Raw genomic sequence first — 40,716 nt, 5'->3', positions numbered from 1 at the left:
GCAGTCGGTCTGTCGGGGAGTAAGTCATGGGGCTGCTCTAGATAAGTGGCGAAAAACTCGTCAGAGTTGTAACTAGGAATGTCCTATTGTGAGGTAGGAAGCCTACTCCATAATCTTCGATTTGGTGTAGGAGGATGTCACCGGATTTTATCTCAACCTGTGGAAACCCGCGCAGGCGGGTTTCGTTTGTGTAGCTGCGGTTTTAACCGCCCAATTAACTAGGCTAGGCGAGGATAAAATCACTACTGTTGAGGGCACTCGCTTGAATCCCACTCAAGATAGCTAAGTCTGTATTGAAGACACTGATGCGAGTATCATTCCCATCTTGAATCAGGTCGAGCTGTTGGAACGTGATACCCAAACCACGAATGCCAATCCGGTCAATCTCTACTTCAAAGTCGGTAATCGTGTGAGCTGCACTGGGAACAAAGCCATTGACAATCCAGAACTGCTCATCACCATTGCCACCCGTCATGGTGCTACCACCATAACCACCGAACAATAGATCATCGCCGTCGCCGCCTGAGAGTTGGTCATTGAAGCCAGCAATGAGGATATCATCACCATCGCCGCCATCAAGACTATTATTGCCCGAACCAAACGAGGCATTAAGAATATCATCGCCATCGCCACCAGACAATTGGTCATTGAAGCCAGCTAAGAGATTATCATCACCTTTGCCTCCATCGAGGCTGTTATTTCCTGTACCAACGGAAGCGTTAAGGATATCATCACCTTTACCGCCCAAGAGTTGGTCATTCGAGCCAGCGAAGAGGTTGTCGTCACCTTTACCGCCATCGAGCAGATTGTTCCCGCCACCATTAATGGCATTGAGGATATCTTCACCCTTACCGCCTAATAGGTGGTCATTGGAGCCAGCTAACAGAACATCGTCACCTTTGCCTCCATCAAGCAGATTATTGCCGCCACCACTGGAAGCATCCAGGGTATCATGACCTTTGCCGCCAAACAACTGATCGTTGAGGTTAGCTAACAGTTCATCGTCGCCTTTTCCACCATCGAGCAGGTTATTTCCCGCACCATTGGATACATCCAGACGATCATCGCCAGCTTCACCAAATAATTGGTCGTAGCTGTTGCCAGTCAGTGTATCATCACCTTTACCGCCGTAGAACTGATTACCACCAATGCTTCCTGAACCATCCACCTCATCGTCCCCAGCCAGGGCAAAAACGATGACTGGGCTGTCAGTAATGGTGAGAATATCATCGCCACGGGTGCCAAAAATCGGAGTAGGAGGAATTTTTTGGTTGCCAAAGTCGATGTTCGTGACTGTATCACCAGGACGCAACACCACCCTCTGAGGTTGGGGAGTACCGGGCGTAGGTACAATACTGACAGCTAAGTCGTCGTGGACATAGCTCTGGTTGTACGCCACTTGTACCCCTTCAGAAGCATCAGCATTTTCGATGCCAATCGTGGCACTGGTTAAGGTGGCATTCATTTCATCATATTGATAGAGAATGCTGCCATCTGAGTCTAGGATCGCCTGAAATGTCAGGGAACCACCAGTAGAAAAACGAGGAACATCCTGATACTGAACAATGAATTGATCCTCAACTTGATCGTGGTAGTAATAAACCGCACCTCCCCGACCGGGATTTAAATCATCCCAGAAGGGCGCAATGAAATCATTGGGTTGATTGGGATTGAGAATGGGATCATTACTAAAATCACGGGCTTCAGAGCCAAAACCCAGGTATCCATTTGAGGAAATCTTGACCGTATTTTTATCTTCTCCGAAGAAAGAGAAGTTGAAGGGTAAGTTAACTTGAGCGAAAGAGTCATCACTTAGTGATATTAGACCATTGGCTATTGTCAACGTCTGGGTCAAAGTCATCAAAGATTACAGGAACAACTGGAGGAGGGGTAGAGCCAGTCAGCGCACTGTAGGCATTGAGCCGCCCCCCTGAAACGGTTATTCCTTGCAAGTCGGAAATTGGATCAACCGTTGCCAAAATGCGATCCTTGACCTGTTGGGCTGTTAATGTCGGGTCGTCAGACCAAACCAAACTAGCAACGCCTGCTACGTGGGGGGTTGCCATGGAAGTCCCACTCTTGAAACCGTATCCACCCCCAGGAATCGTGCTGTATACGGAGGAGCCTGGTGCGCCCAAATCTACAGAGGTTGATCCGAAATTAGAAAAACCCGACCGTCGATCATCATCGTCGGTGGAGGCGACAGAAATAATGTTATCTAGGTTATAGCTAGCAGGGTAAGCTGGTCTTGTATCGTTGTTGTTATTTTCATTACCTGATGCAGCAACAAACAATTGTCCTGCATTACCCGCCATCGCGATCGCATCACGCAACCCCTGGGAAAAGCTATAGCCACGCCAGCTATTGTTGGTCAAGTCAGCTCCCATCATCGTGGCATATTCTATCGCTTGAATCGCATCGAAGTAGGAACCCGAACCCGAAGATCCTAGGAACTTGAGCGCCATGATATCAGCCGACCAACTGACACCCGTCACACCAATACCGTTATTTCCTTCCGCAGCGATTGTCCCAGCTACGTGAGTGCCGTGACTGTTGTCGTCAAATGGGTCGTTATCATCATTGGCAAAGTCCCAACCGTAGACATCATCGACGTAGCCGTTATTATCATCATCAATCCCATTTCCGGCAATTTCTCCCGGATTTGTCCACATATTGTCATTGAGATCGGGATGGTTATAGTCCACCCCGGTATCAATTACCCCAACGACTACGTTGTTTCCGGTTTCAATATCCCAGGCTTCGGGAGCATCAATATCCGCGTCAGGAGTGCCACCTGTTTGTCCGGTATTGTTGAGTCCCCAAAGTCGGTTGTATTCGGGGTCATTGGGAGTAGTTGTATTGATAGAACCGATATAGTTGGGTTCGATATATTCAATGGCGGGATCGTCCCCATAAAGAGCGATGGCTTCAGCAACGCTCATCCCTTGGATTTCCCAAAGTTGAATGCCCATCGTTTGAGTGGACTCTTTCACCTTGGCGTCAAGGCTGGTTTGCAGAGCGTTAATTTGATTCGTTGACGCAATCGACGGGTTAAGTTTAACAATCACCTCATTGGGGGCGTAGGTTATTCCTTCTACACCCATGGTGCTAGAGAGTTCTTGCACTAAGGCTTGGAACTCAGGTGACTCCATCTCTCGCTTGGGCGCAACGGCTACTTGATCAGTACTCTCGTCTTCTATGTCTACTGAATCATTGAGTTCAATGTTGTCGGATTTATCAAACAAATCATTAACTGACATCGTTCTTATTCCTTAAACAAAATTCCTTAGAAAATCCGATCGAGTGGCTATTTCACTCCAGTCGATTCGCTGCAACTCGTGAACCTTCACTGGGTTACTCTGGATTAAGCAGCGAATTTTACGCGAATGAACAATTTTTTTGACAAAACTTTACAAAAACTGAACGGTCATATACGGGACTGACTCCTTCACGCTTAATGTAAGTCAAAACTGATTCAACGAAACACTGTATCTGGGAGGTTTCCGCTTTCGGGCGTAAGTCCTCAAAAATTAACCTGAATTTAACCTTACTTATGTAGCCGTAAGGTTAGGACATCGATGTCTAGTTGAGGAGTATAGACGTTTCTTTGCCGGAAATCTAAATAGTTAACAAAACTTATGAATATCCACATAACCAACTGTCCCAGCCGACATTGAAACCCCTACAGGACTTACGCCCAGTGTCTATATGTAGGGTTTGAATCCTCAAATTGCGTAAGTCCTACCCTAGTCATTTGCCTACATCCAGTCATTAACATAAAGTTTTGTAATAAAAACTGACCGATTGCGTAAAATCTTCTCCTTCAGCCAGAGTGATCCAGTGAACGGTTAAGCTGTTGTGATTCGCAGAGTGGTTCTGTCGCGTCCGACATCTGACATGGACACTGGGAATCATTCGGCTTTGTGAACAGCCTAGTTAAAGAGGTTATCTGATGAACTTATTACTTGGAATTGCTTTATTTTTCCTCGGTTTTATCTTGGCAATCATTGGCGGGTTTTGGACGCTAATTCTCGCATTTATGGATCACTGGGGTTGGGGATTGGCTTGTTTATTCATTCCTTTCGCTGGTTTAGTCTTTATTATTATGAAATGGAGTAATCAATCAGTCAGGCGTTCTTTCTTCCTACAGCTTGCCAGTTTACCGTTGACGGGATTAGGAATGCTTTTTGGCGGACTCTCTGCCTTTAACTTGATTTCCAATAGTACAATTCCTCTATCGGAGGATGACATTTTCGTAGAAATGCCAGAATCGGATGTATCTATAGATACAGAACAAGAGTTATCTCCAATACAAACGCCCGCTAGTTCTCCTACTCCTGAGGTAGCTGTATCTCCATCTTCAACTCCCTCTGTATCTCCTACACCGAATACGACTTCATCCCCTACTGCTAAACCCGACTATACTCAATCTATGCTAATTGGTTATGCGGCTTTCGACCAGGGAGATTATCAGACGGCTTTAATTAATTTTAAAAGAGCCTTAAATGAAAGACCAGGAGATGGCTATGCGACAAAAGCTATTGAAAATACGGAAGCGATGATTAACCGCAACCGCTAGTGCTTTGATTCAGTAATTTAAGTAGCTCCACTTAGCTAAGAAACAATACCTCAAGCGTTGAGTTTTATTTGACTATTATGAGTCTTGACAATGAATGATTATGGAAAAATCAAAATAATGGATACAGGAATTAATCGGACGTATTTAAATCTGGAGATTAATGGATGTCTAATACATCTCAAAAGACTGAGTTACTTAATTTACTTCTTAAGGTCAAACAAACTGTCCCAGGAAGTATAGAGCGAAGGCAAACCCTAACCAAACTGGTTGATCGAATCCTGCGATCGCGCCCAATATGCCGTCCACTCAAAGATCAACCCCTATCCCGTGCTTGTCAAGACATTTACCAAGCCGCACGCCAGCAACTTTTGGGTAGTCTGTATTCGGAGATTGACCGCTACAATCCTGAAAATGAACCCCTAAGACAATGGGCAAATCTACGGATGCGGGAAGCCTTTCAAGACATACTCACTGACAACCGTCTGAAACAGCTAGCCCTAGAAGCGAAACAACAGTCAGCCCAGACACAGCAACGCCAATATCTCTTAACTGAACTCATTAATGCGATTCAACTATCCCGGAGACTGATCCGTCCTCGCCGAGGTGAACTTTCTCGTGATTTTTATAACGTAATTTATGATGATGCTGTCAATCGAACATTGCTTTATGTTTTCCAAAAAATTGACTTATATGACCCGGAACGAGGGAATGGAGTATTTATGAATTGGGTTAACTTTAGATTGGATAGAACATTAAGAGACATCCGAGCCTCTTACCAGATTACCCAAGATAAACCAATTGCTATTGAGGAAATAGAGACTATAGGCGAAACTCAAGATGTTCCCACGACATTTGAAATAATTATGCAGTACATAGAACATGATCCCGATAAAATTTTCAAACAGGAGGTGATCAAGAAAAATCCCAACGCCAGCTTCCAAGCCATATTTTTAGCGAAACGCATTCAGGGGAAAAGCTGGAAAGAGATTTCTCAAGACTTGGGAATACCCGTAACCACCCTAAGTAGTTTCTATTGGCGTTGTATTCAACGCTTTGCCCCAAAAATTAGACAGTATGTCCAAGACTGTGCCTAAGTTCGTCATTGGTCATTGGTCATTGGTCATTTGTAATGATTTGAGTACGATTTACAGAACGGGTGGAGTGTTCGGTTTATTTTCAACAACCCACTTATTAGATTACGGCGACACCGATAAACAGGAGAAAACGTGATGATTCATATCAATAAACCCGCGATGTCTAAAGTTAAGCTAGGTTGGCAAGTCCATCAAAACGCCAAACAATTTCGTCAACATCAATCCACTCCCTTTAATTTTGTCAACGCGCAGCAGGTTTATCTGAATACCTTAGCCGTGTATGCAGTTAACGACTACCTCAAGCGCCAAGGAATAGAGACAGACTTAACTGGAAGTGATAGCTGGGACCCATTAATCCAGTCGTTAGCCAATATTGCCGACTTAAAGGTTAAATGGCAAGGGCAATGGGTAAAACTTGAGTGCCGTCCTGTGTTCTCGGATACAAACTTTGTTTACATTCCAGCGGAAGTTTGGGAAGATAGGATTGGTTATGTTGCCGTCGGAATGAATGAATCTCTCACCGAAGCAACGTTACTGGGTTTTACTCAAACTGTGACTACGGAGGAGTTATCTCTTAACCAGTTCCAATCTTTGGATGATTTGCTCAAGTGCCTTCAACCCAAACGTGAACCTAAACCTCTGGTTCAGTTAAATCAATGGTTTGATAATATTGTGGCAGAGGGTTGGCAAACGGTGGAAGCGTTACTGGGTACACCAGAGGTTAGTCTTGCATTCAGAAGTGTCAACCCGGCGACGGTGAAGCGGGGAAAGATAATCCAACTGAAAGACCAAAGTCTAGCACTGATACTTGACCTGAATCAAGATAATGAACAAAATGTTCGTATCCGGGTTAAAGTTCGTTCCTTAGCGAGTAACACCCCGTTACCCGAAGGCATTAAGTTAATGGTACTGGATGAAACCGGAGAACCTTTTCTAGACACGCAAGCCGGAAACGCTGACCATTCTATTCAAACTAAACCCTTTCAGTTTATTGATCAAGCTGAGGAACAATTTACCGTTAAAGTGGTGCTGGGTGAGGAGAGCGTAACGGAGGATTTTATAATTTAAACTGAGGAAAGCCAGAACATAACTATGGGTAAGGTCGTTAAACTTAATCTAGAACATGGGAATTTTAGCCAAGGGTTTCAGATTACCCTCGAAATTGGTGATGAGCGTTCTCCGCATCGTCAAATCCGGACAGGTGGTCGTTTACCCGCTAATTTACAGGTTTCTGCCAACTATGATAATTGGAAAACAACCTATCGCCGCTTAGAAACAGCGTTCAGGCGTCCAGTTATTCTAGAGGAAGAAACCGAACTTCTTCCCCCTGTCTCTGCTGACGAATGTCAAGTCTTATTTGAAACCCTAAAAGGTAGTCTCAATCATTGGCTGAGTGCTGAGGAGTTTCGCCGTGTCAAAGAGCAATTACTCAGAGAGTTAGACGAAGAGGAAGAAATTCGCGTCATTATCCGCACCAGTGAACACAATTTGCGGAAGTTACCCTGGGATACGTGGGACTTTTTTGATGAGTTTTCCAATGCGGCTGTGGCGATTAGTCCGACAGAACATGATGTCGGAAATCCGGTTAAACCGAAAAATCAAGTTAGAATTTTGGCGATTTTAGGCAATAGCCAGGGAATTAATATTGCCAGAGACAGAGGGTTACTCGAAGGTTTACCCCAGGCGGATGTCCGCTTTCTGGTTGAACCGCAACGTCAAGAATTTGAAACCCTGTGGAGTGAAGAGTGGGATATTCTTTTCTTTGCGGGACATAGTTATAGCCAAGGAGATGGTGATTGCGGTTATATTTATATAAACCAAACTGAAAGGCTAGCCATTAGTGAGTTGAAAAATACCCTAAAACGAGCGATTAAGAAAGGGTTACAACTGGCGATTTTTAATTCCTGTGATGGTTTAGGATTAGCCAATGAGTTACAGCGGCTGAATATCCCGCAAATGATTGTGATGCGGGAACCTGTACCGGATAAGTTTGCTCAGGAATTTTTGAGATATTTTCTGGAATCGTTTTCCAGTGGCAAATCATTATATACTTCAGTCCGAGAAGCACGGGAAAAGCTACATGATTTATCGGATATTGAGCGAAGGTTTCCGGGTGCAAGTCTATTACCTGTGATTTGCCAAAATCCTACTGTTTTACCCGTGAAGTGGGACGATTTTTTGGCAAAGAAAAAGCCTGAGGTTAAATCCGCATCAGGGGAGACGGTTGAACCGCCAATTTTACCTGAAGATAAACAGACATTACCCCAACCGATTTCTCCGGAACAGTCGGCGACTGCGGATAAAGCCTTCCAGGTTTCACCCCCAGGGAAAAAGCCAATCGGTAAACGAATCGGTATCGGAGTTTTGGGCGGCGCTATTTGTATCTCAGCCATCAGCGGTTGGTTATGGTGGAAACGCCCTATCTGTTCATTGAACGATAATCGGATACCATTCATGATTAATATTCCCCAAGGACAACTGTTTAACTATGGGGGAAGTACAACGTGGGTTCCTCTTGCTCAACCCTTTCACGAACAGATCAAGACAGCCTTGCAAGATTTTCAACTCAATCCACCGAAGTATAGTGGTTCAGTGGAGGGAATTGAACAGGTATTGGGAGGCTATTTTGCCTTCAGTTTATCCTCTACCCATCTGCGAAAAAAAGATTTAGCCGAGGCGAGACAGCAAGGCTATGAACTGATTCAGGAACCAGTGGCAATTGACGCGATCGCAGTCGGGGTAAATCCGCAACTAAATGTTCCTAACCTAACCCTAACTCAGCTTAAAGATATTTATACCGGGAAAATTAGCAACTGGCAACAAGTGGGAGGTCCGGATTTACCGATTACTCCCTACTCCCGCGCACCCGAAGGCGGAACCGTGCGATTTTTTACCGATGCGGTTTTAGCAGGACAACCGTTTAATACCCAAATTGTCCAATTCGTTGATTCGACAACCACGGGAATCGGTAAAGTCAGTAATGAGCTAGGTGGAATTTACTACGCCTCAGCACCGGAAATTGTCTCTCAATGTGGGATTCGCCCCTTACCGTTGGGACTTCCAGGAAAGACGGCGATTGCTCCCTATCAGGGTGATTTAGTTCCCCTGGAGTCTTGTCCCCAGCAGCGCAATCAGGTTAATTTAGCCGCCTTCAAAAGTGGAGAGTATCCTTTAACTCGAAACTTATTTGTGATGATTAAAGATTTTCCCGGTGAGAATAATGCCCAAGAACAAGCTGGGAGAGCGTATACTAATTTGATATTAACGGGTAAGGGTCAAGCGATGGTCAAAGAACCGGGATTTGTTCCGGTTGCTCCAAGTTGTCCGTCGCCCTAGTGCGGCGGGCAATGCGGTGAAGCTGGGGGAGATGGGGGAGCTGGGGGAGCAAAGGATAAAAAAATGATTAGCTGGTGGGGGAATTATTTAATTGTCTGTGTCAATCTGTGTGCTTGACTATTTAATCTTCTAGAAAGTGCCATTCACTCTGTGTACTCTGTGTTTTTGTCAAGACTTAGTAATAATTTTTATTATAACTTTAACAAAATACATGCGTCCAAGGGGGAGGTTGGCAGTGAGACGAAAATCGTCAATTATACAAAGTCTTACGAAGATTCAAGGGGTTTAGCTGTATCAAAATTATTTTTGCCCATAAAAAACCCACCATAGATAGTATACCTGAAAATCGCACAAGTTTCTCACAGTCACCGCAACCCTTGAAAATTCGTAGCTTTTTCCCAAAACGAGGTAAAAAACGAGCAATTATGACGTTTTGTTGAGACGAGACTCGAATTTAAAAAATTAAACCATCCTGGGGGAAAGAATAGTTTAAGTTATCAGAGCTTGACAAATCAAGCCGAAACGGGATTGAGTCAAGCTAAGGAAATGTCAGTAGCTAAGCAGAAAGAAAGAGTAAATTGGTAAGCTGTCACGCATTTAAATTGGGAATGGGTAGCGAGCAAGATGCTCGCACTACAAGGATTTCGTCATTATTGACATTAGGGTTTAAATGCCAAACAGCTTATATCGTGAATCGTGGTTATCAAAAGAAGTGCGATCGCTCGCTGTGCCGGATCGGATTCGTCTAAAGTCCACTACTAATCAAGTACCCGATTATGCCATTAGAGAATGAAGAATATCTGTAGATACTGATGCTTATTCCGACGCTTGTTACCCTACTGGATTGACACAGCTTAAATGGTGGATTAGATGTGACGATTGAATCGGGCGCACGCCATGCGCCCCTACAGTTTCCAGGCTAATGGTTAATTGCTCAAAGAAGGTGTGCCGAACCACTACTGGCTTGACACAGCTAAAATTGTGGAATAGATTTGACCATTGAATCGGGCGCAAGTCTTTGCGCCCCTACAGTTTCCGGGCGTAATTCTAATTCATCAAAGAAGGTGTGCCGAACCACTACTAACGTGACACAGCTAAAATGGTGGAATGGATTCTACCGTTAAATCGGGCGCAAAGCAATAGCCCCCTACAGTTTATGCACTACTCATCTTTATTGGTGTTACTATCCTTATCCCTATCGTTCCCGCTACTTTCGCCCTCAACGGTAAATGCTCAAGAGACAACAGCACAATCTAGCTTTACCCAAGGATTTTGGCGTCCAGCCGAAGGACTGGTTCAAGAACAACTAAATTTGATTAATCGGATTGAGCGAGCATACTACAGTCCTAATGTATATCAAGTAGAAGCGACGCGATCGCAACTTTTCTTACATCTCGGCAAAGTAGAACGCTTCTTAAATAGTCAGTATCGAATTCCCCAGTTTCTCTGTAATAACGGAACGCCTGATCCCGATGTTCCTGCACCGTTAACCTTACCCCAGCGACAGGTGTATTGTAATCTTTATGTATCTACCCAGAAGCTGGAACCAATGGTTGATCTGTTGGATATGCGGTTACCGATGCTAGCTGGGTTAGCTGCACCGAGTACCATACCATTAGAGGATCAACGTCCAGGCTTGCGGTTGAATTTAGCCACACCACTTCGTCCTGAATTTGCACCTGTACCCGACTTCCCCGAACCGGAACCGCCTGTTTTGGGTATGCCAACAAAGCGTCCCCTTACAGACTATCAGAGACAGCCGCGACAACCTGCGATCGCGCCTCCAGAAGCGGTGACCCAAACCCTTTTAGCCGCACGGGAACAACTATTACTCACATTACCAGCATTTCCCGACTCGGCTCGTATAGTTGATCCTGGTGTTTACACGGTAATTCCAACTCAGAGTACTTTGGGTCTTTTGCCCTTAGAACCCCAGCGATATGCCGACTTTCTTGACCAACCCAACACCGGAATTGCTCGTATCTTTCTCGCCGAAAGCTATCAACCTGATCCCAATAAGCTGCGAAACCGCCTGCAATCTCCTCTCCCCCAACCCTTTCCCTTAACGACTGGGGTTGAATCGGCGACGGATTCCGTTCCTAGCTTGGCGCTGGAGATTGAAAATGGGAACTTCACCATTCCTTTGCAGGGGCTAGATTATGGCTTTATCGTCAATTTGGGTGATGTTTCTTTAGACGAACTCGACACTAATCTCCAAACAATTCACACCCTGACACCCGAACAACGGGATTTATTTCTGAACTATCGTCCACCCAATGAAGTAGAAGCTTTACAAATAGACCAACGGCGCTTTTTTACAGGTAAAGATGGTATCGGCTTTGTCCCGCCTTTAAGCCCACCTGCGGCTATAGGTTCAGAGGTAGGATTAAATAATACCTATTTAGTCAGATTAATCCAATTCCAGTTACCTGAAGCTGTACTGGAAGGAGAACCAATTTCACGATCGCAGCGCCGCTATTTACCCGAAATTCTCAAGACACCAAGCAGCGATGTTATTGTGGCTTTTCAACCTGTTCACCAACGTTTAGATGGGAGTTATACAGTGCTATGGCGTTTACTTTATCGCTTTCCTGATCCCCAAATTGAAAACTTAGCCGAATACGTGGAATTAGAGTGAAGTTTCCCCAAAACAAAACAATGTAAGACAATGTAAGTCGAAGGGTTAACCCGTCTCGAAGTATCCTTTTAGAATCCTTGGTTATTTATACCAAGGAGAAGTCAACTCAAGGTTATTCTAAATCCACTGATGTCGTTACGACGGCTGGCAACTCTGACGATTGAACGCTTAGAACCTTGGCACACGCCAGCAGCTTGGTTTCAGTAGGCACTTTAAGCTTTGACGCTAACTTGAAGAACTCAAGCATTTTAATGAAGCTAAACGTGGGATCTGGAAGATAGACAACCTGTCCAGAACGAATGGTTATCCCCTGGCGACTGGATGACTGAAAGGCATGATGGAGATTATGCCAGCCTTCACCCAGAGTTAGAAATGCTACTAACTTATTATTGCGACTGAGATCATCAGTGATAAAAGGTTGTTCCCCGACAATATGGCAAAGGGAGTTGACGGTTTGCACGCCATGAAACAGCAGGGTTGTGCTGAGAAAAAATGCACCCAGATATTCAACACCACCGATAAGATAAGAAATCACTCCCAGTGCTACTAGAGGGATAAAGTGCAAACGATCAATCACCTTTAAAACAGGATCACTCTCAACATCGGCAGGTAGCTTGTCAGGAAAAAAGCGGGGAGATAATAGCCAACCTCCTTGAGACCAATAAAATCCTCCGATCCCTTGAACGGGTGTACAGGGGGAATGGGGATCGAGTTCTTGATCAACATGTTTATGATGGGCTATATGGTGTGCTTTCCACCAACTTGGACCCATCTGCCCCGCCGCCGCCGCCACAATACTTCCCACCCATAGAACTGGAGCCGGAGCTTGATAGCTTTTGTGAGTGAGTAGTCGATGGTAGATGCCGGTTGTTGCCAGCATACGGATGACATATAAAAATATGATCCATAAGCAAGCGCCCCACGATAAACCCGTGATTAAAACAAGTAATGATCCGATATGGCTAAAGATAATCAGCGTCGGACCGATTAGATAAGAAATAATTGTCAGTGGAGAATACTTTTTCATTTTTTTCTATTGTCCTAAAAGGAAGGATGGTTGAATAAGCCGTTAATGAAACCTGCCCCTACTTTTCTATTACCAAGAAACTCCTCTGACTTACAAAACAACCGCATAACCTACGTTTGTCAAGTCATGCGGTTCAATGTAACTCATAAATACTAAGTTCAATTATTAATTGAGTTAGCATCAGGCTATCTTCAAATTAATAATCTAAAGTAGAACAATACCTACATTGGCTAACTCTTCAAAAAATCTGATGAAAACAAACTTTTGACCCTTCGCGACCCTCAAGGGCATAGGTTTAAACTGCCCAAGCGTTTGACTAGGCTGCCTTTTTAGGAGGTAGGACAACTTTCTTAGCTAAACCTACTCCTTGTAGTAGTTGAATTGCCCACCATGTCATATCGATTTCCCACCATTTACGTCCAGCCGGAGCAACATTGGGCTGAGCGTGGTGATTGTTGTGCCAACCTTCTCCGTAGGTTAAGATAGCTGCCCACCAGAGATTGCGAGAACCATCATTAACTTCATAAGTCTGATAACCGCGCAGATGAGTGGCAGAATTAATTAACCAGGTGCTGTGCCACAGTACGACAGCTCGGACAAAGACACCCCAGAATACAAATTGCCATCCTCCGACTACGTAAAGCAATAAACCCAGGGGAAGTTGTAACAATAAGAAGTAACGATCTAACCAGCGATAATAGGCATCTCTTGCCATATCAGGAGCGTATTTCTGATAAACTTCGTAATCAAAAAATTCGGGTTTGTGATAGAACAGCCAAAGCATGTGACTCCACCAAAACCCATGTCGTGCTGAGTAAGGGTCTTTGTTGGCATCATCGGGGTGAGCATGATGCTGACGGTGTGCTGCTACCCAGAAGATTGGTCCCCCTTGGAGAGCTAAAGCCCCAATGGTGGTCAGGATATATTCTAACCACTTAGGCACTTGAAAACTCCGATGGGTCAAAAGCCGATGATACGATAAACAAATGCCAATACTGCCAAAGAGCCAATGGAGAAATATCATTACTCCCAAGGCTGACCATGAAAAAAACCAGGGCGCCAGCAGTGCCAAGACGTGAATCGCGCCAAAAAATAGCAGACTGGGCCAATGGAAGGGTAAGTTAGTGCGACTTTGAGGAGGCGCTGAGATTGAATGATTAGTCATTGAGAATCGTTACAGTAGGAATTGAGGTGCAAGTGTTACTTACACTTCTACCATCAGCTTAACCACTGTTCCATCAAAATGCAAGTATTACTTACATTCTTAAACTATGTCTCGTACCAGTTCTGCAACACGAGCGCGTTTGATTCAAGCAGCGCTTGAGTTGTTTACCGCTCAGGGGGTTACGGAGACGACTACACGTCAGATTGCGGAATTAGCCCAGGTTAATGAAGTCACACTGTTCCGTCAGTTTGGTAACAAACAAGGATTGCTCTTAGCCGTGATCGAAGACTCTGGGGTGTTTACCCGTCTGGGTGAATCCCTCAGATCCCAAGTTGATCAGACAACCACGTTTGAGCAGGCGCTGATCAACTATGGACGCGATCGCCTTCAAGCTCTGACGCAAATGCCCGAGTTACTCCGCTCTGTGGTTGGGGAGTCAGGAAAATATACGGTTGAGCATCGTCAGGCGTTAGGAGAAGGGGTTACCCAAGCTAACCTGGACTTCGCTGATTATCTTACCACCGTGATTCAACGCGATCGCTTACATTTACGTTTATCAGCGGAAAAATTAGCCAGTTTGGTTAATGGGATGTTATTTGGGTATTTGGTGATTGAACTAACCAGCGAGTTCCACAGGCTTTGGCAGAATCAGGAGGAGTTTTTGCAAAGTTTGCTCGAACTTATCTTACACGGAGCTTTTGCAGACGGAGAGCTACAGAGACGGGAAGAGGCACAGAGACGGGAAGAGGCGGAGGAAGAGCCAGGAAGCGGCGATACAGGGGAGATAGTGCGCCAGCCTGTCCCCGATTCTTCACCGAATGCGCCTTCTCAGGTGACTTCCTCTGAGACGGTAGCCGATTTACCCGCATCCTTAGTTCATGCCATTTTGCAACAAGCCAAAAAAAGCGGCTTACGGGATTATGCTCTCGCCTATGTCCTCTTTGGTGCAGGATTGCGGGTAGAAGAAATTATTGCCTTAGAGCGATCGCACCAAATTAGTGATACCCATAGACATTTGTTACAAGTGACTCAAGGTAACGTGCGCCAAGTCCCTGTGAATCAGTGGATTATGGGCAAGCGCTATGGTTCATACACCCGCAATCCCTTAAACCAATGGCTCAAAAGTCGTAAAGATGATCGCTCACCCATGTTTGTTAATGAAGCCTTGGAACGGATGTCGGTGTCAGAATTAAGAGCTGCATGGCGTAACTTTACTGCTGAGTTGGAAACGCCATCTCCCTCAATTGAGCAAGCGCGACAAACCTGGTGTGTGGAACTGTTAATGAGAGGGATGAATGTGGAGGATTTGAGTATTTTAAGCGGTTTAGATGTGAAACAATTAGAACCTTATGTTCGTCGGGCAAGGGAAAAAACGGCGTTGGAACGGGCGATTCGTTTAGATCAAAAACCTTGAGTAGGGGTTGCTGAATATGTATTGTGGTGAGGATAGGGAACAGGGAACAGGGAACAGGGAACAGGGAACAGGGAACAGTAAGGTTTGAGAGAAATTTGCAAAAATTGATACAGTAACGTTTTCTTTTGTCCGACTACTTACCCAATATTAAAATATGAATAATACAGTTATCCTCAATTATTTTGAACAGAGGCTAATTGAAAAAATCCGCGACTTACCTCCTGGTAAAGTTGAAGAAGTCGCCGATTTTGTCGATTTTTTACTAAGACGCAGCGAACATCATCAGACGATGGTTCGAGAATCCGCTACACTTTCGGAAAAGGCATTTGCCAAGGTCTGGGATAATCCAGATGATGCTGAATATGACCAGCTATAATTTTGGAGATGTTATTATCCTAGTTCCATTTCCTTTTACCAATCAAACAACGAGTAAGAAACGTCCAGCCGTTATCATTAGTTCTGATACCTACAACCAAGAACATCCTGACTTGATTGTGATGGCAATTACCAGTCAAAGTCGGCAGATACTGATGTTTGGGGATGTCACAATAACAAACTGGCAAGAAGCCGGGTTACTCAAGCCCTCTATTATTAAAGCGATCGTTACGACAGTTGAGAAAACCCTGGTTTTGAGGAAACTTGGACAACTCCAAGCTTATGATATCGATGTACTAAGAGAATCATTAGTAAGAATTATCGGCTAGTGCAGCGCGGCAAAACCTAGTATTCCAGCAAACTTGATATAACTCCTAGGCGGGAACTTCAACTTGCTGATTTCCGGCTAAACCAAATGCCTGGTGAATGGCTTGTAATGCTGTCACTCCTTGCTCTTTATTCACCACACAACTAATTTTTATTTCCGAAGTAGTAATCATTTGAATATTGATTTGGTGTTGAGAAAGGGCGGCAAACATCCGCGCCGCTACACCGGGTTGTCCAATCATTCCTGCACCAACAATGCTAACTTTGGCAATATCGGCATCAAGGAGAACCTCGCCGTACCCTAAAATAGGGGCTGCCTCTTGGAGAATTTTCTGGGCATTTTCCGCCTCAGCTTGGGCGACAGTGAAGGCAATATCGCGTGTGGGAATTCCATCAATCACGCGACAGCGCTGAGATTGAATAATCATATCCACGCTAATAGCTTGCTCGGCTAAAATACTAAATATTCGAGCTGCCATACCTGGACGATCAGGAACATAGCGAATCGCTAAACGGGCTTGATTCTGGTCAAGAGCAACCCCTCGGACAGGGTTTGACTGTAGAGACGTTGCATGCAACGTCTCTACATTCGGTAAACGGGCGGGGGAACTGGTAATATTAAACTGGTCACACAAAACCGCGATCGCACGATTACAATCAGCCGCATCAATCACACAGCTTACTTTTACCTCAGAGGTGGAAATCATCAGAATATTGATTCCCGCATTGGCTAGGGTGGTGAACATTTGCGCCGCAATCCCCGGATGTCCAATCATCCCCGCCCCCGCGATCGCAATTTTGGCGATATTCGGTTCCACTAAGACTTCCGCTTCATCCGCACGGGGATTTTGGGGACTCCGAAACGCAGGTGCGATCGCTTCGGCGACGGCTTCTGCGCGTTTGAGAATGCCTTTACTCACACTAAAGGCAATATCATTCGTATTCCCCTCGTGAATCGACTGGATAATTAAATCCACATCTAAATTTTGACCCGCAATCTCCCCAAATAATTGGGCGGCGACACCCGGATGATCGGGAACCCGCAACATTGCCACTTTTGCCTGATCGGTATCAAATTCTACCGCATCAACACAGCGAGCAATTTCTAACCCTTCTAAGGAACGGGGTTGTGGCGTGGGAGAAATCACCTTTGTCCCCGGATCATCCGTCCAACTAGATAATACAACCAAGGGCATCCCGTAATTGCGAGCAATTTCCACCGCACGGGGATGCAGTACCTTCGCCCCTAAGCTTGCCAATTCCAGCATCTCATCGCAGGTAATCTCGTCCATGAGTTGAGCATCAGGGACTAAGCGCGGATCAGCGGTTAAAATACCAGGGACATCTGTGTAAATCTCACAGCGATCTGCCCCTAATGATGCGGCTAACGCCACGGCTGAGGTATCTGATCCACCGCGTCCCAAGGTGGTAATCTCTAACTCAGTCAGGCTACTGATTCCTTGGAATCCGGCGACAACAACCACTTTCCCCTCGTTGATATGACGAGAAATTCGTTCGGTGTGGATATTAAAGATACGGGCGCGGCTATATTGGGCTTCCGTGACAATACCCACCTGTGCGCCAGTCAGAGAAATCGCAGGTTGTCCTATTTCCTGCAACGCCATCGCGAGTAGGGCGATGGAGACTTGTTCGCCAGTGGAGAGTAACATATCCATTTCCCGACGGCTGGGATTGGCGGAAATTTCGTGAGCCAGTTTGACTAACCCATCTGTCGTTTTACCCATCGCGGATACAACAACGACTAAGGAGTTACCTGCTTTGACTGTTTTTAAGAGGCGTTGGGCGACAGTTTGAATCCGCTCAACTGATCCCACCGAGGTTCCACCGTATTTTTGGACAACCAGCACCATAAATCTTGCTCCTACACCTTTGCTATTATGTCATTCGTCATTTGTCTTATGTCATTTGTCAAGAGTCATTTGTCAGGGAATGGGCAATGGGCAAGTCGGGGCGGGTTTGGTTACATCTGGGTGTAACCGAAAAGATAATAGTGAAACCCGCCCCTACACAAACAATTTGCCCCCATCTCCCTCATCTCCCCCATCTCCCCCATCTCCCTCTCACGATTGATGCAGGTACTCTACTAACTCACAAAATCCATCGCCTTCTGTAGCGTTGGTTACATAAGCAGGTTTATAGTCCAGTTCATCCCGATAATCCAAAACATTAGCCACGCCTACAGAGAGGGGAAATAACTGAGGATTAAATAAACTAGCATCGTTAGGGCTATCACCCACTGTCAGCACTTGTTCCGGTTGATACTGGGGAAAATGATCACGTAACACTTGAATTAATCCAGTGGCTTTATCCTGAGATCGAGGTTTGATGTGACATTGCACCGAACTATAGGTAAATCCCCAATCCATTGAGATACAAAGGGCGTTAAGGTGTTCGAGTTGCTCCACGCTGAGATCGCGATTATCAAATGTCCAATCGGTGATCCGAAAGCAATTGTCAGCGGATTCGTGAAGCTGGGGAAATTCAGATTTGAGGCGTTGATAGGTTTGTGCTAACTGTTGGCGATGGGTGGTCATGTCAGCAATTGTGGATAAAAAGACAGGTTGATCCCTGTCGGCGGGATAATATAAACCACCATTTTCTGCGATCGCGCCCTGCACAGGTAAATAATGAACCAAACCACTCACCCAACCTGCGGAACGCCCGGTAACAATCAACACTGGGATATCGGCGGCTTGTAACGTTTCCAACCCTTGCAGCAACTCCCGACTAAATTTACCCTGTCGTGTTAGCGTTCCATCCATATCTGTGGCAATCAGACGTAGTGTTTTCCAGCAATGGGCGGCTATTGCTGAGTTCATCGATGAAAAAGCCATAGATTAATGAGTGCTATATCTTGGGTTATCAAAATTTATCATGGCAATACTCTCACCGGATCAACGCCTTGCTAATGTGGCTTTGCATTTATATTGTTAGCAAGTCCTAAACTTGAATTATCAAAATTTATCATGACAATACTCTCACCAGACCAACGCAATTATTATTATCTTCTAGCCGCCGAACGAGCGGGGATTCACAAGCCAATTTTGGCGGCTCTCTATCAGGTTCATTCGTCTCCCACCCTGGGTGATGGAGAAACGGGATTAGGCATCTCGCCTGCCAATCGGGTATCACCCGATCAGGTGGATACATTCCCCGAACAAGTGCAATATGCGGCGAATGTGATCCGATCGCTGACTGATAGTTTAATTGCTCAGGGACAACAGGGAAATGATTTATGGCTGTCTGAACAGGGACGCTATAGTGACAAGTTCCTGCAAAACGTGGCTAGAGGATATGTACCGCCAGCCAGTCAACCCCATACAGCACGTTTAGAACCGAGTAACTTTGAGTCCCTCAAACAAGCCTATCTAGCTGATTTAGCCGCCGACTTTAGCAGCGAAAACCTGCCTCAAAACCTTGCCTATCTAGATAAAGCCTTACTGACACTTGTGGATCGACTGCCAGAGTATTATAGGGGATTACCTCATCAACGGGATGCGTTGCTCGAAGGGGTGCGAGTGTGGCGGGAACTGGATACGCGGGATGCGGCGATTGCTTCGTTAGTGCCAACGGATCAGGTGGAATCAGCGCGTGAGGATGAATCCCGATTGGATATTCCCCTAAAGCAATTTATGGGACGGGTGTCCGCCAACTATAGCGGTTATCCCCATCAAAGAGAGGCATTGCTGCGCCTAAGTCAACTATGGCGTCAACTGCGAACCCGAGCAGAAGCGATCGCGTCTTTGGAAAAAAGTGCCTCCCCCGAAGAAGATCTCGATATTATTGATCCGGCGCTAATTGCCTTTGTCGAGCGCATACCGAAGTTCTATCAGGGACAAGGTAGCCAACGCAATGCCCTCACCGAAGGCTTTCGACTCTGGAATCAATTCGACTCCCGCGCCACGGTATTAAGTCATCTGGGCATTAATCCAGACATCCTGCAAGGGAGTACCACTGATCCCACCGCGATGCAAAAACTGGCAGCAGAACTGGATCGAGAACTGATTAACTTTGTCGGCAAAATACCCAAAGACTACAAAGAAGAGGACAACCAACGGGAAGCATTAATCCGTCTAGTCCAACTTTGGCGAGATTTACCCACTCGAAATCAGGCAGTGCAATCTCTCCTAGAAGACCAAAAACGGATGAATGAAGCCCGTCGCCAAGCCCAAGAAGCACCGCCCAAGCCCACACCTGTGGTCATTCCCAAACGTCCGGAACGGTGGACACCCTACAATATTCAGCTATTAGCCCCAATTATTCCCGATGGTAACTTTACCTGGGCAGAAGCCACCCATGGAGGTACACGGATGCCCCCGAACCAAGCTACAGTGGATGCTATGATTCGCATTGCGAAACTGGCACAACGGGCACGCGATCGCATTGGGCGACCTTTTATCGTCACCAGTTGGTATCGTCCCCCTCACATTAATCGAGCCGTGGGGGGTGCCAAGTATAGTCGGCATCTGGTGGGAGATGCCATGGATTTTGTGTGTGAAGGGTTAAGTGGCAATCAAATTTATTGGTCTTTGGAACCGTGGTGGCCCGGTGGCTTAGGTCGCTATCGCCGATTTCCTAATTTATGCCACATTGATGCCCGTAGCTATCGGGCACGCTGGCGTCATTAAGGGTAACACTTAGCACGAACACCGTTGTTTGCTGCTACCTTTTTGCCAAGACTGTCATGCACAATCAGTCTGTATGGGTGCATCTGTAATTGAAGCGGCAAATTGATTAACCTCCGAAAATCAGAACCATCTAACATTCATCGCGGAGTCCTAGGAGGCTTTAGCAAGAGTTGACTGCTCGGTACAGTGTTTTCCACCGACAGAAAATCCCTGTCGGTCTATCCCAGCAGACTTAACCAGGATGAGATTGCCGTCGATGCACTCCCTGGAAGGCATTCTAGAAATAACTCTTACGTTTTTTCCAGCAGGCATTATGTCCAGTTCGATGATCCCTCGAGAATCTACATTCGCTCAAGTTTCTCAGCCGTCACCCACGGCTGTTTCTCCTTTACCCCCAGATACTGAGTCGTTCAGATCACCCTGGATGTTTGTCTCCCTGGGACTGTTCTTACTGGTGATTGGCTTACTGATCTATGGCAAAATGCAATTGGATGCCATGACGAAAAAGCTGAAATTTGAGCAGTTTAAAACCAAAGACCTCCAGAAAAAGTTAAAGTTAGCGCTCAACACGATCCGCAAAATGGAAACGAATCCGGATTTGGTTCACTCTCGCGAGTTCAATTTAGACTATCTGCGATTGCGGATGGAGGAAGAGGTATTCCATTTTGCCATTGTGAATCAAATCAAAATCAAGGTTAAACAAATGATCAGTGTGGCACTACGACCGAATCAGGCGACTCAAAGCGCGGTCGGGATTGCTAGTACCACGGGGAGGCAAGTTGATGAGCTGTTTGATGTCAAGTACGAGACGGAAAGCAGTGGTAAACGGACGATGCGAGTGCTGTTCCGGATTCAAATCAAGTTGACGAAATTACCGACTCAAGCCACCTCAGCCACGATTAGCCAGATTATTGATTGTATCGAAACCTTTCTCAGTCCAGAGGATGAAAGCTGGCAACCCACAATTCAAGGACGAATTGTTTCAATTCACTGGGATCAAAAAGCTAAACCGACTCCTTTACTGGTGCTTCAGCAATCCAGTGAGGGGGTTAACGTGACCTTAAGAACAAATCGGGCGCGGATTAACTAAACCCATTCACCATCTACCAATCATTAGATAAAGTTGCTTAACCCTAAATGTCGTTCTTAACCAAAGTAACTGATGCTACTCAATCCTCCATGTTACAACATATTACTTATTGCTTATGACCCTTCGCGACCATCGAGGGCATGCTTATGACGTCTTTGAATATGTCCATCTTCGATATGAATAATCCGATCCGCAATATCTAAAATCCGATTATCGTGGGTAACAAGTAGAATGGTACATCCTTGTTCCTTTGCTAACTGTTGCATTAATTCCACGACATTCCGTCCAGATTGACTATCCAAAGCCGCCGTAGGTTCGTCGGCTAAAACTAACTGAGGACGACTCACTAACGCCCGCGCGATCGCAACGCGCTGTTTTTGTCCGCCAGAAAGGTTATCGGGGTAGTTATGAAGATGATTGGCTAAACCGACTGTGGTTAATAGTGCTGTTGATTTTGCTACCGCCTCGACGGGAGAAATATCCGGGTGAAGTTCCACTGACATTTGTACGTTTTGGCAAGCCGTAAGACTCTTGAGCAAATTATGAGATTGAAAGATATAACCAATATGACGGCGCACTTGCACCAGTTTTTCTTCTGTTGCACCGACAAGTTCCTGTCCTAAAACCTGAACTTGACCCGATTGGGGTGAACGTAAGCCGCCAATTAGGGTTAATAAGGTTGTCTTCCCTGAACCCGAAGGACCCGTCACTAAGACAATTTCTCCCGGTAATAGTTCTAAGTTGATATCAAAGAGAATTTGTTTCCGTAGAGAACCTTTACCAAAGTAATGATTGAGATTGTTTATCGAGACGACAGGAGATTGACGTAATACGTGATAAGTCATAAATCATAAATCTAATATAATTTCATACATCTCTTGTAGGGGCGGGTTTAGGAACTAAATTTCGCTATCCACCAATAACTGAACAACAAAACCCGCCCTTTCCTACCAATAACTTCGCTTATTCACCCTCTAATATAATTTCATACATCTCTTGTAGGGGCGGGTTTAGGGACTAAATTTCGCTATCCACCAATAACTGAACAACAAAACCCGCCCTTTCCTACCAATAACTAAATTTCGCTATCCACCAATAACGGAACAACAAAACCCGCCCTTTCCTACCAATAACTGCGCTTATTCACCCGCTAAAAAACATCCGCCGGATCAGCCGCTTTCAGTTTCCGCACGGCAATTGCTCCTGATACACAACACATAATAATTGTCAAGATTAGAATCGTTATCGTTTTGCTTAACGTCATTATCATCGGTAAACGAGTTGCGGCTTTTGTTAAACCATACAATCCAGACGCAATCACCATTCCCGGAATATATCCTAAAATTGCCAGAATAAGCGCTTCTTGAAAAACCACCATCAATAAATAACGATGGGTATAGCCCATCGCCTTGAGTGTGGCATATTCAGGTAAATGATCGGAAACATCGGTATAAAGAATTTGATAAACAATCACTGTACCGACAACAAACCCCATTACTGTTCCCAAGCTAAACACAAACCCGATCGCGGTACTGGTTTGCCAGTAATTTTTCTCAAAGTTAATAAATTCTTGCTTAGATAAAATTTTGACATCATCCGGAAATTCTTGTCTCATGTTCGTTAAAACCTTTTGGAGATTTGCTCCGGGTTGTAATTGAACGATACCAATATCAATGAGTCCCTTATCTCGTCGCGGAAAGATTCGCAAAAAATTGAGGTCACTGGTGACAATATTCCCGTCAGCCGCAAAGGAAGCCCCTAGACTAAATAATCCCACCACGCGGATGCGGCGTTCTTCTACTTCTGTCGTTACCTCTTCGTTTTGACGAAAGAGTTGAGCAATTGAACCATATTCAGGTCGAGACGTATCATCGAATAACACCCCATCTTCTATTTTTATTTTATTCAAATTTTGGTTAACATCCGGTAGGTCTAATACTGGGTTAGCTGGATTAAACCCCAAAACCATAATGGCGCGAGTTGCTCGATTTTGCGGGTTTTTCCATAACCCAAAATCCATATAGAGTGGACTAATAGACTGAACGCCCTCAAAACCCAACGCTTGATATAATCGCCGCTGGGGAAAACTTTTCATGGCGATAGTGGCGGTAGACTGAGGGCTAATCAGAAAAATGTCACCTTTTAACTTGTTATGTAGGGTTACATTACTTTCAAACAAGGCATCGCGGAAGCCAAGCTGCATAAACATTAAAATATCAGCAAAGCTAATTCCTGCGATCGCGACCAGTAATCGAATTTTTTCGCGACTCAGTTGTAACCAAGCGAGAGGAATTTTCATTTTAGCTTTAAGTTTTAAATTTTGTGTAGAGGCGGATTTCACTACTATCTTTTCTGACATGAACCCAATGCAAATAAACCCGTCCCGACTAAGTTGTGAACTAATTAGACTCTGATTCAAGGAATATTTCTACGATAACTTTTGAATTAGTTAATCCGGTAACTTGTTGGCTATCTTCTGGACGTAGACGAATATTTACTTCCACGACTCTGGCATCAACATCAGCAGCCGGATCGGTATCCAGAATATCTTTTTTGCCAATTTGTAGTCCAATTTGACTAACGTTTCCTTGAAGTTTGCCCTCAAAAGCTTTGCCTTCGCTACGAATGGCAACACGCTGTCCGAGACGGACTTGGCTAATATCGCTTTCGTAGACTTCAGCAACCACTATCATCTCGTCTGTTTTTCCCAGTTCAACAATTCCTTCCCCTTCTTTAATGGTTTCCCCAGCCCAAGTATTAATATCTAAAATTCGACCATCTTCTGAAGCCCGCACATAAGCTAATGAGTCTAAATCAGCTTGGGCTTGTTCAACGGCAGCTAATGCACTTTCCACTTCAGCTTCGGCTTGTTTAATATCAACCGGACGAATTTCTTTAATCTCTTCTAGGCGGGCTTCTTCTTCTTTAATCTGAGCTTCGAGAACGGCGATTGTTTTGTTGCGGTTGACTCTGGCTTCTTCTAGCTGTTCGTTAAGATTAGCAATGGTTTGAGCTTTGTTTGCTTCGGCTTGAATTAGATTCGCCTGTTGTTGACTGAGGTTTTCTTGTGCCTCACTCAGGCGTTCTAGGGCTGTTTCTACCCTCAAACGGCGGCTTTCTAATTCTGAGGTAGAAATGGCTCCATCTTCAGCTAACTGCTGATAGCGAGCAAAGTCGTTGTCAGCGTTGCGTTTTTCTGCCTCGAGTCGTCTAATCGTAGCTTCTTGACCTTTAACGGTGGCTTGTTGGGCTTGAATCGTGGCTTCTTGAGCTTTGGTAGTTTCTCTCAGTTCAGTTTCTAAGCGATTAATTTTGCTCTGTTGGGCTTTTGTTTCTCCCTCTAATTCTTTTTCCAAGCGATTAATGGTTTCCTGTTGGGCTTGAATTGCACCCGCTTTAGCACCTGCTTTCACTCGTTCCAGATTCGCTTGAGCAATTTCAACTTGTTTTTTAGCCAGATCGACAGCCGCTTGTAAGCGATCGCGGTTATCCATAATCGCAATCACTTGATTTTCCCGCACGCGATCGCCTTCGGAAACCAGTAATGCTTCTACTACACTAGCGCCCTCCAGCGATGTGGGAGCGGATATTGTGATCACTTCGCCAGCGGGTTCCAAGCGTCCTAAGGCAGTTACAGCTTCGATTGCGGGTGTCGCCGTCGGCTGTGAACTTGATTGAGTTGGACGCAGTTGAGTCCGATTTAGGCTGTAAACCGCCGCCACTCCAGTCGCCAGAGTTCCACCCACAGCCAGCGCGATCGCCCAACGAGTTATCGGTTTTGACAATAGTCCTTCATCCATCCCTGGTTTATGCCCCATATTGTCCTAAGATAAATAGGATTAATCTCTAGAATTCGCGCCCCTCCTTCAGTTATAGACGCTAGGAGTAAGACACGTCTAATAGGATGGGGGAGCAGAGGGAGCAGGGGGAGATGAGGGAGCAGAGGAAGCTGGGGAAGCAGGGGAAGCAGGGGGAGCAGGGGGAGCAGGGGGAGCAGGGGGAGAATAGGCGTTCCGATGAAACATCTTTTGTAGGGGCGGGTTTTACTACTAACATTTCGTTTTCACCCTGATGTAACAAAACCCGCCCCAACCTAACCGTTCAATTATCGCAAATGACAAATGACCAATGACGAATGACATAAGACGAATGACGAATTACACCGATGGCAAGTCAAACAATACCGTTGTCATATAATACTCTGCCCAATCCGTACCAAAGGCTTTTTCTAACACACGACGGGTTTTATCATTTTTCTGCTGCTTGGTGCAATAATAATGCTGACCCGCTAAAACTTCTGCTTGGTCTTCAGCCGAAACAGGTGTCGCATTCGCCGCCTGAGTACAATGAATTTGCAGAAAATTCTCTACTCGCGATAAAAATTGGTGTTCCTCTTCAGGGGTGTTGGGTCGAATAAAAATGCAATATTCAGAGAAAATATCGCCCCACTCTGGCAATTCACGGACATCTTGGAAATGAGGAGTTGGTAAAGCTTGTAATGGTTGGCGGTAAATGTCAGGTAAGATACGCTGAGCATTCACTGGAGAAAGGTCTGCGATCGCGGCACTGATTTTCCCGCGTCCACCAACTAGATCACAGCCGAACATGGGTAGATTGTACTCTGGACGGGGAAACATGACACAGTGGAGGATATCGAGCATTGTTCCCACTTTTGCCAGTTCCAAGTGCAGTTTACGAAACTGTGGCGTCTGATAACAACGGTTTTCAATCGTAAGTTTCTCCCCCTCTAGACGCCCTTCTACATAACCCAACTCAGCAGGTAGCTGATAGGGCGACAAATCCAGGTAACGCCGCCAGTTAGCTTCAATACAGTCGGCTAATTGGTGGATGAGGGGGTGTTGTTGCTCTCGCAGGGAAGGCTTGGTGGTTACTGACATTCCTTGAACCTAAACAATTAACGCTAAACCAGGCAGGATCGGGTGGTAGATGTAGATATAGGATATCAGCTTCTGATTCCGTTAAGATCGTCACAATCTTAATCTGTCTGCTTTTTATCGTTACCGAACATGGCGCGTTTTAGCTTAATCCCTGTCTCTTTCCACTCATAGGTTGTAGCATTTGTCAACCGCGATCACACAGCGTAGATATCGTAAGGGTAGGGCTTTGATACAATGAAGTGGTCAGCTACTTGCTAGATGTGGTTATGCCAGAAGTTGCACGGTTCTACGGAATTGTTATCAAGGTGTTCTTTGGTGATCACCCTCCACCCCATTTTCATGCAATTTATGGCGAATATAACGCTTTAGTCGGTATTGAGTCGCTTGAGATCATTGAAGGAGATCTACCCAATCGGGCGCAAAAGCTCGTGTTAGAGTGGGCAAATTTGTATCAGCAAGATTTGTTACAAATGTGGAACACCCAGGAATTCCGTAAGCTACCTCCTTTGAAGTAATGAAGTAAGTTTAGGGTTTGTAATACTATGAAATATCCCCGAATTCACAAAGCTAAAGCCGCTAATGATACTACTTTAATTGTTGAATTTACCAATCAAGAGATTAAAAAATACGATATTCGTCATCTTTTGGATATCCCCATGTTTTCTCCACTCCGGCAACCCGCTTTGTTTAAGAATTTTAAGGTTGAGCAAGAGGGATATGGAATTGTCTGGAATGAGGAGATTGATATTAGCGAGTATGAACTCTGGAAGAATGGTGTGATGGTGGAGAGCGAAGACTTAGCTGGTGTAAGGTGGCTCGAAGAACCCGGAAATCCCGTTAGCGATTATGGATATCCCCGACTTGCTACAGATCCTTTGCTAGATCAGGAAGTCAGAAAGAATGTCAATATAAGTAAGCAGAGTTGATCGGAGTAGACGAGTATGTTTGGCTTAGGATGGCCCGAAGTGGCGATTATCGGAATTGTCGCTCTAGTAATTTTCGGTCCCAAGAAGATCCCTGATATGGGTCGCGCATTAGGAAAAACGCTTAAAGGTTTTAAAGAAGAGATGAATACTCCAACTTCTGAGGAGGATGACGCTGACTAGAGTTTAGCTGTCCATCCTCCATTTTATGACGTATGAATAAGGGCGGGTTTTGTGCTTCATTTATGGGTGAGCTAGGGCGGGTTTTGTTGTTCAGTTATTTCTGGATAGCTGATTGTAGTTCCTAAACCCGCCCCTACAATTGTGGCTCGCACCCGCCGCCATTGGTGTCAACTTAAGCTGAAAATTAGGAGGTGTAGGGGCGGGTTTGACGGATAACTTATGGCAACAAACCGATAACTTAACTAAACCCGCCCTTCTGAGGAAAGCAGGGGAAGTAAAGATACTTTCGCCTGCCAAGTTCGATAAGGAAATGCCTCGGTTGAATTACTGAGCCGAAGGCTTAATTCGAGCCATTTCCGCCATCCTTCTTGATGTGTAATTCTGGAGTCTCCATTAAATCAGTCATCGCTTCAGTCAAGGCTTTGGGGTCCATGAATACGATTTTGGAGTTGCTACTTTCTCCCAATTTCTCGTTCGCTTCTACATAACGAGTGGCAATCAAATACTTGAGTACATCTTGACTGTTCGGCTTTTCGAGCAGCGCTTTTGAGATCATCTCTAAGGATTTTACCGTCCCCTCCGCCCGAGCGATCGCGGATTCTCTTTCCCCTTCTGCTTCATAAATCGCCGCTTTTTTCTTACTTTCTGCGGCTCGTTCCTGTTCCAAGGACTCTAGCACAGTCTGGGGAGGTTTAATTTCTTGGAGTTCCACACGGATAACCTCTGCTCCCCAGCTATCGGCAGCTTCCTTGAGGTAAATCGACAAATTCTCATTGATCTCAGAACGGGATGAATAGGTTTCATCTAAATCCATTCTGCCAATTTCTGACCGTAATGTCGTGATCACTAAATTTGTAATTGCCTCTTTGACATCTTCAACATCGTAGTAGGCTTTATAGAGGTTGTTGATTCTCCAGTACACCACCGCATCGACTTCCGCAGAAATATTATCTTTCGTAATTGCCTGCTGGGGTTCGATGTCTAAGACTTGCTCACGAGTGGTTTCTTCTACGGCAATATTTTCCAAAGGAAACCAAACAAACTTTAGACCGGGCGGTAAAGTCTTCTTATATTTCCCTAAACGTTCAACGATAGCTTGATTGCCTTGATTGATAACTCTGGCTGAACCAATGCCGTAGCCGCTTAAACACAGTGCCAAAATAATTGCCCAAACAGATTCCATAGGTTTTTAAACTTTTACTAGAAGGTTTTGGAGTGACAAATAGAATTGCCTAGAACGTTCTTCAATAAGATGGTGGGTAACACCTAGCTTGAATTTACATAAACTTAAATCTAAGCCACTTGTAGATTTCCCCAAATGAGGCTTGTCCTCAAGCCGCTTTGTCTGGCAGCAAGTGTTACAGACTATTTACTCTCCGGTAAGATATCCGAAAAGAGAGACAATACCCACTACCAGTGAAACCTCCTTGGCTGATGCCAGAACGGGACGCTAGCTAGATTTAACCTGATTATCTCAGCATTTTAGCGGAATTTTAGCAAAATTTTGCCATTGGCATAAACCCGATGCCCTATAGCTGCTAGGTTAGCAAAAGAAATATGTCAATGATCGACTTGTGAACAGTCTTATCCAAGAAATTAATTCCAGCTTACTCGATCTCCTTGGCACTACTATTGAGGTTTTGCCCGGGCTGATCGGCGGAGTGATCATTCTCCTGTTGACTCGCTACGCCGCCGAAGGTGCCCAGCAAGTCACCGCTAAAATAGGAGAGCGTACAATCCGCAACTCATCGCTGCAACTGCTGCTGGCGAAAGTAAGTTATGTGACAACGTGGGTACTTGGCATTTTAGCCGCTAGTGTGATTGCCTTCCCTGGCTTACGGCTAGGTGACATTATCGCAGCGCTGGGGTTGGGTTCAGTCGCTGTTGGTTTTGCCTTTCAAGATATCTTCAAAAACTTCTTAGCTGGAGTGCTATTACTGGTACAAGAACCGTTTCGCCTCAATGATCAGGTGATTATTGGCGACTATGAAGGAACGGTGGAGAAAATTGACATCCGTACCACCCAAATTCGTACCTATCAAGGCGAACGCATTCTCATGCCGAATGCAACGGTATTTACCAGTGCGGTGCAAGTCAGAACCGCCTACGGACGACGGCGAACGGATTTAGGTGTTGGAGTTGACTATAATACACCCCTGTCTGAAGCGGCTGAACTACTTGAACAAACCATTACTCAGGTGGAGGGTGTCTTGTCCCAGCCCTCACCAGAAATCGATTTAGTCAGCTTTGGCGACAGTTCCATTGATTTCGTTGTCCGCTACTGGACGTTACCCCAGCAGCAACGAGTCCGTCAGGTGCAAACTCGAGCCATTCTGGCGATTAAAAAAGCCTTTGATCACGCCGACATTAATATTCCCTATCCCATTCGCACGCTTTACTTCTATGACCAACAACGGTTCAATGATTATTTATCCCCGTCCCCGGATGAAGCTTCCAACTGACAACAGTTAAGATTGAAGATGTGTCTCGATACCTCTTGTTCTACAAACCCTATAATGTCTTAAGTCAGTTCACGGATAGGGAGGACAGTCCTCGTCGAACGCTCAAAGACTATATTCCGGTGTCGGAGGTTTACCCCGTCGGACGCCTTGATCGAGACAGCGAGGGATTGCTCTTGTTGACCAATGATGGACGCTTGCAGCACCGACTCTCTAACCCGCGCTTTCGACATCCCCGTACTTATTGGGTGCAAGTGGAACGTATCCCCGATGACGCTGCCTTGAATCAATTGCGCCAGGGTGTAGTGATTAAAGATTATCAGACCAGAACCGCTCAAGTGCAGCGATTACCACAAGAACCCAATCTACCCCCTCGCGATCCCCCGATTCGCTTTCGTAAAACTGTACCGACTTGCTGGTTAGAAATCACTTTGACTGAAGGGCGTAACCGTCAAGTACGGCGCATGACAGCAGCCGTGGGATTTCCCACCTTACGTTTAATCCGGGTCGCGATCGCTCATCTGCATCTTTCTGGGTTGCAACCGGGTCAGTGGCGTGATTTGACGCCTTCTGAACTGGTCTCTCTCCAGAAACGGGTGAAGTTTTGAGTGTTCTAGATATACCTTATGGCATCTGTGGGGGCGGGTTTTACCGATAACGTTTGGGAGACAGACGCGCCATGGCGCGTCTCTACCTAAACCCACCCTGGTTGAGTTTTAAGGTAACTCCCTTGTCAATACGGCTCTCCTGCGCCTTTACACGCGATAACCACCCCCTGAAAAGCTGCAACCTTTAATTCTGGCGTGGCAAACTAGATGGCAGCAAGATCATAATCCCAGCCTTAGAAACCCGATAGGAATTGAGGAAGTTCCGTTATGTTAATTTGTCCCCAGTGTCATTTTGAAAACCCGAATACTCACAAGTTTTGTCAGCGATGTGGAACTTCCTTGATCCATAAGGTATGTCCTGAATGCGATACCCAAGTTCCCGTTAATGCTGAAACCTGCCATAATTGCGGTACGTTTACGGGAACGGTTTGGTGGGCAATTATTGCCAAAGATCCAGAGTATGGCGTAACCTCAACCCCGGCTCCAGAGGGTTCCTCTACCGATTCTGAACCAATCGCTAGACCAACGGATCTGGAGTCATCGGCTCAACCAACACCAACACAGGAGAGTGAATCAGCATCCGCCGCAATTCCCGATAATCCCAACGCCGATGCTGAGGTTTTGTCTCAGGAAACGGATCAGCCAGAAACGGCAAAGAGTTCGACGTTAACGGCACAATCCACAGTTGAATCTGATCAAGAGGCTCAAGCCAGCTCACAGACGGATCAGGTAGAGCCAAACTCAACCGAAGCCTCATCGACAGCAACATCTGAGGCAAGTGATGCCTACACTGCTCCCCCGATCGCCTATCTGGATGCTCAACAACGTTACCGACTTATCGAACCCCTAAATCGCGACACCTTAGCGGATGCTCCCGCCGGGTCGAAAACGTTTGTCAAAGTTTTGGACTGCCAGCCCTTTCAGAAATCCCTTCTGCAAGCCCTACTGGAGCAACAATCAGAGCAATCCCCGTCCCAATCCTCACCAATCCTGGGAATTCCGGCGATCGCACAACCCTATTTGGCGCTAAAACCAAACCATTATCCAACTGTACCAGAGGTGCATGATGCGTGGCAGCAGGATAATCAGTCTGTAATGTTACTTGAAGATCGCTCAAGCTGGCAACTTCTCGGTGACTTGTGGGGCAGTGAGGAGTTATCTACATTACAGCTATTGTATTGGCTCGATGAAATGGCACGACTTTGGCAGGCACTTGAACCGTGGCATTGTCGCCAAAGTCTATTAGAAATTACCAATTTACGAGTTGATGAAGACCAGGTGCTGGGGCTAGAGCGCCTCCATCGTGATTCTGAAGATGATCCACCCCTGTTAGAGGATTTGGGGCAAATGTGGCGGCTGCTATTTAACCAGTCGCAACGGACTCAACTGACATCATTGGGGACAGTGTTTCGGCAGATGTGTACCCAGGAAATTACCACGATTGACCAATTGCGCTCCCAGTTAGAAGCGATCGCTCACGCTGAAGAAGAGGCACAAGAAAAACAGGCAACAGCAGCTAGCTTAGATCTGGAAGAACCCCTGTCTGACGAGGAAATCAGTTTTCTGGAAATGCCCACAGGGGAAACCGGGGGGAGCTACGACGATGGCGGTCCTACGGTGGTTTTACCCATGCAACTACTCAGCCTTGACGATGTTGGCTGCACGGATATTGGTCGTCAACGGGATCACAATGAAGACTGCTTTGGTATTCAGGCACAGGTGAAAAAACACGAAACCCCCATAGGTCGAACCTTAGACGCTCGCGGTCTTTATATTCTCTGTGATGGAATGGGTGGACATGCTGCCGGAGAAGTGGCCAGTTCTATGGCAGTAGACAAACTCAAGGAGTATTTTCAAGAGCATTGGCAGGACGAGTTACCGACCGAAGAGACAATTCATGAAGCGGTGCGCCTAACCAACCAAGATATCTATGATGTCAACCAACAAAATGCCCGATCAGGCAGTGGTCGCATGGGGACAACCTTGGCAATGATGTTGATTCAAAATACCAACGTCGCGATCGCCCATGTTGGCGATAGTCGTCTCTATCGGTTAACCCGCAAAGGCGGTTTAGAGCAACTCACCGTAGACCATGAAGTCGGTCAACGGGAAATGAAACGCGGCGTAGAAGAAGCGATCGCCTATTCTCGCCCCGATGCCTATCAACTCACCCAAGCCCTAGGACCCCGCAGTGACCAGTTTGTTACTCCTGACATCAATTTTTTGGAACTGAATGAGGATACTTTATTCGTTCTGTGTTCTGATGGCTTGTCAGATAATGAAGTTATTGAGAATAACTGGCAGACCCACCTAGCGCCTTTGCTCAGTTCTCGCGCTAACCTTGAGCAGGGTATCCTACAGTTAGTTGACCTAGCCAATGAGCAGAATGGTCATGACAACATCACAGCGATACTCATCCGCGTAAAAGTGCGACCTAATTTTCAGCAACGGAGTTGGTCATGAACCCCACGCATAAATGCGGGGGGCTTGTCAGACTTTATTCTTGCCAAGCTCGAATATTTTTGGCAAGCCTACATGACCAGCCTAAGACTCATGAGGTCTACGTTTAGAGCAAGTGTTAAAGTTCCTACCTACGAATGCATGAACCAACAAGGAATTGAGACAATACTGCAAGGGATAAGGGAGCAGGGGGAGCAGGGGGAGCAGGGGTGCATGTAGAGGCGTTCCGGTGGAACGTCTGGGAGAAAACAATTAAATTAGAGCTTATGCGAGCAGTATTGGGAGGCTATCAACAGCCCTAGTCGAAGCTGTAAGTAAACCTCAATGTCCAGCTATGGGGGAATTGTATTAGTTTTATATATAAACCACGGATACCAAACCGGGCTTCAAGAGCCAGAGTTTGGCTCAAGGGACTCCCGCCAATACATTGAAACAAGCCCTGTGAGTTAAGGACAAAAAACTGAGGACTATGGTCACACTGACCCTTCTACATCCGCAGGCATCCACTCCATTACAACAGTGGAAATTCCACAACCAGTCTACAATTCGTATTGGTCGATCGCCAGATAACGACGTGATTCTCAACAATCCGTTAGTGTCTCGGCATCACCTAGAACTGAGAGTCGCCTCCGTCCAATCTGGGCATAAATGGCAGTTGGTTAATCAGGGAACTAACGGCACGTTTCTGAATGGAGTGCTGGTATCACGGGAGATGCTCCCCAATCAAGCCCTGATTCGGCTGGCTCGAGAAGGACCGATGCTCAAATTTGAACTTAACTCGATTTCTCAGCCTAGTTCTGGCTTAGTCTCTCCCACGCCTAAATCTAAACCGTCTTGCACTCACCTGGGCAATCCTCCCGGTAATTTATTTTGTATTCACTGTGGTCAACCTTTAGTCCCTGTACAACGAGTTATCCGCCACTATCAAGTGTTACGCACCTTGGGACAGGGAGGAATGGGGACAACCTATCTCGCCTGGGATAATACAGGCAAAATCGAGGGACACCCAACATTACTCGTCCTCAAAGAAATGAATGCGGATGTGGCACAAATTGCCAAAGCCCAAGAACTGTTTGAGCGAGAGGCGCGTGCCTTACAAGCCCTGCATCATCCGGGAATTCCTCAGTATTATGACTTTTTTGTCGAAGGGGGTAAAAAATATTTGGCAATGGCGCTGATCCACGGACAAGATTTGGAGCAACGGATTTTGATGGCTGGACCGGTTACTCCCGATCAAGCCATTGAGTGGATGATTCAAACTTGTGATGTTCTAGATTACATCCATTCGAGTGATCCGCCCTTAATTCACCGGGATATTAAACCCGCGAATCTGATGGTGCGTCATCGAGACAATAGCATTGTTGTGCTTGACTTTGGCGCAGTGAAGGAGATCGGGACAATGCCAGGAACTCGAATTGGTGCTGAAGGATATAGCGCCCCGGAACAAGACCGAGGGACTCCAGTCACTCAATCCGATCTCTATGCCATTGGTCCGACCCTGATTTTTCTGTTAACGGGGACGACTCCGCTTAAATTTTATCGCCGCCGTAGTTTGGGCTATGGATTTGATTTGTCTAAAGTTCCCACGATCACTCCCCCGTTACGGGACGTAATCGACCGGGTATGCCAACTCAAAGTATGCGATCGCTACCAAACGGCGAAGGAGCTTGCCAACGCCTTAGCCGCTTGTCGCTAGAACATTAGCTGGCGCGATCGCTTCGCGATTAACGGTTGTCAGGACATCTATTCTTCATCCCATGCTTCCACGGCGAGTAAGTCACCAATTGGATCTTGCATGGTGAAGCCAAATTCGATGAGTTCTTTTTTCCAGAACGACCAGTCGTCGCCATAAAGCAGGGCGATTTTCCATATACTGTCGCTGGGTTTGATTATCTTGGATTCCACGAGTGAACGCACCTGACGCTGCATCTTCACCATGGGGTGAGTAACTTGCTGAGTCATACTCTCAATTTTCTCGAAATAACTTTTGCAAATGCTTGGATCAAAAAAACGCTTCCTGTTATTTATTTTTGCCGGTTCGTAGAGTTGGCTCTCGGCAAGGAAGCATTACTATACATTTGTAACTCATCCGAGGACTTTACGCAACCCCTTTTTGAAAAATGTACGGGAATCACTACCAGGGAATAGGGAATGGGGAATAGGGAATAGGGAATGGGAACAGCAGCCGAGGGATAAAGGGGGTGACAACGGCGGATTTGGTGTCACGTTCAGTCCAAAGCTATTGGTCGGGACACGATATATCGTACCCCTACCTTAAATTCTCCTATGATTCAGACGTTCTGTTCAACGGCTGTCTTCACGGCAGATTGTAATAACAGACCGTATTCAATCCCCTCAACCACCGCCTGATAAGACGCTTCCAGGATATTGGCGGAAACCCCCACAGTCGTCCAGCGCTGCTTGCCATTACTGGATTCTACTAGCACACGAGTTTTTGCTGATGTGCCAGCCGCACCATCCAGAATCCGCACTTTGTAGTCGGTCAGGTAAAAGGTTCCTATCTCTGGATAAAATCGCACCAAGGCTTTCCGTAACGCGGCATCCAGTGCTGATACAGGACCATTGCCTTCAGCCACTTCTAAAATATCCTCACCATTAACCGTAACCTTAATTGTCGCCATCGCATTACTGTAAGGCGTGTCGATACCTTGAAGCATGTCACTGTGAACCTGAAACCCTTTCAGTTCAAAGTGCTGCTGCTTCTGCCCCAGGGCGTCTCGCATCAGTAAGTCAAAACTGGCTTCGGCGGCTTCAAATTGATAGCCCTCATTTTCCAATTCTTTTAGGCGTCCCAAGATTTGGCGACAGGCGGCGTCTTGTTTGTGCAGTTCATGTCCAAAACTCTTGGCTTTTGCCAAAACGTTACTGAGTCCAGATTGGTCAGAAATCACAATCCGGCGCTGATTCCCCACCTGTTGGGGTGGAATATGTTCGTAGGTGAGTGGATTTCGTTCCACGGCGGAAACGTGAATCCCCCCTTTATGGGCAAATGCTGACCGACCTACAAATGCAGCATGGTCATCAGGCGCTAAATTAACGATTTCACTAATGGAACGACTGACTTGAGTCAATGTGGCTAATTGTTCCTCTTGCATACAGTGATACCCTAGCTTGAGCTGTAAGTTAGGAATCAAGGAACACAGATTCGCATTACCACAGCGTTCACCATAGCCGTTCATCGTTCCCTGAACCATACAGACGCCTTCCACTACACTCATCAACGCATTCGCCACGGCGGTATCGGAGTCATTGTGGGTGTGAATGCCCAATCGAGGCGAATGTAGAGACGCGCACGCGCCATGGCGCGTCTCATCTGGTTCTGTTGTTGGTGATAACGTTGGTTCAAAACCCGCCCTGCCTTGGTTTTCAGGGTTGAGTTCTAAACGTTCGATGACATCTCGGACGATTTGACCTATTTCATGGGGTAGAGTCCCGCCATTGGTGTCGCAAAAGACTAACCATTCTGCCCCCGCATCCATAGCAGTTTTCAGGGTTTTCAGGGCGTAATCTGGGTTATTTTTATAGCCATCAAACCAATGTTCGGCATCATAAATCACTCGCCGCCCTTGACTGCGAAGGTATTCTATAGTATCGCGAATCATTGCCAGGTTTTCGTCAAGGGTAGTACCTAACCCTTCAGTGACATGCAGATCCCAAGACTTACCAAAGATAGTCACCCAATGTGTCCCTGCTGCCAAAATTGCTTGTAGCATCGGATCATCAGCCGCCGTTTTATGAGGGCGTCGCGTTGAGCAAAAAGCGACAATTTCTGCTTGGGTTAGGGGTTCTTCTTTGAGTCGCCAGAAAAATTGCACGTCTTTGGGATTCGCACCGGGCCAACCGCCTTCGATGAAGGGAATCCCTAATTGGTCGAGTTGTCGGGCGATGCGGAGTTTGTCTTCGATGGACAAGGAGAGTCCTTCACGCTGGGAACCGTCGCGCAGCGTTGTGTCGTAAATCCAGATGGGGGTTTGGGAAGTCATAAGCGAGGATAGTTGTGTAAATTGTCAAGAAATGTAAACTAGAAAAAGTAAGGGTGTAGTCACTACGATATAAATCATCAATGCCTAAAGTAACAGCTCAAGGGAAAACGTTTTCATGTGACCCAGGCAGTAATTTACGCAAAGTTTTGCTGGAGCATAGTGTCGCGCTTTACAACGGCAATGCCAAAATTATCAACTGCATGGGGATTGGTAGTTGTGGCACTTGTGCGGTTCAGGTAGAAGGGGAGGTTTCAGAAGCGAACTGGAAGGATAAAGCAAGACGTTCTCTGCCGCCCCATTCTCCCACAGCTAATCGTCGTTTAGCCTGTCAGACTAAGGTTTTGGGTGACGTGCGGGTGACGAAATATGACGGCTTTTGGGGACAAGGGGAGGATGTTGTTTGGACACCGGAAGGGAGATAGGGGAGCTGGGGGAGCTGGGGGAGCTGGGGAAGCTGGGGAAGAAAAAATTAACTTAGAACTTATCCGAGCCGTCTTGGGAGAAGTTGGATGTACTACATCGAGTTGAAAAACGCTGTAGGGGCGCAAGGCTTGCGCCCCCACCCTTTTCCCTCATGCTTATGAGAAACGCAATAACTGAGACAAAGAGTAAAAATGAATTCCGAATCTGAAAATCATTCCCTCCAGGCACTTAATTCTCTATTAAATAGATATTCTGAGCCGGAAAAAGTTACACAAGTCTTAAACATTGGCTATAGAATTATTGATTTGGTCATGCCAGTAGCAAATCGTTTGGACGTTACTATGAAAAATACATTAACCAATATATGCCAGATATGCCAAGATCATACAATAACAAGGTAGAAATGCTGGTTGATTTAGCTTGTGCATTTTGGCAAGAAAGACAACTTTAAACTTATGTCATCAAACATTAAAAATCTATCTATGTTCAGCATCTGTTCTACCGAGTTGTCCTGCTTGTTGGGCTGTTGTTGCCTGGAAACCACTAGATTGCAAAAGACTGGCGACCAATACGTCAACATCTTCGTCCAAATAAACATGAATAAAAATATCAGTCATAGGTTCCGAACTCGTGGATCAATTAGTTCGTCTGGAATACGGTTGCGCTCAATGTATTCATTGATTTCTGCCTGATAATCCAGATAATAGCTGAGTGCATCAAATACCTGTGATAGCGTAAGATGCGGCAACCGCTGAGGAATTTCCTCCGGCGAAACTCCGATACGCCACATTTCCACTATTGCCCTGACTGGTGTGCGGGTGCCTTTGATAATGGGTTCGCTATTGAGTATTTCGTCATTTCTGACAATGTGACAATGATCTGTTAACCTTACCATTAATGATTACTCCGTGAAGGGTAAACCTCAGATCAATTTTAGCTTGACAATGCTTTCTGAGGGTAAATTCATGGGAATCATTGTAGTGCGAGCATCTTGCTCGCTACCCATTCCCAATTTAAATGCATGACCGCTTAATTTACGTAAAGTCTTGCTGGAGCATAGTGTCGCACTTTAAAATGGTACAATAACAAGCTAAAAAGGCTAGTTGATTTAGCTGGTGTGTGAAATTTGGAAAAAAATATTTTTATAGGCACGTTTAAGTCTATGTCATCAAACATTGAAACTCTATCAAAATCAGAACAAGACGTTCAATCTAGTCCTTCTACGTTTCGCCTTTCTCCCTTAATTCGGATTACTCTTTTGAGTCTATACGTGGCGCTAACGGTACCTCTACCCTTTTTAGCTCAAGTGTCTGATGCTCCCGTACCGCCAGCATTGCTGTGGGGAGGAATTGGCTTGGGGTTATTAGCGCTGTATGGGGCGTTGAGTGAACGAGTCATTGTGGATAATGAGAAAATTCAGGTGACTTATCCTAAATGGGTTCCTCGTTTTTTCCGTAAAGGTTGGGAGTTACATTGGACAGATGTTAAAGATTTAAAAATGCGGACGACGGGACAAGGGGGATTGGTTTACTATTTTGTAAGCCAGTCATCGGAGCAGGCGTATTTACTACCGATGCGTGTGGTGGGTTTTGCTCGGTTAGTTAAGTTGGTGGAAACGTATACAGGTATTGATACTACCGATATCCGTCCATTGGCACAACCCTGGATGTATCTCATTTTGTTAGGATTGACGCTGTTGCTATTACTCGTCGATGGTTGGACAATTTGGACGGTTTTTAGTCAAGGTTTGATCGCTTGAAATTTTCAACCAATCCGACGGTTCGAGGGACGTGATACATTTAAGTGCAGTAGACTTTATCGGTTTTATGGGCGCACGTCGGTTATTGGTGTAAACTTAAGCAAAAATTTGCAATACCTTGATTTTACCCCACCCTAACCCTCCCCTTGTCAAGGGGAGGGAACTGGAATAGGTTTAAGTTGACACGAATCATATCGATGCCCCCTAAAAATACTAATCTATCAGTTTTTTAGTCTAATATAAAATGAATTCAACTCAAGACTATATGCATAATTTTGCTATAAAAAAGCAAAAAATTATGGAGTTGGTTAATGCATTAATTAATAAACAGAAAAGTGTTGATGGATCGTCAAAATCTCGCCAAAAGATTCTTGACGAGATTTCTAATATTTTAGTTTTTATTCAACGGATTGAAAGACTAAGTATAAAAAAGAAGCAAATTGACCGAGGACATGAACCCAGAGTTCTAGAACTTACCAGTATCGTTGAAGTTTTGATTCCAGCGATTCAATCGGTTGTGGATGACAAAGCGGGTATTTCTCTGGTCAAACAGACCCGAATTAGGCTGTTGCGATCGCTCCGCCGACACGAACCATTTTTCCTCATCCTTAGACGCTCGATTCTTAATAGTTTTATCGATATTTACTATTTGGATTCAGTCCCGACCAAAGTCATTATTGGACTATGCTTTCCCTTTTCGTTGGCAGGGATTATTGCGCTAATTTCTTCCGTTTATTTTTTGAATTATGAAACTCAAATTTCAGAACTATCCCAAGTTAGTGAATCTTTAGAGAAAATCAGTAATGAACGTGAAGAAATAAAACAAAGTTTAGCAGGTATGGAGACACCACAAAGAAGGTTAAGTTCATTAGGTGCGGACAGCCGTCCAGCTCCGATGGAAGAAAGAATCCGCGAGATTGAATCAACGTTGACATCCCTTGAGAATCAGGTCAAGGAAGAACTTCAATTAATGCAAGCAGAAAATCAATCCGCTAAACAATTAACTATCACCTTGCCTTTTGGTTTGGAAACGATTTCTTTATCGCCAGAAGATTCTCAAATTATTTTCCGAGTTTTTGTGGTTGGCGCATCGGGAGCGTTGGGAAGTGTAGTCAGTATTTTAATTCGACTGAAGGAGTTTGATGTAGAGTTTCGAGAAATCCTCGATCCAGTTATTCCCTTTTTAATCGGGGCGTTTAAGCCAATTATTGGGGCATCATTTGGTGTTTTTATGTACACCCTAATTAGTTCTGGACTGATTCCCCTGGATACGAACCCAACAGAGGCTACGGGTAGAAAAGAAGA

The 40,716-nt window shown here is 45.6% G+C and carries 36 protein-coding genes (1 of these 36 cut by a window edge); 21 read left to right on the top strand and 15 right to left on the bottom strand.

What is annotated here, in order from left to right; translation table 11 throughout:
- Window positions 1–223 precede the first annotated feature (223 nt).
- Window positions 224–1,861, bottom strand: coding sequence for a calcium-binding protein (locus RIE73_RS06385; RefSeq protein WP_446400392.1), 1,638 nt, complete (start codon window positions 1,859–1,861; stop codon window positions 224–226).
- Window positions 1,809–3,260, bottom strand: a complete 1,452-nt coding sequence (locus tag RIE73_RS06380; RefSeq protein WP_446400391.1) for a S8 family peptidase — start codon at window positions 3,258–3,260, stop codon at window positions 1,809–1,811. The genes RIE73_RS06385 and RIE73_RS06380 overlap by 53 nt, the downstream gene beginning before the upstream one ends.
- A 692-nt stretch (window positions 3,261–3,952) precedes the next feature.
- Between RIE73_RS06380 and RIE73_RS06375 the strand changes: the two genes are divergently transcribed.
- The 6 genes from RIE73_RS06375 (at window position 3,953) to RIE73_RS06350 (ending at window position 11,647) form a co-directional block, all read left to right on the top strand.
- The gene (locus RIE73_RS06375) at window positions 3,953–4,579 is read left to right on the top strand and encodes a hypothetical protein (protein ID WP_446400390.1); all 627 of its coding nucleotides are present in this window, start codon (window positions 3,953–3,955) and stop codon (window positions 4,577–4,579) included.
- 164 nt (window positions 4,580–4,743) lie between these two features.
- On the top strand, window positions 4,744–5,673 hold the full coding sequence (locus RIE73_RS06370; RefSeq protein WP_446400389.1) for a hypothetical protein: 930 nt from the start codon (window positions 4,744–4,746) through the stop codon (window positions 5,671–5,673).
- 135 nt (window positions 5,674–5,808) lie between these two features.
- Window positions 5,809–6,741, top strand: coding sequence for a DUF1822 family protein (locus RIE73_RS06365; protein WP_446400388.1), 933 nt, complete (start codon window positions 5,809–5,811; stop codon window positions 6,739–6,741).
- A 24-nt stretch (window positions 6,742–6,765) separates the two neighbouring features.
- The gene (locus RIE73_RS06360) at window positions 6,766–9,009 is read left to right on the top strand and encodes a substrate-binding domain-containing protein (RefSeq protein WP_446400387.1); all 2,244 of its coding nucleotides are present in this window, start codon (window positions 6,766–6,768) and stop codon (window positions 9,007–9,009) included.
- Between the two features lie 670 nt (window positions 9,010–9,679).
- Window positions 9,680–9,802 (top strand): hypothetical protein, encoded by a 123-nt coding sequence (locus RIE73_RS06355; RefSeq protein ID WP_446400386.1) that lies wholly within the window; start codon window positions 9,680–9,682, stop codon window positions 9,800–9,802.
- Between the two features lie 306 nt (window positions 9,803–10,108).
- Complete coding sequence (locus tag RIE73_RS06350; protein ID WP_446400385.1) at window positions 10,109–11,647, top strand: hypothetical protein; 1,539 nt, start codon at window positions 10,109–10,111, stop codon at window positions 11,645–11,647.
- Between the two features lie 112 nt (window positions 11,648–11,759).
- On the opposite strand, the gene RIE73_RS06345 is transcribed toward RIE73_RS06350, so the two are convergent.
- On the bottom strand, window positions 11,760–12,674 hold the full coding sequence (locus tag RIE73_RS06345; RefSeq protein WP_446400384.1) for an acyl-CoA desaturase: 915 nt from the start codon (window positions 12,672–12,674) through the stop codon (window positions 11,760–11,762).
- Between the two features lie 316 nt (window positions 12,675–12,990).
- Window positions 12,991–13,839, bottom strand: coding sequence for an acyl-CoA desaturase (locus tag RIE73_RS06340; RefSeq protein ID WP_446400383.1), 849 nt, complete (start codon window positions 13,837–13,839; stop codon window positions 12,991–12,993).
- A 106-nt stretch (window positions 13,840–13,945) separates the two neighbouring features.
- On the opposite strand from RIE73_RS06340, the gene RIE73_RS06335 reads away from it, so the two are divergent.
- The 3 genes from RIE73_RS06335 (at window position 13,946) to RIE73_RS06325 (ending at window position 15,957) form a co-directional block, all read left to right on the top strand.
- On the top strand, window positions 13,946–15,253 hold the full coding sequence (locus RIE73_RS06335) for a TetR family transcriptional regulator (protein ID WP_446400382.1): 1,308 nt from the start codon (window positions 13,946–13,948) through the stop codon (window positions 15,251–15,253).
- 154 nt (window positions 15,254–15,407) lie between these two features.
- Window positions 15,408–15,629 carry a DUF2281 domain-containing protein gene (locus tag RIE73_RS06330; RefSeq protein WP_446400381.1) on the top strand — a complete coding sequence of 74 codons (222 nt, stop codon included), beginning with the start codon at window positions 15,408–15,410 and terminating at the stop codon, window positions 15,627–15,629.
- Window positions 15,616–15,957 carry a type II toxin-antitoxin system PemK/MazF family toxin gene (locus tag RIE73_RS06325; RefSeq protein ID WP_446400380.1) on the top strand — a complete coding sequence of 114 codons (342 nt, stop codon included), beginning with the start codon at window positions 15,616–15,618 and terminating at the stop codon, window positions 15,955–15,957. The genes RIE73_RS06330 and RIE73_RS06325 overlap by 14 nt, the downstream gene beginning before the upstream one ends.
- A 45-nt stretch (window positions 15,958–16,002) precedes the next feature.
- Here RIE73_RS06325 and RIE73_RS06320 read toward each other — a convergent pair whose 3' ends face one another.
- Together RIE73_RS06320 and RIE73_RS06315 are read right to left on the bottom strand one after the other, a co-directional pair.
- Window positions 16,003–17,826, bottom strand: a complete 1,824-nt coding sequence (locus tag RIE73_RS06320) for an aspartate kinase (RefSeq protein WP_446400379.1) — start codon at window positions 17,824–17,826, stop codon at window positions 16,003–16,005.
- Window positions 17,827–18,036: 210 nt separating this feature from the next.
- Window positions 18,037–18,795, bottom strand: a complete 759-nt coding sequence (locus RIE73_RS06315; protein ID WP_446400378.1) for an HAD-IIB family hydrolase — start codon at window positions 18,793–18,795, stop codon at window positions 18,037–18,039.
- Between the two features lie 147 nt (window positions 18,796–18,942).
- On the opposite strand from RIE73_RS06315, the gene RIE73_RS06310 reads away from it, so the two are divergent.
- Together RIE73_RS06310 and RIE73_RS06305 are read left to right on the top strand one after the other, a co-directional pair.
- Complete coding sequence (locus RIE73_RS06310) at window positions 18,943–20,604, top strand: D-Ala-D-Ala carboxypeptidase family metallohydrolase (protein WP_446400377.1); 1,662 nt, start codon at window positions 18,943–18,945, stop codon at window positions 20,602–20,604.
- Between the two features lie 313 nt (window positions 20,605–20,917).
- Entirely contained in the window at window positions 20,918–21,694 is a 777-nt protein-coding gene (locus tag RIE73_RS06305; protein WP_446400396.1) for a hypothetical protein, read from the top strand.
- A gap of 113 nt (window positions 21,695–21,807) precedes the next feature.
- Here RIE73_RS06305 and RIE73_RS06300 read toward each other — a convergent pair whose 3' ends face one another.
- The 4 genes from RIE73_RS06300 to RIE73_RS06285 all read right to left on the bottom strand — a co-directional run bounded on the left by RIE73_RS06300 (window position 21,808) and on the right by RIE73_RS06285 (window position 26,592).
- Window positions 21,808–22,539, bottom strand: coding sequence for a DevA family ABC transporter ATP-binding protein (locus RIE73_RS06300; RefSeq protein WP_446400376.1), 732 nt, complete (start codon window positions 22,537–22,539; stop codon window positions 21,808–21,810).
- 305 nt (window positions 22,540–22,844) lie between these two features.
- A complete protein-coding gene (devC, locus tag RIE73_RS06295; protein ID WP_446400375.1) occupies window positions 22,845–23,993 on the bottom strand; it encodes an ABC transporter permease DevC in 1,149 nt (382 codons plus the stop codon).
- A gap of 100 nt (window positions 23,994–24,093) precedes the next feature.
- On the bottom strand, window positions 24,094–25,512 hold the full coding sequence (locus RIE73_RS06290; protein WP_446400374.1) for an HlyD family efflux transporter periplasmic adaptor subunit: 1,419 nt from the start codon (window positions 25,510–25,512) through the stop codon (window positions 24,094–24,096).
- 339 nt (window positions 25,513–25,851) lie between these two features.
- Window positions 25,852–26,592, bottom strand: a complete 741-nt coding sequence (locus RIE73_RS06285; protein ID WP_446400373.1) for a phycocyanobilin:ferredoxin oxidoreductase — start codon at window positions 26,590–26,592, stop codon at window positions 25,852–25,854.
- Window positions 26,593–26,858: 266 nt separating this feature from the next.
- On the opposite strand from RIE73_RS06285, the gene RIE73_RS06280 reads away from it, so the two are divergent.
- From RIE73_RS06280 to tatA, 3 genes are read left to right on the top strand one after another with little or no spacing between them, the layout of a single operon-like run.
- The gene (locus tag RIE73_RS06280) at window positions 26,859–27,107 is read left to right on the top strand and encodes a DUF4160 domain-containing protein (RefSeq protein WP_446374332.1); all 249 of its coding nucleotides are present in this window, start codon (window positions 26,859–26,861) and stop codon (window positions 27,105–27,107) included.
- Window positions 27,108–27,134: 27 nt separating this feature from the next.
- Window positions 27,135–27,518: a DUF2442 domain-containing protein gene (locus RIE73_RS06275; protein WP_446400372.1), complete on the top strand. Its 384-nt coding sequence runs from the start codon at window positions 27,135–27,137 to the stop codon at window positions 27,516–27,518.
- A 15-nt stretch (window positions 27,519–27,533) separates the two neighbouring features.
- Entirely contained in the window at window positions 27,534–27,698 is a 165-nt protein-coding gene (gene tatA / locus RIE73_RS06270; protein ID WP_006100800.1) for a twin-arginine translocase TatA/TatE family subunit, read from the top strand.
- A 340-nt stretch (window positions 27,699–28,038) separates the two neighbouring features.
- On the opposite strand, the gene RIE73_RS06265 is transcribed toward tatA, so the two are convergent.
- Complete coding sequence (locus RIE73_RS06265) at window positions 28,039–28,881, bottom strand: SPFH domain-containing protein (RefSeq protein ID WP_446400371.1); 843 nt, start codon at window positions 28,879–28,881, stop codon at window positions 28,039–28,041.
- Window positions 28,882–29,272: 391 nt separating this feature from the next.
- Here RIE73_RS06265 and RIE73_RS06260 point away from each other — a divergent pair, with 391 nt between their 5' ends.
- From RIE73_RS06260 to RIE73_RS06245, 4 genes are all read left to right on the top strand, one after another.
- Entirely contained in the window at window positions 29,273–30,160 is an 888-nt protein-coding gene (locus tag RIE73_RS06260; RefSeq protein WP_446400370.1) for a mechanosensitive ion channel family protein, read from the top strand.
- A gap of 20 nt (window positions 30,161–30,180) precedes the next feature.
- Window positions 30,181–30,765, top strand: a complete 585-nt coding sequence (locus tag RIE73_RS06255) for a pseudouridine synthase (RefSeq protein ID WP_446400369.1) — start codon at window positions 30,181–30,183, stop codon at window positions 30,763–30,765.
- Window positions 30,766–31,032: 267 nt separating this feature from the next.
- The gene (locus tag RIE73_RS06250; RefSeq protein ID WP_446400368.1) at window positions 31,033–33,228 is read left to right on the top strand and encodes a serine/threonine phosphatase; all 2,196 of its coding nucleotides are present in this window, start codon (window positions 31,033–31,035) and stop codon (window positions 33,226–33,228) included.
- A 466-nt stretch (window positions 33,229–33,694) separates the two neighbouring features.
- Window positions 33,695–34,921, top strand: coding sequence for a protein kinase domain-containing protein (locus RIE73_RS06245; RefSeq protein ID WP_446400367.1), 1,227 nt, complete (start codon window positions 33,695–33,697; stop codon window positions 34,919–34,921).
- A 47-nt stretch (window positions 34,922–34,968) separates the two neighbouring features.
- On the opposite strand, the gene RIE73_RS06240 is transcribed toward RIE73_RS06245, so the two are convergent.
- Both RIE73_RS06240 and cimA read right to left on the bottom strand, forming a co-directional pair.
- Window positions 34,969–35,187 carry a DUF4327 family protein gene (locus RIE73_RS06240; protein WP_446343381.1) on the bottom strand — a complete coding sequence of 73 codons (219 nt, stop codon included), beginning with the start codon at window positions 35,185–35,187 and terminating at the stop codon, window positions 34,969–34,971.
- 329 nt (window positions 35,188–35,516) lie between these two features.
- Entirely contained in the window at window positions 35,517–37,229 is a 1,713-nt protein-coding gene (cimA, locus tag RIE73_RS06235; RefSeq protein ID WP_446400366.1) for a citramalate synthase, read from the bottom strand.
- An 80-nt stretch (window positions 37,230–37,309) separates the two neighbouring features.
- Here cimA and RIE73_RS06230 point away from each other — a divergent pair, with 80 nt between their 5' ends.
- Window positions 37,310–37,651, top strand: coding sequence for a 2Fe-2S iron-sulfur cluster-binding protein (locus tag RIE73_RS06230; RefSeq protein WP_446400365.1), 342 nt, complete (start codon window positions 37,310–37,312; stop codon window positions 37,649–37,651).
- 477 nt (window positions 37,652–38,128) lie between these two features.
- On the opposite strand, the gene RIE73_RS06225 is transcribed toward RIE73_RS06230, so the two are convergent.
- Window positions 38,129–38,269, bottom strand: coding sequence for a hypothetical protein (locus RIE73_RS06225; RefSeq protein ID WP_446397599.1), 141 nt, complete (start codon window positions 38,267–38,269; stop codon window positions 38,129–38,131).
- Complete coding sequence (locus RIE73_RS06220) at window positions 38,266–38,547, bottom strand: DUF433 domain-containing protein (protein ID WP_446400364.1); 282 nt, start codon at window positions 38,545–38,547, stop codon at window positions 38,266–38,268. Before RIE73_RS06220 ends, RIE73_RS06225 begins: the two co-directional genes overlap by 4 nt.
- A gap of 267 nt (window positions 38,548–38,814) precedes the next feature.
- Between RIE73_RS06220 and RIE73_RS06215 the strand changes: the two genes are divergently transcribed.
- Window positions 38,815–39,411, top strand: a complete 597-nt coding sequence (locus RIE73_RS06215; protein ID WP_446400363.1) for a hypothetical protein — start codon at window positions 38,815–38,817, stop codon at window positions 39,409–39,411.
- Between the two features lie 244 nt (window positions 39,412–39,655).
- Window positions 39,656–40,716, top strand: the 5' portion of a protein-coding gene (locus tag RIE73_RS06210) for a hypothetical protein (protein ID WP_446397602.1). It continues 148 nt past the right edge of the window; 1,061 of the gene's 1,209 nt are visible here — the first part of the coding sequence; it begins with the start codon at window positions 39,656–39,658; its stop codon lies beyond the right edge, outside the window.

Source organism: Coleofasciculus sp. C1-SOL-03 (assembly GCF_040220555.1).
Taxonomy (GTDB): domain Bacteria; phylum Cyanobacteriota; class Cyanobacteriia; order Cyanobacteriales; family Coleofasciculaceae; genus Coleofasciculus.
The sequence above is the reverse complement of the archived record's forward strand: the minus strand, read 5'-3'. Positions and strand labels throughout refer to the sequence as shown.

Coding starts and splice junctions, on each gene's coding strand:
- RIE73_RS06280 (WP_446374332.1), top strand. CDS start 26,859: ATGCCAGAAGTTGCACGGTTCTACGGAATTGTTATCAAGGTGTTCTTT.
- tatA (WP_006100800.1), top strand. CDS start 27,534: ATGTTTGGCTTAGGATGGCCCGAAGTGGCGATTATCGGAATTGTCGCT.
- devC (WP_446400375.1), bottom strand. CDS start 23,993: ATGAAAATTCCTCTCGCTTGGTTACAACTGAGTCGCGAAAAAATTCGA.
- RIE73_RS06305 (WP_446400396.1), top strand. CDS start 20,918: ATGTCCAGTTCGATGATCCCTCGAGAATCTACATTCGCTCAAGTTTCT.
- RIE73_RS06375 (WP_446400390.1), top strand. CDS start 3,953: ATGAACTTATTACTTGGAATTGCTTTATTTTTCCTCGGTTTTATCTTG.
- RIE73_RS06335 (WP_446400382.1), top strand. CDS start 13,946: ATGTCTCGTACCAGTTCTGCAACACGAGCGCGTTTGATTCAAGCAGCG.
- RIE73_RS06340 (WP_446400383.1), bottom strand. CDS start 13,839: ATGACTAATCATTCAATCTCAGCGCCTCCTCAAAGTCGCACTAACTTA.
- RIE73_RS06240 (WP_446343381.1), bottom strand. CDS start 35,187: ATGACTCAGCAAGTTACTCACCCCATGGTGAAGATGCAGCGTCAGGTG.
- RIE73_RS06230 (WP_446400365.1), top strand. CDS start 37,310: ATGCCTAAAGTAACAGCTCAAGGGAAAACGTTTTCATGTGACCCAGGC.
- RIE73_RS06225 (WP_446397599.1), bottom strand. CDS start 38,269: ATGACTGATATTTTTATTCATGTTTATTTGGACGAAGATGTTGACGTA.
- RIE73_RS06220 (WP_446400364.1), bottom strand. CDS start 38,547: ATGGTAAGGTTAACAGATCATTGTCACATTGTCAGAAATGACGAAATA.
- RIE73_RS06355 (WP_446400386.1), top strand. CDS start 9,680: ATGCCAAACAGCTTATATCGTGAATCGTGGTTATCAAAAGAAGTGCGA.
- RIE73_RS06320 (WP_446400379.1), bottom strand. CDS start 17,826: ATGGTGCTGGTTGTCCAAAAATACGGTGGAACCTCGGTGGGATCAGTT.
- RIE73_RS06350 (WP_446400385.1), top strand. CDS start 10,109: ATGGTGGAATGGATTCTACCGTTAAATCGGGCGCAAAGCAATAGCCCC.
- cimA (WP_446400366.1), bottom strand. CDS start 37,229: ATGACTTCCCAAACCCCCATCTGGATTTACGACACAACGCTGCGCGAC.
- RIE73_RS06245 (WP_446400367.1), top strand. CDS start 33,695: ATGGTCACACTGACCCTTCTACATCCGCAGGCATCCACTCCATTACAA.
- RIE73_RS06370 (WP_446400389.1), top strand. CDS start 4,744: ATGTCTAATACATCTCAAAAGACTGAGTTACTTAATTTACTTCTTAAG.
- RIE73_RS06275 (WP_446400372.1), top strand. CDS start 27,135: ATGAAATATCCCCGAATTCACAAAGCTAAAGCCGCTAATGATACTACT.
- RIE73_RS06360 (WP_446400387.1), top strand. CDS start 6,766: ATGGGTAAGGTCGTTAAACTTAATCTAGAACATGGGAATTTTAGCCAA.
- RIE73_RS06285 (WP_446400373.1), bottom strand. CDS start 26,592: ATGTCAGTAACCACCAAGCCTTCCCTGCGAGAGCAACAACACCCCCTC.
- RIE73_RS06300 (WP_446400376.1), bottom strand. CDS start 22,539: ATGACTTATCACGTATTACGTCAATCTCCTGTCGTCTCGATAAACAAT.
- RIE73_RS06325 (WP_446400380.1), top strand. CDS start 15,616: ATGACCAGCTATAATTTTGGAGATGTTATTATCCTAGTTCCATTTCCT.
- RIE73_RS06345 (WP_446400384.1), bottom strand. CDS start 12,674: ATGAAAAAGTATTCTCCACTGACAATTATTTCTTATCTAATCGGTCCG.
- RIE73_RS06215 (WP_446400363.1), top strand. CDS start 38,815: ATGTCATCAAACATTGAAACTCTATCAAAATCAGAACAAGACGTTCAA.
- RIE73_RS06310 (WP_446400377.1), top strand. CDS start 18,943: ATGACAATACTCTCACCAGACCAACGCAATTATTATTATCTTCTAGCC.
- RIE73_RS06330 (WP_446400381.1), top strand. CDS start 15,408: ATGAATAATACAGTTATCCTCAATTATTTTGAACAGAGGCTAATTGAA.
- RIE73_RS06265 (WP_446400371.1), bottom strand. CDS start 28,881: ATGGAATCTGTTTGGGCAATTATTTTGGCACTGTGTTTAAGCGGCTAC.
- RIE73_RS06385 (WP_446400392.1), bottom strand. CDS start 1,861: ATGACTTTGACCCAGACGTTGACAATAGCCAATGGTCTAATATCACTA.
- RIE73_RS06380 (WP_446400391.1), bottom strand. CDS start 3,260: ATGTCAGTTAATGATTTGTTTGATAAATCCGACAACATTGAACTCAAT.
- RIE73_RS06315 (WP_446400378.1), bottom strand. CDS start 18,795: ATGAACTCAGCAATAGCCGCCCATTGCTGGAAAACACTACGTCTGATT.
- RIE73_RS06365 (WP_446400388.1), top strand. CDS start 5,809: ATGATTCATATCAATAAACCCGCGATGTCTAAAGTTAAGCTAGGTTGG.
- RIE73_RS06290 (WP_446400374.1), bottom strand. CDS start 25,512: ATGGGGCATAAACCAGGGATGGATGAAGGACTATTGTCAAAACCGATA.
- RIE73_RS06250 (WP_446400368.1), top strand. CDS start 31,033: ATGTTAATTTGTCCCCAGTGTCATTTTGAAAACCCGAATACTCACAAG.